Annotated in this window: 49 protein-coding genes and 1 pseudogene (1 of these 50 running past the window's edge); 16 read left to right on the top strand and 34 right to left on the bottom strand. The window is 64.1% G+C overall.

Annotated features, from left to right (window positions below; genetic code table 11):
- Window positions 1-210 precede the first annotated feature (210 nt).
- Both glyA and ACIGGF_RS09455 read right to left on the bottom strand, forming a co-directional pair.
- Complete coding sequence (glyA, locus tag ACIGGF_RS09460; RefSeq protein ID WP_397521098.1) at window positions 211-1,494, bottom strand: serine hydroxymethyltransferase; 1,284 nt, start codon at window positions 1,492-1,494, stop codon at window positions 211-213.
- Window positions 1,495-1,541: 47 nt separating this feature from the next.
- Window positions 1,542-2,738 carry a DUF885 domain-containing protein gene (locus ACIGGF_RS09455; RefSeq protein ID WP_397521097.1) on the bottom strand — a complete coding sequence of 399 codons (1,197 nt, stop codon included), beginning with the start codon at window positions 2,736-2,738 and terminating at the stop codon, window positions 1,542-1,544.
- A 99-nt stretch (window positions 2,739-2,837) separates the two neighbouring features.
- On the opposite strand from ACIGGF_RS09455, the gene coaA reads away from it, so the two are divergent.
- Window positions 2,838-3,806 (top strand): type I pantothenate kinase, encoded by a 969-nt coding sequence (gene coaA / locus ACIGGF_RS09450; RefSeq protein WP_397521096.1) that lies wholly within the window; start codon window positions 2,838-2,840, stop codon window positions 3,804-3,806.
- 143 nt (window positions 3,807-3,949) lie between these two features.
- Here the strand turns inward: coaA and ACIGGF_RS09445 are convergent, their stop codons facing one another.
- The gene (locus ACIGGF_RS09445) at window positions 3,950-4,732 is read right to left on the bottom strand and encodes an isoprenyl transferase (RefSeq protein ID WP_397521095.1); all 783 of its coding nucleotides are present in this window, start codon (window positions 4,730-4,732) and stop codon (window positions 3,950-3,952) included.
- 146 nt (window positions 4,733-4,878) lie between these two features.
- On the opposite strand from ACIGGF_RS09445, the gene ACIGGF_RS09440 reads away from it, so the two are divergent.
- Window positions 4,879-5,544, top strand: coding sequence for a hemolysin III family protein (locus ACIGGF_RS09440; protein WP_397521094.1), 666 nt, complete (start codon window positions 4,879-4,881; stop codon window positions 5,542-5,544).
- A 108-nt stretch (window positions 5,545-5,652) separates the two neighbouring features.
- On the opposite strand, the gene ACIGGF_RS09435 is transcribed toward ACIGGF_RS09440, so the two are convergent.
- From ACIGGF_RS09435 to mca, 4 genes are all read right to left on the bottom strand, one after another.
- Window positions 5,653-6,471 carry a diguanylate cyclase domain-containing protein gene (locus ACIGGF_RS09435; protein ID WP_397521093.1) on the bottom strand — a complete coding sequence of 273 codons (819 nt, stop codon included), beginning with the start codon at window positions 6,469-6,471 and terminating at the stop codon, window positions 5,653-5,655.
- Window positions 6,472-6,620: 149 nt separating this feature from the next.
- Window positions 6,621-8,645 carry a thioredoxin domain-containing protein gene (locus ACIGGF_RS09430; protein ID WP_397521092.1) on the bottom strand — a complete coding sequence of 675 codons (2,025 nt, stop codon included), beginning with the start codon at window positions 8,643-8,645 and terminating at the stop codon, window positions 6,621-6,623.
- Window positions 8,645-8,917 (bottom strand): hypothetical protein, encoded by a 273-nt coding sequence (locus tag ACIGGF_RS09425; protein ID WP_397521091.1) that lies wholly within the window; start codon window positions 8,915-8,917, stop codon window positions 8,645-8,647. The genes ACIGGF_RS09430 and ACIGGF_RS09425 overlap by 1 nt, the downstream gene beginning before the upstream one ends.
- Window positions 8,914-9,789, bottom strand: coding sequence for a mycothiol conjugate amidase Mca (mca, locus tag ACIGGF_RS09420; RefSeq protein ID WP_397521108.1), 876 nt, complete (start codon window positions 9,787-9,789; stop codon window positions 8,914-8,916). The genes ACIGGF_RS09425 and mca overlap by 4 nt, the downstream gene beginning before the upstream one ends.
- 103 nt (window positions 9,790-9,892) lie before the next feature.
- Here mca and ACIGGF_RS09415 point away from each other — a divergent pair, with 103 nt between their 5' ends.
- Together ACIGGF_RS09415 and greA are read left to right on the top strand one after the other, a co-directional pair.
- On the top strand, window positions 9,893-10,333 hold the full coding sequence (locus ACIGGF_RS09415) for a DUF4307 domain-containing protein (protein ID WP_397521090.1): 441 nt from the start codon (window positions 9,893-9,895) through the stop codon (window positions 10,331-10,333).
- 225 nt (window positions 10,334-10,558) lie between these two features.
- Entirely contained in the window at window positions 10,559-11,053 is a 495-nt protein-coding gene (gene greA / locus ACIGGF_RS09410; RefSeq protein ID WP_032394210.1) for a transcription elongation factor GreA, read from the top strand.
- Between the two features lie 87 nt (window positions 11,054-11,140).
- On the opposite strand, the gene ACIGGF_RS09405 is transcribed toward greA, so the two are convergent.
- The 4 genes and pseudogenes from ACIGGF_RS09405 to ilvA form a co-directional block, all read right to left on the bottom strand.
- Window positions 11,141-11,935, bottom strand: a complete 795-nt coding sequence (locus ACIGGF_RS09405) for an ABC transporter permease (protein ID WP_397521089.1) — start codon at window positions 11,933-11,935, stop codon at window positions 11,141-11,143.
- Window positions 11,932-12,900 (bottom strand): ATP-binding cassette domain-containing protein, encoded by a 969-nt coding sequence (locus ACIGGF_RS09400; protein WP_397521088.1) that lies wholly within the window; start codon window positions 12,898-12,900, stop codon window positions 11,932-11,934. Before ACIGGF_RS09400 ends, ACIGGF_RS09405 begins: the two co-directional genes overlap by 4 nt.
- Before the next feature lie 55 nt (window positions 12,901-12,955).
- Window positions 12,956-16,072, bottom strand: a complete 3,117-nt coding sequence (locus tag ACIGGF_RS09395; RefSeq protein ID WP_397521087.1) for an arabinosyltransferase domain-containing protein — start codon at window positions 16,070-16,072, stop codon at window positions 12,956-12,958.
- Between the two features lie 74 nt (window positions 16,073-16,146).
- A pseudogene (gene ilvA / locus ACIGGF_RS09390) lies at window positions 16,147-17,311 on the bottom strand (threonine ammonia-lyase).
- 185 nt (window positions 17,312-17,496) lie between these two features.
- Here ilvA and ACIGGF_RS09385 point away from each other — a divergent pair.
- From ACIGGF_RS09385 to ACIGGF_RS09375, 3 genes are read left to right on the top strand one after another with little or no spacing between them, the layout of a single operon-like run.
- A complete protein-coding gene (locus ACIGGF_RS09385) occupies window positions 17,497-18,435 on the top strand; it encodes an Asp23/Gls24 family envelope stress response protein (RefSeq protein ID WP_397521086.1) in 939 nt (312 codons plus the stop codon).
- Window positions 18,432-18,986 carry a hypothetical protein gene (locus ACIGGF_RS09380; protein ID WP_397521085.1) on the top strand — a complete coding sequence of 185 codons (555 nt, stop codon included), beginning with the start codon at window positions 18,432-18,434 and terminating at the stop codon, window positions 18,984-18,986. The genes ACIGGF_RS09385 and ACIGGF_RS09380 overlap by 4 nt, the downstream gene beginning before the upstream one ends.
- Before the next feature lie 21 nt (window positions 18,987-19,007).
- Entirely contained in the window at window positions 19,008-19,388 is a 381-nt protein-coding gene (locus ACIGGF_RS09375) for a hypothetical protein (RefSeq protein ID WP_397521084.1), read from the top strand.
- A gap of 231 nt (window positions 19,389-19,619) precedes the next feature.
- Here ACIGGF_RS09375 and tuf read toward each other — a convergent pair whose 3' ends face one another.
- From tuf to ACIGGF_RS09300, 15 genes are all read right to left on the bottom strand, one after another.
- On the bottom strand, window positions 19,620-20,810 hold the full coding sequence (tuf, locus tag ACIGGF_RS09370) for an elongation factor Tu (RefSeq protein WP_032380840.1): 1,191 nt from the start codon (window positions 20,808-20,810) through the stop codon (window positions 19,620-19,622).
- A 102-nt stretch (window positions 20,811-20,912) separates the two neighbouring features.
- Window positions 20,913-23,015 carry an elongation factor G gene (fusA, locus tag ACIGGF_RS09365; RefSeq protein WP_397521083.1) on the bottom strand — a complete coding sequence of 701 codons (2,103 nt, stop codon included), beginning with the start codon at window positions 23,013-23,015 and terminating at the stop codon, window positions 20,913-20,915.
- 95 nt (window positions 23,016-23,110) lie between these two features.
- Entirely contained in the window at window positions 23,111-23,581 is a 471-nt protein-coding gene (gene rpsG / locus ACIGGF_RS09360; protein WP_003941856.1) for a 30S ribosomal protein S7, read from the bottom strand.
- A gap of 1 nt (window position 23,582) precedes the next feature.
- Window positions 23,583-23,957 carry a 30S ribosomal protein S12 gene (gene rpsL / locus ACIGGF_RS09355; protein ID WP_027498160.1) on the bottom strand — a complete coding sequence of 125 codons (375 nt, stop codon included), beginning with the start codon at window positions 23,955-23,957 and terminating at the stop codon, window positions 23,583-23,585.
- A gap of 276 nt (window positions 23,958-24,233) precedes the next feature.
- Window positions 24,234-24,776: a DUF3558 domain-containing protein gene (locus ACIGGF_RS09350; protein ID WP_397521082.1), complete on the bottom strand. Its 543-nt coding sequence runs from the start codon at window positions 24,774-24,776 to the stop codon at window positions 24,234-24,236.
- A complete protein-coding gene (locus ACIGGF_RS09345; RefSeq protein ID WP_397521081.1) occupies window positions 24,773-25,291 on the bottom strand; it encodes a DUF3558 domain-containing protein in 519 nt (172 codons plus the stop codon). Before ACIGGF_RS09345 ends, ACIGGF_RS09350 begins: the two co-directional genes overlap by 4 nt.
- Before the next feature lie 86 nt (window positions 25,292-25,377).
- The gene (locus tag ACIGGF_RS09340) at window positions 25,378-26,793 is read right to left on the bottom strand and encodes a guanine deaminase (RefSeq protein WP_397521080.1); all 1,416 of its coding nucleotides are present in this window, start codon (window positions 26,791-26,793) and stop codon (window positions 25,378-25,380) included.
- Between the two features lie 48 nt (window positions 26,794-26,841).
- Window positions 26,842-27,468, bottom strand: coding sequence for a TetR/AcrR family transcriptional regulator (locus tag ACIGGF_RS09335; RefSeq protein ID WP_032380839.1), 627 nt, complete (start codon window positions 27,466-27,468; stop codon window positions 26,842-26,844).
- Window positions 27,469-27,478: 10 nt separating this feature from the next.
- Window positions 27,479-28,231 carry an enoyl-CoA hydratase family protein gene (locus tag ACIGGF_RS09330; RefSeq protein WP_397521079.1) on the bottom strand — a complete coding sequence of 251 codons (753 nt, stop codon included), beginning with the start codon at window positions 28,229-28,231 and terminating at the stop codon, window positions 27,479-27,481.
- Window positions 28,231-29,391, bottom strand: a complete 1,161-nt coding sequence (locus tag ACIGGF_RS09325) for an acyl-CoA dehydrogenase family protein (protein ID WP_397521078.1) — start codon at window positions 29,389-29,391, stop codon at window positions 28,231-28,233. Before ACIGGF_RS09325 ends, ACIGGF_RS09330 begins: the two co-directional genes overlap by 1 nt.
- Window positions 29,388-31,334, bottom strand: coding sequence for a biotin carboxylase N-terminal domain-containing protein (locus tag ACIGGF_RS09320; protein WP_397521077.1), 1,947 nt, complete (start codon window positions 31,332-31,334; stop codon window positions 29,388-29,390). The genes ACIGGF_RS09325 and ACIGGF_RS09320 overlap by 4 nt, the downstream gene beginning before the upstream one ends.
- A 7-nt stretch (window positions 31,335-31,341) precedes the next feature.
- On the bottom strand, window positions 31,342-32,940 hold the full coding sequence (locus ACIGGF_RS09315; protein WP_397521076.1) for an acyl-CoA carboxylase subunit beta: 1,599 nt from the start codon (window positions 32,938-32,940) through the stop codon (window positions 31,342-31,344).
- Complete coding sequence (locus tag ACIGGF_RS09310; RefSeq protein ID WP_397521075.1) at window positions 32,937-34,085, bottom strand: acyl-CoA dehydrogenase family protein; 1,149 nt, start codon at window positions 34,083-34,085, stop codon at window positions 32,937-32,939. The genes ACIGGF_RS09315 and ACIGGF_RS09310 overlap by 4 nt, the downstream gene beginning before the upstream one ends.
- Window positions 34,082-35,776, bottom strand: a complete 1,695-nt coding sequence (locus ACIGGF_RS09305; RefSeq protein ID WP_397521074.1) for an acyclic terpene utilization AtuA family protein — start codon at window positions 35,774-35,776, stop codon at window positions 34,082-34,084. The genes ACIGGF_RS09310 and ACIGGF_RS09305 overlap by 4 nt, the downstream gene beginning before the upstream one ends.
- On the bottom strand, window positions 35,773-36,570 hold the full coding sequence (locus tag ACIGGF_RS09300) for a TIGR03084 family metal-binding protein (RefSeq protein WP_397521073.1): 798 nt from the start codon (window positions 36,568-36,570) through the stop codon (window positions 35,773-35,775). Before ACIGGF_RS09300 ends, ACIGGF_RS09305 begins: the two co-directional genes overlap by 4 nt.
- Window positions 36,571-36,664: 94 nt before the next feature.
- Between ACIGGF_RS09300 and ACIGGF_RS09295 the strand changes: the two genes are divergently transcribed.
- Both ACIGGF_RS09295 and ACIGGF_RS09290 read left to right on the top strand, forming a co-directional pair.
- Window positions 36,665-37,738: an endonuclease/exonuclease/phosphatase family protein gene (locus ACIGGF_RS09295; RefSeq protein ID WP_397521072.1), complete on the top strand. Its 1,074-nt coding sequence runs from the start codon at window positions 36,665-36,667 to the stop codon at window positions 37,736-37,738.
- A 7-nt stretch (window positions 37,739-37,745) separates the two neighbouring features.
- Entirely contained in the window at window positions 37,746-38,144 is a 399-nt protein-coding gene (locus ACIGGF_RS09290; protein ID WP_397521071.1) for an ASCH domain-containing protein, read from the top strand.
- Window positions 38,145-38,425: 281 nt separating this feature from the next.
- On the opposite strand, the gene ACIGGF_RS09285 is transcribed toward ACIGGF_RS09290, so the two are convergent.
- From ACIGGF_RS09285 to ACIGGF_RS09275, 3 genes are all read right to left on the bottom strand, one after another.
- Window positions 38,426-39,709, bottom strand: a complete 1,284-nt coding sequence (locus ACIGGF_RS09285; RefSeq protein ID WP_397521070.1) for a D-amino acid dehydrogenase — start codon at window positions 39,707-39,709, stop codon at window positions 38,426-38,428.
- Window positions 39,706-40,104: a RidA family protein gene (locus ACIGGF_RS09280; RefSeq protein ID WP_397521069.1), complete on the bottom strand. Its 399-nt coding sequence runs from the start codon at window positions 40,102-40,104 to the stop codon at window positions 39,706-39,708. Before ACIGGF_RS09280 ends, ACIGGF_RS09285 begins: the two co-directional genes overlap by 4 nt.
- Window positions 40,105-40,218: 114 nt before the next feature.
- Entirely contained in the window at window positions 40,219-41,649 is a 1,431-nt protein-coding gene (locus ACIGGF_RS09275; RefSeq protein WP_397521068.1) for a sodium:solute symporter, read from the bottom strand.
- A 162-nt stretch (window positions 41,650-41,811) separates the two neighbouring features.
- Here ACIGGF_RS09275 and ACIGGF_RS09270 point away from each other — a divergent pair, with 162 nt between their 5' ends.
- Both ACIGGF_RS09270 and ACIGGF_RS09265 read left to right on the top strand, forming a co-directional pair.
- A complete protein-coding gene (locus ACIGGF_RS09270; RefSeq protein WP_397521067.1) occupies window positions 41,812-42,966 on the top strand; it encodes a CdaR family transcriptional regulator in 1,155 nt (384 codons plus the stop codon).
- A gap of 165 nt (window positions 42,967-43,131) precedes the next feature.
- A complete protein-coding gene (locus ACIGGF_RS09265) occupies window positions 43,132-45,003 on the top strand; it encodes a DUF222 domain-containing protein (RefSeq protein ID WP_397521066.1) in 1,872 nt (623 codons plus the stop codon).
- 37 nt (window positions 45,004-45,040) lie between these two features.
- On the opposite strand, the gene ACIGGF_RS09260 is transcribed toward ACIGGF_RS09265, so the two are convergent.
- The 3 genes from ACIGGF_RS09260 to ACIGGF_RS09250 form a co-directional block, all read right to left on the bottom strand.
- A complete protein-coding gene (locus ACIGGF_RS09260) occupies window positions 45,041-45,757 on the bottom strand; it encodes an alpha/beta fold hydrolase (protein ID WP_397521065.1) in 717 nt (238 codons plus the stop codon).
- Window positions 45,758-45,883: 126 nt separating this feature from the next.
- Window positions 45,884-47,578, bottom strand: coding sequence for an MDR family MFS transporter (locus ACIGGF_RS09255; RefSeq protein ID WP_397521064.1), 1,695 nt, complete (start codon window positions 47,576-47,578; stop codon window positions 45,884-45,886).
- 92 nt (window positions 47,579-47,670) lie between these two features.
- Window positions 47,671-48,942: a nitrate/nitrite transporter gene (locus ACIGGF_RS09250; protein WP_397521107.1), complete on the bottom strand. Its 1,272-nt coding sequence runs from the start codon at window positions 48,940-48,942 to the stop codon at window positions 47,671-47,673.
- A gap of 91 nt (window positions 48,943-49,033) precedes the next feature.
- Here ACIGGF_RS09250 and aroQ point away from each other — a divergent pair, with 91 nt between their 5' ends.
- The 5 genes from aroQ (at window position 49,034) to ACIGGF_RS09225 (ending at window position 53,374) form a co-directional block, all read left to right on the top strand.
- A complete protein-coding gene (gene aroQ / locus ACIGGF_RS09245; protein ID WP_397521106.1) occupies window positions 49,034-49,489 on the top strand; it encodes a type II 3-dehydroquinate dehydratase in 456 nt (151 codons plus the stop codon).
- Between the two features lie 9 nt (window positions 49,490-49,498).
- Window positions 49,499-50,257: a DsbA family protein gene (locus tag ACIGGF_RS09240; RefSeq protein ID WP_397521063.1), complete on the top strand. Its 759-nt coding sequence runs from the start codon at window positions 49,499-49,501 to the stop codon at window positions 50,255-50,257.
- 13 nt (window positions 50,258-50,270) lie between these two features.
- A complete protein-coding gene (locus ACIGGF_RS09235) occupies window positions 50,271-50,858 on the top strand; it encodes a vitamin K epoxide reductase family protein (RefSeq protein ID WP_397521062.1) in 588 nt (195 codons plus the stop codon).
- 119 nt (window positions 50,859-50,977) lie between these two features.
- On the top strand, window positions 50,978-52,498 hold the full coding sequence (locus ACIGGF_RS09230; RefSeq protein ID WP_397521061.1) for an NlpC/P60 family protein: 1,521 nt from the start codon (window positions 50,978-50,980) through the stop codon (window positions 52,496-52,498).
- Between the two features lie 84 nt (window positions 52,499-52,582).
- Window positions 52,583-53,374 carry an acyl-[acyl-carrier-protein] thioesterase gene (locus tag ACIGGF_RS09225; RefSeq protein WP_397521060.1) on the top strand — a complete coding sequence of 264 codons (792 nt, stop codon included), beginning with the start codon at window positions 52,583-52,585 and terminating at the stop codon, window positions 53,372-53,374.
- Here ACIGGF_RS09225 and ACIGGF_RS09220 read toward each other — a convergent pair.
- Complete coding sequence (locus ACIGGF_RS09220) at window positions 53,278-54,729, bottom strand: AMP-binding protein (protein ID WP_397521059.1); 1,452 nt, start codon at window positions 54,727-54,729, stop codon at window positions 53,278-53,280. The genes ACIGGF_RS09225 and ACIGGF_RS09220 overlap by 97 nt on opposite strands.
- On the bottom strand, window positions 54,719-54,937 hold the 3' portion of the coding sequence (locus ACIGGF_RS09215) for an energy-coupling factor transporter transmembrane component T family protein (RefSeq protein WP_397521058.1). Its footprint extends 417 nt past the window's final position; only the last 219 of its 636 coding nucleotides appear in the window; its start codon lies off the right edge, out of view — the gene reads right to left on this strand; the stop codon is at window positions 54,719-54,721. The genes ACIGGF_RS09220 and ACIGGF_RS09215 overlap by 11 nt, the downstream gene beginning before the upstream one ends.

The following is a 54,937-nucleotide window of genomic DNA, read 5'->3' as shown; positions in this document are numbered from 1 at the left end:
CTACCGCCGCGACCCGCTGATCCTCGGTAAGCGAACTTCGTACACGCATACACACGCTCCCCAATAGTCGGAACTGAATTACTCAGTCCAACTTTCGGGGAGCGGTGCACATACGTCTGAAGGATGCAAGGGTCCATTGACGCGGACGGGGTGAGCGGGTGAAAGTAAGCGGGTGAAGGTGAGCGGGTGAAGGTGAGCAGGGAGCCGGGATCAGCCCAGCAATCCCCAATCTTCGAGGCCCTCGTACAGCGGCTTGCTCTGTGCCACTTTCACGACGCGGTTTTTCAGGTCATCGCTGGCCTCCCCGGTGGCCAGGGCGGTGGCGATGATGTCGGCGACCTCGGTGAACTCCGCTTCACCGAATCCGCGGGTGGCCAGTGCGCCGGTGCCGATGCGTAGACCGGAGGTGACCATCGGCGGACGCGGGTCGAAGGGCACGGCGTTGCGGTTGACGGTGATGCCGACCTCGTGCAGCAGGTCCTCGGCTTGCTGGCCGTTCATTTCCGAGTTGCGCAGATCCACGAGCACGAGATGCACGTCGGTACCGCCGGTGAGGACCGAGACACCCTTGCCGGCAACGTCGGACGCGGTGAGGCGGTCGGCGAGCAGCGAGGCCCCGAGCAGGGTGCGTTCCTGGCGTTCCTTGAACTCCGGTGTCGCGGCGATCTTGAATGCAACGGCCTTGGCGGCGATGGCATGCATCAGCGGCCCGCCCTGCTGGCCGGGGAACACAGCGGAGTTGAGCTTCTTGGCCCATTCCTTCTTGGCCAGGATGATGCCGGAGCGGGGTCCGCCGAGGGTCTTGTGCACGGTGGAGGAGACGACGTCGGCGTACGGCACCGGCGAGGGGTGCACTCCGGCGGCGACGAGCCCGGCGAAGTGCGCCATGTCGACCCAGAGCAGTGCGCCCACTTCGTCGGCGATGGAGCGGAACGCAGCGAAGTCCTGGTGACGCGGGTAGGCCGACCAGCCGGCGATGAGCACCTGCGGCTTCGCGGCGATGGCCTGCTTGCGGACCTCGTCCATGTCGATGCGGTGATCTTCTTTGCTGACGCCGTAGGACTCGACCTCGTAGAGCTTGCCCGAGAAGTTCAGCTTCATGCCGTGGGTGAGGTGGCCGCCGTGCGCCAGGTCGAGACCCATGATCTTGTCGCCCGGGTTGATCAGTGCCATCAGCACGGCCGCGTTGGCCTGCGCGCCTGCGTGCGGCTGCACGTTCGCGAACTCGGCACCGAACAGTTCCTTGGCGCGATTGCGGGCGAGATCCTCGACGATGTCGACGTGCTCGCAACCGCCGTAGTAGCGCCGCCCCGGGTAGCCCTCGGCGTACTTGTTGGTCAGCACGCTGCCCTGGGCCTGCAGCACCGCGCGAGGGACGAAGTTCTCCGACGCGATCATCTCGAGTGTGTCACGCTGACGACCCAACTCACCGGCCATCGCCTCCGCGACCTCAGGATCGAGTTCGGCCAGTGACAGGTTGTTGACGTCAGTCATAACAGGAGTCTCCAAGGGACAGCAGAGTAAGAGGGGCAATCCCCACTTTACGAGACGCGCATTGCACCGGGTGTCAGTGGCTCGTCGAGCAGCCTGCCGAACAGCTGTGCCCGGTCGCTGACCGTCTCACCCTGGTCCAGCCAGCCGGCGAGCAGTTTGTAGCCCTCGACGTAGGTACTGATGTACGCCCGCCACAGCGGTGAGGACAGAAAGCGCAGGCTGTGTCGCGCGCGCTGCGGCGACGCCAGCGACCATCGTTCCAGGTAGGCGGCCACGTCGTCCTCGCTCTTGTGCTGATCGTGCAGCAGCAGCGCGGCGTCCTGACGCACTCCCAACAGCTGGCTCGACGCGGTCGAGAGTCGCTCGGCCTTCTCGCCGTCGAATCGCAGTCCGAGGTCGGCGTAGATCTCCTGCGCCCATGCACCCCAGCCTTCGCCGACGATGGCACCGAGAGCGTGGTCGGCCAGGCCCTCGGCCATCAGGCACTGCGGAGTGTTGACGACGAACAATGTCTGCTCGAGCTGCCCGGCGCCGACGAGTCCGGTTTCCTTGCGGCAGTGCTCGGTGTGGTGGCCGGGGTACGACTCGTGCGCGATCAGGTGCGGCAGATTGGCCATCTGCTGCTCGATGTCGGAGTTGATCGCGACGGTGGACTGAAAGTCGCCGAGGTAGTAGTTGAATCCCGACCAGGGCTTGTCTCCGACGACCTCGTAGGTGACCTTCTCGGTATCGGGCAGCGTGTATTCGGCCCGGACGCGGTCGCGTAGCGCGGACGAGAACGCCTCGACGCAGTCCTGCAGCCGGTCGGCCGGAATGACGTCGGCTCGGCGATGGGCGATCAGCCGTTCGCTCAGCGAGCCGGGTCCTGCGAGAACCTCGTCCATCTTGCGATGTGCCTGCATGTACTGGTCCTGATCGCCGGGGGCGATCTGCACATCGAAGTAGGCGTGCACCTCGTCGACGAACCCGATGTCCTCGCCGGCGAACTTGCGAGCGGAACACTCCAATGCCCGCAGGTGCACGTCGAGAAAGGCCGTGCGCTCGGCGGTCAGCTCGGCGTTGCCGAGCTCGGCGCGCAGTGTCTGGGCTCGACGAACCAGCTCACGCGGCTCCGGCGCCGGGGCGTTCTCGGTGATGCGACGCAACTCGGGATCGCCGGTGTATGCGTCGACGAATCCGTCTTCGAGCCGGTCGAAACTCAGGCCCAGCAGCAGGTATCCACGAACCAGGGAAGCAGCATCCATACCCGAACCCTAGTACGGCGAACGACCCCGCCCGTGCGCGATCCACCGGCACCGAGCACAATCGGACACCATGCGACTTCCGGACTCATCGTGCGCGTTGTGCGTACCCCCAAGTACGCAAAACGCGCACGACGGGAGCCGCGCGTGAGCGAGTCCAGCCCGTATGTCGAGTTCGACCGCGTGCAGTGGCGCACGCTGCGTCAGTCCACACCGTTGGTGCTCACCGAAGAGGAACTGGTCGGCCTGCGCGGTCTCGGTGAGCAGATCGACCTGGACGAGGTGGCGGAGGTCTATCTGCCACTGGCCCGACTGATTCACCTTCAGGTGGCCGCGCGCCAGCGACTGTTCGCCGCGACAGCCACCTTCCTCGGCGAGAAGCACCCCGACCGTCAGGTCCCGTTCGTCATCGGTGTCGCGGGCAGCGTCGCCGTCGGGAAGTCGACGACGGCCCGTGTGCTGCAAGCACTCCTGGCGCGGTGGGACCATCATCCGCGCGTCGACCTCGTCACCACCGACGGATTCCTGTATCCGACGGCCGAGCTCATGCGTCGAGGCATATTGCACCGCAAGGGTTTTCCCGAAAGTTACGACCGGCGCAAGCTGCTCAGATTCGTCACCGAGGTCAAGTCCGGGACCGAGGAGGTGGGCGCACCGGTCTACTCGCACGTCTCGTACGACATCGTCAAAGGTCAGTATCACATGGTCCGGCAGCCCGACATCCTGATCGTGGAGGGGCTCAACGTATTACAGACCGGATCGCGGTTGATGGTGTCGGATCTGTTCGACTTCTCCATCTACGTCGACGCGCGAATCGAGGACATCGAGAGTTGGTACGTCAAACGCTTTCTCGCGCTGCGCAAGACGTCGTTCACCGATCCGTCCTCGCACTTCCATCACTACGCAGGCCTGTCCGACGACCACGCGCAGATTGCAGCCGAGGATCTGTGGCACTCGATCAACCTGCCGAATCTGGTGGAGAACATCCTCCCGACGCGACCGCGAGCGACGATGGTGCTGCGCAAGGACAACGATCACGCGATCAATCGGCTGCGCCTGCGGAAGCTGTAGACCCAGGTCGTGAGCGGAAACTTGTAGCAGGCTGCGAGCAGGAGTGGAGCCTGCGGAATGACCAGACGGTCCGGTGGAGCCTGCGGAATGACCAGACGGTCCGGTGGAGCCTGCGGAATGACCAGACGGTCCAGCCGTGTAAATCAGATACCGAAACGACGGTGCCGGGCCGCGAAGTCGCGGAGCGCGCGTAGGAAGTCGACGCGACGGAATTCGGGCCAGTACGCCTCGGTGAACCAGATTTCCGAGTAGGCGCTCTGCCACAGCAGGAAGCCGGAGAGTCGCTGCTCGCCGGAGGTACGGATGACGAGATCCGGATCGGGTTGGCCCGAGGTGTAGAGGTGACTACCGATTTCGTCGACGTTGATCGACGCCACCAGCTCGTCGCCGCTGACGCCCTCGGCGATCTTCTCGCTCACCAGTGACTGGACGGCGTCGGCGATCTCCTGTCGACCGCCGTATCCGACGGCAACGTTGACGTGCGTTCCCGACCGCCCCTCGGTCAGCGCAGCTGCCTCCTTGAGCCGGCGCGCGGTCGACGCGGGCAGCAGGTCGAGCGTGCCGACGAGTTTGACGCCCCAGTTCATCTCGGGTCCGCAGATCTCCTCGACGACGTCGGTGATGATGTCGAGCAACGAATCGAGCTCGTCGGCTTCACGCCTGAGGTTCTCGGTCGAGAGGAGGTAGATGGTCGCCATCTCGATGCCTGCGGCGTCGCACCAGCCGAGCATCTCGGCGATCTTGAGAGCGCCCATGCGGTGGCCGTGCGCGACGTCGGTGAAACCGTTCTCGCGCGCCCAGCGGCGGTTGCCGTCGCACATCACTGCCACGTGACGCGGATGCTCGACACCGTCGAGCTGGCTCAGCAGACGCCGCTCGTACACGTTGTAGAGAACGCCGCGAACCTTCTGCGGAATGATCACCACTGCTTCGTCACCACCGCGTCGTCACCACTGCTCTCATCACCACGAAGGATCACCTTACGCCGACACCGGCGAGCCGGTCGCCGGTACAGTAGCGTCTGAACCTACGGTGGCGTAGCTTTCGACGGCGGTACGGAAAGGTCATCGAGATGACGATGTTCGGGCTGGACGAGATACCCGTCAAACCTCGCATGCGCGGTTGGATTCATCTGTACGCGTTCTGCGTGGCGGTGGTCTGTGCAATCACGCTCGTCACGCTCGCCTTCAGCATGGTGTCGGTCAGCGCGGGGTTGGCAACGGCCGTGTACGCCGTCACCGTGTGCGGAGTGTTCGGTGTCAGCGCCACCTACCATCGCGTGAACTGGAAGACGACGGCCTCGCAGATCTGGATGAAGCGGGCCGACCATTCGATGATCTTTCTGTTCATCGCCGGCAGCTACACCCCGTTCGCCGTGCTGGGCCTACCCGCGTCCACCGGACGCCTACTGCTGATCGTCGTCTGGATCGGTGCCCTGGCCGGCGTGGCCCTGAAGATGCTGTGGCCCACCGCTCCCCGATGGGTCGGCGTACCGCTGTATCTGATCCTCGGCTGGGCCATCGTCCCGGTCGCGCCCACCCTGATCGCACAGGTCGGTTACGCACCGTTCGTGCTGCTGCTCGTGGGTGGCATCTTCTACAGCGTCGGGGCCGTGCTGTACGCCACCAAGTGGCCCAATCCGTGGCCGACGACGTTCGGCCATCACGAGTTCTTCCACGCCGCAACCGTATTGGCGGCAACCTGCCACCTGATTGCCGTGTGGCTCGTCCTGTTCTGAGCGCCCGTCAGCGGTGCTCGGACGCCTTGTCTCGGTACATCAGTTCGTCGGCCCGCGCGATGAGCCGCTTGCTCGATTCGTCGGGTTCTCGCACCGCCACACCGACACTCACCGACACCCGAGCAATCGAGATCCGAACGGCACCGGTTCACTGCAGATCGCCGAGCGCACCGCGTCCGCCAGTGCCTCCCCGTCGAGGGAACTACCACCGACACCGTCCGTCACCGCGAACACGAACTCGTCGCCTGCATACCGCCCGACGATGCTGCCGCGCGGCGACCATTGCTTCAAACGTCGCCCTGCCGCCTCGAGCAGAGCGTCTCCGGCAGCATGACCGTGAGCATCGTTGATCGACTTCAAACGATCGACATCGACGAACCCCAGGGCGATGGGACGGTCGGCCACAGCCCATTCGTCGACTTGGGCCAACAGCGGACCCCGCCGCAACAGACCGGTCAGGTCGTCGCGCTCGGCGCGATCACGCCAGTGCACGGTGTCGTCGACGACGGGATTGACCAGGTCCAGCAGCGCGACGATGAACCGTCTACCGGCGATGGTGGAGATTCCCACGTGCATCCAACAGGAGACGACGTCACCGTCGCTGCGTCGAACTCGGCGCAGTGCCCCGATCGGCCGACCGTCTCCGGATGGGCCGGATGCGGGGTAACGGTGCCCGAGCTGCATGGCCATCTGCTTGGCCGACGCGCGATCACCGAGCGGTACGAAATCTGCCACGGGCCGACCGAGCATGCCCGCCACCGGGCAGTCCAGTACCTCTTCGCACAGCACGTTGGCACCCACCACCTCGTACTGCATCGAGTGGACCATGGCCGCCATCGGGACGGACGCGACGAATGCGGCCACGGCCGCCCGTTGCTCGTCGGTGACGTCGGCAGTCATGGCTTCTTCGAGGGTGCCGTCGCTCACGACACTGTCCCTGGTGACGCCTTCACTCATGACACGTGACGCCTTCACTCATGACACACACCATCGATCCACTGATAGAAGTTTTGCCCCCGGGCCGAACAAGTGTCAGCAACAATACTGTTCTCGAAGAGAAGCATCGACGAGCTTCGTCATCTCTGCAGTGCGAAAGCCAGATCTTCGGCAGAGGTCACAGGACGATCGCACACGAACCCACGACACACGTACGCCGTTTCGAGACCGTCGACGGGCGGACGGTCCATCAGCAACACCGACGAATCCGTTGCGCCCGCAACGACAACCGATCCACCCGGAGCCGACGCCCGGGCCGCGGAGAGCAGGTCACCATCCGGTGCGGTCGACACCGCGATCTGAATCGGGCCGCGCACGGACGCTTCTGCGACGGCCAGCCAGTGCCCGGCGGACCTCGGGGCGCGCTCGAGAATCAACGCCGATCGCGCCAGCGACGCCGCCGCCAATTCGCCGTAGCGAGCGGACCGTTCGTGATCGACCAGAGCAGCAGCTGTGAGCAACGCCTCGGCCATCGTCGACGCACCCGACGGGGTCGCTCCGTCGATGGGATTTCGTGGCCGAGTGACGAGCGTTTCGGCGTCGTCGGCGGTGTCGAACCAACTGCCCAGCTCGTCGGGATCGGCGAAGTGCTCGATCGCCGCATCGAGTAGCGAGACGGTGCGTTCGATCCACACCGAGTCGCCGGTGGCTTGGAACAACGCCTCCGCGGCGACGGCGAGACACGCGTAGTCCTCGAGCACCCCGGTGGCCTCGCCCACCGCTGTGCCGAGGGACGCACGCCGGACGCGACCCGATTCGACATGCGTCGCGAACAATTGCTCGCCGCATTCGACGGCCGCGTCGACCCATCGAGGCTGTCCCAGGCCCACACCGGCCTCGACCAGCGCAGTAATCGCCAACCCGTTCCAAGCAGTGACCACTTTGTCGTCGCGACCGGGCTGCGGCCTGGCCGCGCGAACGTCCGACAGAGCACTACACACCCGATCGAAACGGTCGTAGTCCTCGGGTTCGGCGGGGAGCTGCAGAACCGACATGCCGGCCTCGAACGTGCCTGCCGAATTCACTGCAAACAGTCCGGCGGCCCACACACCGTCCTCGAAGCCGAGGGTCTCGGTCAGTTGCTCCGGCGTCCACGCATAGGTCAACCCCTCGACGCCCTCGGTGTCGGCATCGAGCGCCGATGCGAAACAGCCATCGGCCGTGCGTAATTCACCGAGCATGAACTCTGCGGTGCCGGACGCCGTCCGCCGAAGCAGAGGATCGTCGTCGATCCTCGCGGCGTGCGCGTAGAACCTGAGCAACAGTGCGTTGTCGTAGAGCATCTTCTCGAAGTGCGGGACGACCCACTCGGCGTCGACGGAGTACCGCGCGAACCCGCCGCCGAGTTGGTCGTGGATGCCACCGCGCGCCATCGCCGACGCGGTCCTCAGCACGACGCCCAGAACCTCGCCGTTGCCGGTGCGCTCGTAGTGCCGGAGCAGACCTTCCAGCAGTGCGCCGGGCGGAAACTTCGGTGCCTGTCCGAAACCACCGAAACTGGTGTCCTCGTCGGCGCAGACCGCCGCGACGGAGGCAGCCAGGGAATCGGCGTCGATCGGGCGTCCACCGGCCGGAATCCCCGCACTCTGCTTCCGCAGTTCCGTCACGATCGCGGCGGAGGCCGCGAACACGTCCTGCCGCCGCGTCGACCACGTGTCGGCTATCGCGGTGAGCAACTGCTCGAACGAGGGCATTCCCTGGCGCGGGGTCGGCGGGTAGTAGGTACCGCAATAGAACGGTTCGGTGTCGGGGGTGAGGAAACACGTCATGGGCCAACCGCCCTGGCCGGTCATGGCCACGGTGGCATTCATGTACACCGAATCGAGGTCCGGTCTCTCCTCGCGATCGACCTTGATGCACACGAAATGCTCGTTCATCAGCTCCGCGGTCGCCTCGTCCTCGAAGGACTCGTGCGCCATGACGTGGCACCAGTGGCAGGCCGAATAGCCGATCGACAGCAAGATCGGAACATCACGATCGCGGGCGGACTGCAGCGCCTGTGGCCCCCATTGCTGCCAGTGCACCGGGTTGTCCGCATGTTGCCGCAGATACGGACTGGTGGACTCCCCCAGGGCATTGGCGTTCAGGGCCTCGGCGTCGAGCATCAGGGCTCGTCGGGTACGGCAGGTTTCGTCGTGCGTTGCTCCGGCGGCGCGGCCGTGCCGATTCCGCCGCGATCGGTGCCCTCGTCGAGCGCCTGATCCAGCGTCGGGTCCTCGGTCTCGAACGTAGCGGGCAGCCGCTTGATCTTCTTGTTCATCGACCAGATCAGCAGGGCTGTTCCGACCAGCAGGGCCACCAGGATCGCCAGCCCGATCGGCGAGGACTTGCCGAACTCGGGCCCGGTCGGCTGCTGGGCGAGGATGGAAACGATCATCGGTCGACCTCGTCGATTCCGGCGAACAGGTCCGTCTCGGGCAGCGACGTCTGAACCCGGGTGCGAGCCAGCTCGAATTCCTCGGTCGGCCACAGCTTGCGCTGCACATCGACCGGCACCGCGAAGAACGCTCCATTGGGATCGATCTGCGTCGCGTGTGCTCGAAGTGCGTCGTCGCGCTGCTCGAAGTAATCACCGACGGCCACCTGGGTGGTGATCCGACCCATGATCTCGTCGCGTTGGCCGTCCCATCGCTTCAGCCAATCGACGAACGGGCTCTCCTCGCCGCGGTCGATGAACCAGTCGTGGAAGAGCTGCATGCGCTTACGAATGAAGCCGTGCGAGTAGTACAGCTTGAGCGGAGTCCACGGCTCTCCGGCGTCGGGAAAGCGCTCGGGGTCCCCCGCAGCTTCCCACGCAGCCATCGAGACCTCGTGGCAACGGATGTGGTCGGGGTGCGGATAGCCGCCGCGCTCGTCGTAGGTGGTGATGACGTGCGGCCTGAACTCGCGAACCACCTTCACCAGAGCCTCCGTGGAGACCTCCAAGGGAACCAGCGCGAAACACCCCTCGGGAAGAGGCGGCATCGGATCACCCTCGGGCAACCCGGAATCCTCGAATCCCAGCCAGGTCTGCTGCACACCGAGGATGCGCGCTGCCTCGGCCATCTCTTCACGCCGGACATCGCGAATGCGATCGTGCACTCCCGGAATGTCCATCGCTGGATTGAGGATGTCGCCCCGCTCGCCACCGGTGAGGGTGACGACCAGTACGTCGTGCCCTTCGGCCGCGTAGCGAGCCGTCGTCGCAGCACCTTTGCTGGACTCGTCGTCGGGATGGGCATGTACTGCCATGAGCCGCAGTCCGAACACGTTCTTCCTCACCTCGGATTCGCCTGGTTCTTGCCTGCCCTATAGTTCCACCTGACGCCGACAGGCCCCCAGCGGCACCCCCGAATCGACCCCGAGAGCGGCCATGAGCAACGCACTTCCCGCAGGTAGGTACCCATCGGGTTCCGGTCCCAGCGGAATTCGGCAGGCCCCGAAACGTGCGACGAAGATCGCACTGGTGGCACTGGTTCTGCTGGTCGGACTGGGCGTGGCGTACTTCGCGTACTCGAAGTTCTCGGTCAAGCCCATCGAAGGCAGTCAGCTCTCCTTCGACATCGTGGACGAGAGCACCATGTCGATCCGTTTCAGCGTCACCCGACAGGACCCCGAGCAACCGGCGGTGTGCATCGTCCGCGTTCGTTCACGCGACGGTTCCGAGACCGGCAGGCGCGAGGTCTACGTTCCACCGGAGCCGGCGTCCGGCACCGTGGAAATGACCACCGACGTGACGACGTCGTCCGAGCCCGCGGTCGGCGACGTCTACGGCTGCAGCCTCGATGTTCCCGAATATTTGCGAGCTCGATAGGCAAACTGCCTGTTCGTGGTAAGGTCGGTCCATACACGGCCACCGCGGAAGGTGCCGTGTATTGCTGCATTGCGGGCAGGGTTCAACTGCGAACGGTGATTACGGCTCCAAGGATGCGGGCCTACCAAGGGGATCCAACCATTGGAGTCCCCTGTTCGTTGCGTGCCCTACCTGCTCAGAAAACGGAATCGATATCCAGATTCCGACTACGAGGGAGTGATCGAGATGACCGAGACCCAGGTGACCTGGCTGACCCAGGAATCACACGACAGGCTCAAGAGCGAACTCGACCAGCTCATTTCCAATCGCCCCGTCATCGCCGCCGAGATCAACGAGCGTCGCGAAGAGGGCGATCTGAAGGAGAACGGCGGCTACCACGCCGCTCGCGAGGAGCAGGGCCAGCAGGAAGCACGCATTCGCCAGCTGCAGGAACTGCTCAACAACGCGAAGGTCGGCGAGGCGCCCACTCAGTCCGGTGTCGCACTGCCCGGTTCCGTCGTCAAGGTCTACTACGACGGCGACGAGTCCGATACCGAGACATTCCTCATCGCCACTCGCGAGGAGGGTGCCCGTGACAACAAGCTCGAGGTCTACTCCCCCGCGTCGCCGCTGGGTGGATCGCTCATCGACGCCAAGGTCGGCGACACTCGCGAGTACACGTTGCCCAACGGCAAGACCATGAAGGTCACTCTCGTGAGCGCAGAGCCTTACCACACGTAGGCCTTACCACACGTAAGCCTTCTCGCAGCTGACAGACGAACACCCCCGGTCGCCGAGCGCGACCGGGGGTGCTTCTCTGTGTGCATGTCAGGCGGTCATCGTTCTCTGGTACTTGCGTACCGACAACGGCACGAACACCACGAGCATCACGACAACCCAGATCAGGGTGTAGAGCACCGGGTTCTGTAGTGGCCACACCTCCGGCGGCGGTGCCATCGGATTGGTGTTGCCGAACTGCTCACGTACCGCCAACGTGACCGACGAGATCGGGTTCCATTCCGCGATGGTCTTGAGCACGCTCGGGAAGTTGTCGATCGGCACGAAGGTGTTGGCGATGAACGTCAACGGGAAGACCACGATGAACGACGCGTTGTTGAAGATCTCCGGGGAGCGCACGGTCAGGCCCACCAAGGCCATCACCCACGAGATCGAGTACGCGAACAACAGCAGCAATACGTACCCCAGCAGGGCATCGAAGAACGACGACGTGATGCGCCAGCCCACGATGAGTCCGGTGATCGACATGATCGTGATGGTGACGATGTTGTTGCCGACGTCGGCCGCGGTACGCCCGATGACCACTGCCGAACGTGCCATCGGCAACGATCGGAACCGGTCCATCACGCCCTTCTGCAGATCCTCGGCGAGCGAGGACCCGGTGAGCGAGGACCCGAAGATCATCGTCTGGACGAAGATGCCGCCCATCAGGAAGCTCTTGTAGTCGATTCCGGGCACGTCGATCGCACTGCCGAAGACATACGCGAACAGCAGCACGAACATGATCGGTGACAGCGCTGCGAAGAAGAGCAGATCGGGAACTCGCTTGAGCTTGATCAGATTTCGCTTGGTGATGATCGCGGAATCCAGGAGAACGTTGCTCATTTCTCTTCCTCCGTCGTCTCGGGCTCGCCGGTGGTCTGACCGGTCAGACTCAAGAACACGTCGTCGAGGTTCGGCCGCCGCAATCCGACGTCGACGACACCGATTCCGGCTGCTTCGAGATGACTCAGTGCCGTGGACAGATCCTTCGATCCACCGTTAACCGGCATGACGATGCGGCCCACCTGCTCGTCCAGGGTCGGCGGCTCGACGCCGAGCGGGGTCAGGATCTCCTTCGCGCGATCGGCCTGGGATCGATCGGTGAGCACGAATTCGACTCTCTCGCCGCCGGTTTGGGCCTTGAGATCGTCCGCTGTGCCGCGGGCGATGATCTTGCCCTTGTTGAGCACGATGATCGAATCGGCCAGCCGGTCGGCCTCTTCGAGGTACTGCGTGGTCAACAGAATCGTGGTTCCGTCGCGCACGAGGTCTGCGATGAACTCCCACATGGTGATTCGACTGCGCGGATCGAGGCCGGTGGTGGGTTCGTCGAGGAACACCACTCGTGGCCGTCCGATCAGACTGGCCGCGATGTCGAGTCGCCGACGCATACCGCCGGAGTACTGCTTGGCCGTGCGGTCGCGCGCGTACTCCAGGTCGAATCGTGCGAGCAGTTCGTCGGCACGTTTCTTCGCCTCGGCCTTGCGCAGGCCGAAGAGCCGTCCGACCATCTCGAGGTTCTCGTATCCGGTCAGATACTCGTCCACGGCCGCGAACTGGCCCGTCAACCCGATCGTGCCCCGAACCTCGTTCGCCTGCTTCAGCACGTCGAGACCGAAGATTCTCGCGGACCCCGACGTCGCCTTGAGCAGCGTGGCGAGAATACGGACCGCCGTCGTCTTCCCGGCACCGTTGGGGCCCAGCACACCCAGCACCGTGCCCTCGGGAACGGTGAAATCGATCCCGTCGAGCGCGACGTTCTTCCCGTACCGAAGTACGAGGTCCTCTACTTCTATAGCGTTCGCCATTGTCCTGTCCCCGTTTCTCTCCTGGTCGGTGTAAGGACTTCCGAACGCGTAGAGATTAACCGGTCTTGATGGGGCCCGGAGTCCACAGACCCGAACGCTGCACCTCGTCGGCTGTGATCTGCGCCGCCTGCGCCGATTCGTCGTACGGCGTGTACTGCTCGATCGAACCCCAGTCACGGTCCCAGTCGTCTTTCAGATACGACGGAATGGTGCGTGCCGAGGCGACGATGTCGATCCAGCCGAGCGGACCGCCGCCGAAATGGTCCTGCCACGCGTTGGTGATGACGGCACCGCTGCGATCCGGGAGCACCCGATACTGCGGGATCTCGGCGACACCGAGGCGGTGGTCGAACGGACGTTGGCAGGGAAAGTTGAAGCCCACTTCCCAGTCGAGCAGCACCGGATTCTCACGACCGACCACGTCGTTCAGCGTCTGGGTGCGCGGAACTCGCGGCGGGGTGATCGCAAGCCACTGGTCGGGGTCGCGGTCGGTGTCGTCGAGCACCAGTCGAATCATGTTGCTGTCGGCCGGAATCTGGTCCATCGGAACGCGTAGGTTGCGCCACGACGGCGTCGGGCCGATGTCGATGGGCGTCACCCGGCCCTGGGCATTGCCGTCGACTCCGTACTCGAGCTCGAGGCTCTGGCCGTAGGTCACGATGCCGTCGGAATCCACCGAGCGGATGCGTCCTGCAGCAGCGATGGAGATCAGGTCTCCCGGGTCGGCCGGCAACGCGTACCAGCCGGTGGTCAACGTGGCGGGGGTGTCGGATCCGAAGGAACCGAGCACCGGCACTGCTTCCGGATCCAAGCCGAACGGGAGTGCGCTGCCACCGGTTCCGGCTCCATTGGTCGACGTGGGCTGATCTTGTTCCCCGGTGTCGACGGTGTTCGAGGTGCCCGACGCCGAGGTCTCCTCGTCCGCGGTGAGATCGCGTGCCACACCGTCCGGGGTGAACCCGTCGTTCTCTGCGCCCAGTGCGGCGAACGCATCACCGTCGACCGGTTGCAGCACATCGGCATTGGGATCTGTTTCGAGCAGCACGTCGTTGGCAAGACCACACGTGTTGCCGGCCAACGCCGAGAGATTGGACTTGGCGATCGAGTACGACGGCCATTGCGCCACCGCGCCCTTGGCCATCGACGCCACGGCCACCAACACCATCAGCCCGGCGGCCACGGCGATCGGCGGCACCGACCACCACCGGGCCATCGGCGCATCGGCGCGCACGTACGGCGCGCGCAGATGGAACCACACCGCGGCGAGCAACAACAGCAACGTCAGGCCCAGGAACATCGTCGAGATACCGAGACCGGCGACGAGAATCGGCTTGTCCCAGAACGGGACTCCCCACGCGGAGACGTACCAGTAGCCGTTGGTTCCGGTGAAGGCAACTGCCATCGAGAAAGAGACGGCGGCCGCGAACAGCAGCCGATTTCGGCGCGAGCGAAGTACCGCGGCCCCGGTTGCCACCGCCGCGAGCACCGCCACCGACGCCGCCAGGCCGGCGAAGACACCGAAGTGATGGGTCCACTTGGTGGGGGTGATCATCATCAACGCCATTGCTCCGACGGTGATCCCCACGATGCGTCGGGCAGGACCGGTTGCGGTGCCGGGAATCTTGCCGCCCTTGCGCAGCATCGCGACCACCACCGCGATCAGCGACACGATCATCACGAACACTCCGAAACGGCGCGCCAGCGAGCCGTCGATGTCCATGTTCATCAGCCACTGGTAGCGCAGGTACTCCTCGAACCAGGCCCGACTCGGCCCGGCCGCGTTGTGCACCCGCTGCATCTCGAGCATGCCGGCCACGGTCTGGTTGCCGAAGGCGAACACCAACACCACTGTGCCCGACGCGATCAGCGGAGCCAGCAGTGTTGCGACGCCCAGTGCCGCACTACGGAACTGCCGTGCTCGGGCGACGACGATCTGAACGACCGGCCGGGCACCGGCGATGAGCGGGGCGAAGCAGATGAAGCCGGAGGGCCCGCAGGTGACCGTCAGTGCCGCGATCAGAATTGCCGCCGCTGCGGGGAGCAACCTGCGGGTCGCGATCGAACGCTCCACCGAACACCAGGTCAGCAGCACTCCGAGTGCCACGAACGGCTCCGGGCGCAGCCCGTTGTTGTAGGGCAACCAGAATGCGAGCAGCACCAGCCCGCCCGTCCAGAGTGCGGTCTTCGACGCGCGGGCGGCGGCACCGAACCGTGGAATCACCTCACGACTGATGACGAGCCACGCCACTACGGCGCAGATCAGCGTGGGCAGCCGCATCCAGACACTGGCCGTCGAGACGTGCGACATGAAGCCGAACAGGTCGTAGAGCGGTGTACCGAAGGGGGTCTCGGGCACCCCGAAGTACCGGAAGTAGTTGGCCATGTATCCGGACTGATCGGCCGCACGTGCCATGCCGAGTTGGTAACCGTCGTCGGAGGTGTTCGCGCCGATCACATGCCACACCAGCAGGGTTCCGATCACCACCGCGTCGACCGGCCCGAAGCTCCACCAGCGCCGCGGGAGGAACCGTCGAGCACGGCGGCCGTCGGACAGATCCAGGCGGTGCAGTGCCACCAGCGAGATAGCCGTGGCGAGTACGCCGACGATCATCGCGAACCACTTCAGGGCGCTCGGGGTCGACGAGAAGCGACTGTCGAGCTGCGCTGTCAGCGTCAGGCCGTCGACGGTGTCTCGGAGATCACTGAACACGCCCACCAGCTGCGGCCGGACGTCGCTTTCACGCGTGACGGCGTCCTCGCCGGTCAGCCCGACGGTGGTCGCGGTGCCGTTCGAGGTGATCGTCAACGAGCACTCGGTCAGCTCTGAGACCGGCTTTTCGAGCAGCACCGAATCACGCAGCGTCACCTTCAGCTCCGACGCCTCGCCGCCGGTCACTTCGGCGACGAGACCGTAGCGATAGGCGTCGGGCGATCCCTTGGGCGAGGTGGACAACAACAGCCCGCCGTCGGGCAATCGATTCGCGGCTTCACACGGGACGGCCGCGTCGACGCTGATCGGGGTGTAGCCGACGAGCGGAGCTTCGACACTGCCGATCGTGTCCGACTGCGGCCATGTCAGGGACGACTGCTGCTGCTCGATCGGCAGCAGCGGTATCGCGATCGTCAGCAGAATTCCCAGGACAGCGGAGACGATTGCGACGAGCCGAGCCATGCAGATATCTCCCACCGACGTCCTGGTCCAAGTCGCTGATCAAGGTACCAGTGCGACCTGTGCGAACCCGGCCGTCAGCTCTCGACCTGCACCGCGTACCCGGCCGCGCCCAGTGCATCGAGCACCGAACCACGATGATCGGGACCGCGGGTCTCGACGGTCAACATCACGTCGACCTCCTCGAGCCCCAGGCGACCACCCGTACGAGAGTGGACGACGTCGACGACGCTGGCACCGACGTCGCGCACCACCCCCAGAACTCCGGTAAGTCCGCCGGGTTTGTCCGAAATGGTCACGCGCACAGCCAGATACCTGCCACCGGCACGCAGGCCGTGCGTGATGACGTGGGTGAGCAGCAGAGGGTCGATGTTTCCGCCGGACAGCACCGCGCACACCGAGCCGGTCAATCCCAATTCCTCGGCCGAATGAGTCATCAACGCCGCCACTGCGGCGGCACCGGCCGGTTCGACGATGAGCTTGGCCCGCTCGATGCAGAGCACCAAGGCGCGGGAGAGCGCGTCCTCGCTGACGGTGACGATGTCGTCGACCCAGCCCTGCACATGATCGAACGGCACCGATCCGGGCAGACCGACAGCGATGCCGTCGGCCATCGTCGACATCGATGCCAAGGCGATGGGATGACCCGCCTGCAGCGACGCCGGCCACGCAGCTGCGCCCTCGGCCTGCACGCCGACGATCCTGATGTCGGGCTTCGTCAGCTTGACCGCCGCGGCCACACCAGCCAGCAGGCCACCGCCGCCGGTGGGGATCACGACGGTCCCGACGGCCGGCATCTGCTGCAACAGTTCGGTTCCCAGCGTCGCCTGCCCGGCGACGATGTCGAGGTGGTCGAACGGATGGATGAGGGTGGCACCGGTGCGTTCGGCGAATTCACGTGCCGACGTCAGCGCCTCGTCCACCGTGTTGCCCACCAGATGAACCGTCGCGCCGTAGGCCTTCGTGGCGACGAGCTTGGGTAGCGACACCCCGACCGGCATGAACACGGTCGAGTCGATTCCCACCTGCGACGCGGCCCACGCGACCCCCTGAGCGTGGTTGCCTGCGCTGGCCGCGACCACCCCGCAGGGCGCGCTGCTCGGCGTCGAGCCGGGCGATGCGGTTGTATGCCCCGCGCGGCTTGAAAGATCCGGTGCGCTGCAGGTTCTCGCATTTGAGGCGCACCTCGTGCCCGGTCAGATCGGACAGAATCCGTGACGCGACCACCGGCGTCCTGCGCATGACCGGCTCCAGCAACTCCTCGGCCGACGCAGTATCCGACGCGGTCACCCGCACAATTTCCGACACGGTCGCAGTATGCCAGGAACAATTACTATCGTGACGGCATCCGACGTTGGTCGTCACTACAGTTGTGGAGCGCGCGCCGCACCACAGCGAGCCGCGACCGGCGCGAAGGATTCTCGGTGATGACGCAGGCTGGATCCGACGACGTCAGCGACGACCCCGGTGTGCGCGGCAGTCTTGAAATCAAGGATCGGGCGATCTCCCGGACGGCCATTGCCGCCGCGCTGATGGATCCTCGGGTCACTCGGACCACCGTCGGATTGTCGCGACTGACCGGTCGAGAACTCCCCCGCGCCGACATCACCCTCGGTGAGGACACCATTGCCGTCAACCTCTACATCGGTGTTCGATGGCCGTCGCAGATCACCGAGGTCACCGAGGCGGTGCACGCGGAGGTCGAAGACGCGCTGGCGACGATGACGGGTCTGCACGTGCATCGGGTGAACGTGCTGGTCTCCGACACCACCCTCGCCAGCGGTCCAGCACCTGTGTCGAATCCCGATGTTTCGCAGACTGTTTCCCCCCGACCTCCCACCGAAGGCCCGGCCGCGATGCCGGTGGCCCTGCTGTTCGGGTTCGTTCTCCTGGGCGTGGCCTTCGTCGCCGGTCGAGAGTTCTTCATCGCGAACGGGAACCTCGGTGGTAGCCCGTGGATCGCCGACGCTGCGTCCTGGATCGCCCGACTGCATTGGCAGGGTTGGATGATCGCCGCGGCGATCGGTGCCACTGTCATCGGAGTGCTGCTCGTGTTCATCGGCGTCAAGCCACGAACGAAGACGCATTCCGGACTCGGTGGCTCGGCGCCGACCGTGTGGGCCACCGCGACGGACATCGCTCGATTGTGCAGTGCTGCAGCGCATTCCACGCGCGGAGTTGCAGACGCGCACACCGTCGTCACGCGCAGGAAGATCGAAGTGCGGGTAGAACGTGACGGGGCCGTCGATGCCGAGCTCGTGGATGCCGCCGTGCGTGAAGCACTCGCTCCGACACTGTCGGTTGCTGCGGGCGAACGACGACTGACGGTGAAGCAGTCTCTGGCAGCTCCGACGAGGGTGTCGTGACGAAAACCTTCGTCGCGGGGCTCGACCGACTCCTCGCAGTCGTCGCCGGGCTCGCACTCCTGGCCGGTGGCGGCTTCGCGCTTGCGTGGCACTACGACGCTCCATGGGCACGAGAGATGCTGTCGCGCTTCGACCGTGCCCGTATCGCCGATCTGCCGCAACAGGGTTGGTGGGTGCCGATGCTCGCGGTCGTCGTCGCAGTGGCCGTCGTCGCGGCGCTGGTGCTGCTGGTCGGCAACTTCTCGCCGCGCACGACCGGGACGGCAAGCGTAATCGAGGAGCCACATTTCTCGGCGCACGTGGATTTGACTGCCATCGCATCGGGCGTCGCCGCGGAGTTGGCGCAATTCCCTGGTGTCCGACGGGCAAGGGGAACGGCGATCGATGACCGGGGTATGCCCACCATCGCTGTATCGGTCTATGCAGCAGCAGATGTCGATGTAGTGGGGTTCACTGCCGAAGCCGAGTCACGCGCCGCATTCGTTGCACGGTCACTGGGTGGCACCAATGTAGCGACACGCGTCCAGTTGCACGTCGACAAGCGGAGCTGACATCGCGTTAGCGTGGACGTCGTGACGACATCGACGCACAGTAGATTCGAGCGATGGTCTGGCGGAATGCCCCTCGCGGTACCCCTGGCTTTCGGAGCGGTGTTGGTGCTTGCCGCATTCGCCTCTGCCCTCGGTGACAGTTCTGTCTACTTCTACGTTCCCCTGGTGTTCGCGGCAACCGGGACGATGATCTGGCTGAAGGGTCGCCATACCCCCGAGCCTGTACACGCCGCTGTGGGATCGGCACTACTGATCGGATGCGGCGTCGTCGTCGCCGTCTGCGGCCTCGCCGGCGGTCTGATGCTGAACTCGCCGACATTCTGGGCAACCATTGCGGTTGCTGCAGCGATTGCTGCACCCATCAGTGCCGGTATCACTCCATTCTCGTCGCCTACCGGGTAGAACCGCACTCTCCCCCGGACCGCGTGAATGGACCACTGCATACGTCTGACCGCGGCAAGGGTTCATTCACCCACTGCTGGTTGGCCACCTCGGACCGCGTGAATGAACCACTGCATACGTCTGACCGCTACAAGGGTCCATTGACGCGGGCGGCGGAGCCGCACGCCCGCACACAAAAGCGGCACCCACCCGATGGTGAGTGCCGCTTTCGTGGAACTGGGTGAAGCTAGATCACTTGACGATCTTCGTGACGCGACCGGCTCCGACGGTACGACCGCCCTCACGGATTGCGAAACGCAGGCCGACGTCCATGGCGACCGGCTGGATCAGCGTGACGGACATCTCGGTGTTGTCACCGGGCATGACCATCTCGGTGCCCTCGGGAAGGGTCACAACGCCCGTAACGTCCGTGGTACGGAAGTAGAACTGCGGGCGGTAGTTGTTGAAGAACGGCGTGTGGCGGCCGCCCTCGTCCTTCGAGAGGATGTAGGCGTTGCCCTCGAACTCCGTGTGGGGAGTCGTGGTGCCGGGCTTGATGATGACCTGTCCACGCTCGACGTCTTCGCGCTTGATGCCACGAACGAGGAGGCCGACGTTGTCGCCTGCCTGACCCGAGTCGAGCAGCTTGCGGAACATTTCGATGCCGGTGACGGTGGTCTTGGTCGAGCCGGGGCGGATGCCGACGATCTCGACCTCTTCGTTGACGTTGACCGAGCCGCGCTCGATACGTCCGGTGACCACGGTGCCACGACCGGTGATGGTGAAGACGTCCTCGACGGGCATGAGGAACGGCTTGTCGGTCTCACGGACGGGGTCCGGAACCGAGTCGTCGACGGCCTGCATGAGCTCCAGAACCGACTCGCCCCACTTCTCGTCACCCTCGAGTGCCTTGAGTGCGGAGACCTTGATGACCGGTGCGTCCTCGTCGAACTCCTGCGAAGCGAGGAGCTCGCGGACCTCCATCTCGACGAGCTCGATGATCTCGTCGTCGTCGACCATGTCGGCCTTGTTCAGTGCGACCAGGATGTACGGCACGCCGACCTGGCGGGCGAGCAGCACGTGCTCGCGGGTCTGCGGCATCGGGCCGTCGGTTGCTGCCACGACCAGGATTGCGCCGTCCATCTGAGCCGCGCCGGTGATCATGTTCTTGATGTAGTCGGCGTGACCCGGTGCATCGACGTGCGCGTAGTGGCGCTTCTCGGTCTGGTACTCGACGTGGGAGATGTTGATCGTGATACCACGAGCCTTCTCCTCCGGAGCCTTGTCGATCTGATCGAAAGCCGAGGCCTCGTTCAGGTCCGGGAACTTGTCGTGCAGAACCTTGGTGATTGCAGCCGTCAGCGTCGTCTTACCGTGGTCAACGTGACCGATGGTGCCGATGTTGACGTGCGGCTTCGTCCGATCGAACTTCGCCTTCGCCACTGTGTGTCCTCCTGGACTGATCTGTGCGGGCCCCGACGGGGCACACACGCGTATGTGTTGTTACTTATTACAGGTCGAGCGTGGTCCAGCAAACGAAGAGAATTACTCTCCGTTGACCTTCGCGATGATTTCCTTCGCTACGTTCGCGGGAACTTCTGCGTACGAATCGAAGACCATGGAGTAGTTTGCGCGGCCCTGCGTCTTCGACCGAAGGTCTCCGATGTAGCCGAACATCTCCGACAGCGGAACCAGTGCCTTGACGATACGGGCACCGCTGCGTTCCTCCATGGCCTGGATCTGACCACGGCGGGAGTTCAGGTCGCCGATGACCTCACCCATGTAATCCTCGGGCGTGATGACCTCGACGGCCATGACGGGTTCGAGAATGACGGGGCTGGCCTTACGAGCGGCTTCCTTGAACGCTTGTGAGCCGGCGACCTTGAAGGCCATTTCCGACGAGTCGACGTCGTGGTACGCACCGTCGAGCAGTGTGACCTTGACGTTGACCAGGGGGTATCCGGCGAGAACACCGTACTGCATGGCGTCCTGTGCACCAGCGTCGACCGAGGGGATGTACTCCCTGGGCACACGACCACCGCTGACCTTGTTCTCGAACTCGTACGTCGCGCCGTCTTCGCCCTCGAAAGGCTCGAGCTTGATGATGACCTTCGCGAACTGGCCGGAGCCACCGGTCTGCTTCTTGTGCGTGTAGTCGTGCTTCTCGACCGTCTTGCGGATGGTCTCGCGGTACGCGACCTGCGGCTTGCCGACGTTGGCCTCGACCTTGAACTCGCGACGCATACGGTCGACGAGGATGTCGAGGTGGAGCTCGCCCATGCCGCCGATGACGGTCTGGCCGGTGTCCTCGTCCAGCTTCACCGAGAACGTGGGATCCTCTTCGGCGAGCTTCTGGATCGCTGTTCCCAGCTTCTCCTGGTCGGACTTGGTCTTGGGCTCGATCGAGACCTGGATGACCGGGTCCGGGAAGCTCATGGACTCGAGGATGATCTGGTTCTGCGGATCGCAGAGCGTGTCACCCGTCGTGGTGTCCTTGAGGCCGATGACGGCGTAGATGTGACCGGCGGACGCGGTCGCGATCGCGTTCTCCTTGTTGGAGTGCATCTGGAAGAGCTTGCCCAGACGCTCCTTCTTGCCCTTGGTCGAGTTGATGACCTGAGCGCCGGAGTCGACCTTGCCCGAGTACACCCGAACGTAGGTCAGCTTGCCGAAGAAGGGGTGCGTCGCGATCTTGAACGCGAGAGCCGAGAACGGCTCGTCTGCGGACGGCTTGCGAGTGATCTCCTTCTCCTCGTCGCCGACGGCGTGTCCGATGGTCTCGGCAACGTCGAGGGGGGACGGGAGGTAGTCGATGACCGCGTCGAGCATGGGCTGAACGCCCTTGTTCTTGAACGCGGATCCACACAGGATCGGGTACAGCTCGCTGTTGACCGTCATCTTGCGGATGGCCGTCTTGATCTCGTCGATCGTGAGCTCTTCGCCGCCGAAGTGCTTCTCCAGAAGCGCTTCGTCGGACTCGGCTACGGTCTCGAGCAGCATGGTGCGGTACTCGTCTGCGCGCTCCTTGAGGTTTTCCGGGATCTCCTGGATCTCGTACTTCTCGCCGAGCTTGGTCTCGCCACTCCACACGAGAGCCTTCATCTGCACGAGGTCGATGACGCCCTCGAAGTCGTTCTCCGCGCCGATGGGCAGCTGGATGACCAGCGGCTTGGCACCGAGACGATCGATGATGGTCTGCACGGTGTAGTAGAAGTCCGCGCCGAGCTTGTCCATCTTGTTGACGAAGCAGATGCGCGGCACGTCGTACTTGTCGGCCTGACGCCAGACCTGCTCGGACTGGGGCTCGACACCTTCTTTGCCGTCGAACACTGCGACAGCGCCGTCGAGGACGCGGAGCGAACGCTCCACCTCGACGGTGAAGTCGACGTGACCGGGGGTGTCGATGATGTTGATCTGGTTGTCGTTCCAGAAGCACGTCGTGGCAGCAGAGGTGATCGTGATGCCACGCTCCTGCTCCTGCTCCATCCAGTCCATCGTGGCTGCGCCATCGTGAACTTCACCGATCTTGTACGAGATACCGGTGTAGAAGAGGATGCGTTCGGTAGTGGTGGTCTTGCCGGCATCGATGTGGGCCATGATGCCGATGTTGCGGACCTTGAGTAGGTCGGTCAGCACGTCCTGTGCCACGAGTTAACCCGCCTTGGTGTTGGAAGAGGTATTGCCTGAGCTGATCAACGCTCCGGCGGCACCGGATAGTTCCGAGTGCCGCCCGAGCGAGGGGATCACCAGCGGTAGTGGGCGAACGCCTTGTTGGCTTCGGCCATCTTGTGAGTGTCCTCGCGACGCTTGACAGCGGCACCGAGGCCGTTGCTGGCGTCGAGCAACTCGTTCGCCAGACGCTCGACCATGGTCTTCTCACGACGAGCGCGCGAGAACGTGACCAGCCAGCGCAGTGCCAGCGTGGTGGAGCGGCCGGGACGAACCTCGACGGGCACCTGGTAGGTGGCACCGCCGACGCGTCGGCTGCGAACCTCGAGGGCCGGCTTGACGTTGTCGAGTGCACGCTTGAGCGTGACGACGGGGTCGGTGCCGGTCTTCTCGCGAGCCTGCTCGAGCGCCTGGTAGACGATGCGCTCTGCGGTCGACTTCTTGCCGTCGAGAAGAATCTTGTTGACGAGCTGCGTGACCAACGGGGATCCGTAGACCGGGTCGTTGATCAGCGGCCGCTTGGGTGCTGGGCCCTTGCGTGGCATATCAGCTCTTCTCCTTCTTGGCTCCGTAGCGGCTGCGAGCCTGCTTGCGGTTCTTGACACCCTGGGTATCGAGCGAGCCGCGGATGATCTTGTATCGCACACCCGGGAGGTCCTTCACACGACCGCCGCGAACGAGCACCATCGAGTGCTCCTGCAGGTTGTGACCCTCACCGGGGATGTATGCGGTGACCTCTACCGAGGTGGTCAGGCGAACACGCGCGACCTTACGGAGAGCGGAGTTCGGCTTCTTGGGAGTGGTGGTGTACACGCGAGTGCACACGCCACGGCGCTGGGGACTGCCCTTGAGGGCAGCGGTCTTCAGTTTCGCGACCTTGTCGGTGCGTCCCTTACGGACCAGCTGGTTGATCGTTGGCATAAACCGGCTTTCTTCGTGTCGATAAACAGGGATCTAGCAGTTGGAGCAAGAGAACACTGCTCCTCACCCATGACGTCTCCGCGGGTCTCTTGCACCCCGCGGTCGGGTGTGTCGCATACCCCCACACGTCCAGCCGGTTGCGCGCTCTTCGAGCGAACGTGCGCACGGCTGTACCTCGCATAGGCACACAAACGGTCCGGCCAGGCCGGACACGACCCATAACGATACCCGGCGGCGCGGCCTCGGGTCAAAACACCCTTCGCCCTGATACGCAGCCTATCGGCTCAGGTTGAGGGTGAGGTCTGCCAGCTTCGCCGCGGCCTGGCAGGGATCGGGATGCGAGGCACCGGGCTGATACTGCACCCACCATCCGAAAATGCCTGCCCGGTCCGCCCCGGCCGAGACCCCGCACGAGTCCGGATCGTTGGGACGCTGCGCCTGGATTGCCTTGCGGCCCTGCACCGTTGTGTCGGTGACCGTGTACATCAACTTCTCGTCTGCGGCTCGCTCGGCCGCGAGGGTGCCGGACTCGAACCAGTTGAACGTCACCTTCACCGTGCCCGCCGAGCCGACGAGATCCCACCGACAGATGGCCCCGAGAAACCCCTGGGCGATGAGGTCGGCACCGACGGTCTCGGTGATCTGGTCGTCGGACACGGCGTCGCACTCGGTCAACAATTCGGTGAATTCTTCGCCGCCCGAGCCACCGAAGCTCGCCGGTCGGGCGGTTCCCTCCACGGTCTGGGAGCAACCGGCGACGAGCAGCAGAGTCGACGCCGCCGCGACCACTCGTCTCGTTCTCGATGTGTGCGGCATCATTGCTTACGCTCCACGGTCAGCGTCGCGAGTTCATCGGCGACGTCGCACGGTGGGCGCGCCGCGGGTTGGTCGGAGTACGTGATGGACCAGTGGAAGAAATCGTCGCCGAACTGCACTCCGATCTCGCACAGAGTCTCCGTTTCGGCCTGGAAGCCGGGGTTGCCGTCGATCTCGATGTCCTCGGCCGGACGGCCGATCAGTTCGGAACCGGCGCGTTCGCGTCCGATCGGGCTGCCGCGGTACCAGGAGAAGCTGACGCCGGGCCCGCTGAAGCCCACGGTTTCCCACTGGCAGCCGACGGAGTTGCGGGTGATCTGACCGAACGGGCCCGCTCCGAATGCAGACTGCACTTCGGCATCGGTGATCGATCCGCATTCACCGAAGAAGGGTCCGGGCTCGTAGGCCCCGGTGGTCGTCGTCGCCTCGGTCGCGGAGTCGGCGGCATCACTGTCGGCCCCGCCGCAGCCCGCGACCAGCGCGGCGACCGCGGCGATCACCAGTGCCACTCGCTTCATGCCGTCCCCCGCGTGTAGTTCGATGCTGCCGATCGACGTCGCCCTGAACCTACCAATCGGAACCTATCAATCGGACGGTGTGCCGGTCACCTGCCGTGCACAGCGCGTCCCCGGACATACACGCCCACGATGGCCGGCTCCCGCATCGCCATCAGCAGCGCGAACAAGGTTTGATCCCGAGCCAACTCCGCATCCTCGGCCCGAACACCGTGATCGATTGCCGCCGCGAGTTGAGGCCATGCGGACGGATCGACGACGACGAAGTCGGCTTCCTTGCCCGCGTCGAAGTTGCCGATGCGGTTCTCCATGTCCAGGGCGCGGGCCCCGGCGAGGGTCCCGGTGAACAGAAGTTCTGCCGGATGCAGTGACAAGCCGTCGTCGCCGCCCTCGGAGATATGGACCTTGAATGCGTCGGCGAGGACCTGCGGCAGCAGCCACTCGTCACCGCCGCCGAAGTCCGACCCGATGGCGATGGTCACTCCCGCGGCAACGGTTCGCTTCCACGGCATGGTGCCCGAGCCCAGAAACTGCTGCGAGGTAGGACAGTGGGCAATAGAGGTACCGGTCTCGGCCATTCGCTCCAGTTCGGCGTCCTGACAGTGCACTGCGTGGGCGAGGATGGTTCTCTTGCCGAGAAAACTCTTGCCGCCCAGCTGTGAGCCGGTCAGGAACTTGCCGTCGTAGGTGTCGAGGTAGGTATCCACCCCGTACGCGTTCTTCGTGGCGTCGATCTCCCCGGTACCCGGCCGGTTGTTCTCGTTGAGGTGGGTGTGGAAATAGACGCCCCGGTCGCGCACGGAGTCGTAGAGCTCACCCAGATTCTTCAACGTCTCGGTGGTCACCGAGAGCGAAAACCGCGGTACGACGGCCACATGCACCATCGCCGTGTCGACGTCGCCGGTATCTGCCGCGTGCCACTTCTCGATCTCCTCGGACACCAGCCGGATGGCCTCGTCCTCACCGGTGATCAACGCCTGCGCCGACGCCGGGCCGGTGGTCTGCACGCCGCGACCGCTGACGATGCGCAGTCCATGCGCCAGCGTCTCGGAGAACAACGAATCCTGCGCGTGAGAGAAGGCCGATCCGAACACCATTGCCTGCGTGGTTCCGGCCCGGATTCGTGCGGCGCAGAAGTCTCTGGCGGCCCGCGCGGCAAACTCAGGATCGGCGAAACGCGACTCGGACGGGAAGATGCACGTGTTCAGCCATTCGAGAAGCTGTCCACCGCCGTAGGAATCACCGGCATAGGTCTGCGGGAAGTGAATGTGGGTGTCGACGAATCCTGGCAACAGAAATCCCGGTCGATGATCCACGACGCTCACGTGGTCGTACTGCGTTGGGAGAGAATCGAACTCGCCACAGAACTCGATCGTGCCCTCGGCGGACACCACCAGGGCACCGTCGGGAATGGACACCAACGCAGCCGACGCCTCCGCCACGGTGGGCGAGCCTGCGACGTGAAAGATGTGGCCGCGGTGCACGCGTGCGGTTTCGGAAGTCACCCGCCAGACTCAAGCACAGGTCGGTCGGTGCTGCAGAGCCAGTGACTTCTACCCTGCTACCGAACCGGCGACGACGGAGTGCCGAGCGCCCAGCGATGCGTCGAGAACGTCGGCCCACGTGCGCACGATTTCGACGCGTCGCCGCGCATCGTCGGTGAGCACATCGGCCAGACCCAAGCCGCGAGCGAGGTCGAGAGTTGCCTGTACGAGACGGTGAGTGACGGGATCGTTGTCGTCGACTCCGAGGTTCTCGACGGCCATCTGGTGGGCGCGACGGCCGAACCGTTCTTCGAGAGGCACGATTCGATCGCGCAACTCGGGGTCGGCCGACGCGGCTGTCCATACCTGCAGTGCCGCTTTGAACATCGGACCGGTGTAGTACTCGACGAGCCTCTCCACCACGAGCTTCGTCCGTCCCGGTCCCGGCGGAATGTCCTGGGCTTCGCGCCGCGCGTCGTCCATTCGGGTATCGAACATGTACTCGAGAGCCCCGGTGATGAGGTCCTCACGCGTCGGGAAATGGTGCTGGGTCGCGCCGCGGGAGACGCCGGCACGTTCGGCGACGACGCCGACCGTCGTAGCTACCCAGCCCTGCTCCGCGAGTGAATCGATCGTCGCCTCGAGCAGTCGCTGACGCGTCACCCTGCTGCGATCTTGCTTGGGTTCGCGCGCCATCACCATCTCCCTACTTCTCCAGCACCCAGGACGGGGGCCTTTTCTCCAGAAAGGACATCATCCCCTCTCGGGCCTCGTCCGATGCAAACAACCTGGCCGATTGCTCGGCCACCGCCGTTCCCCGCTCGTCCATCTCGCGTCTGATGGCAGCCGTGGTGAGACGCTTCGACTCGGCCAGGCCCTGCGGAGAGCACTTGCGGAACATGATCATGTAGTCGGCCACCACTGCCGCAGGAAGGGCATCGGCCACAGTGACCAGACCGATTGCCTCGGCGGTGGCACCGTCGAACGTCTCCCCGGTGAGAAAGTAGCGACTCGCCGCGCGGGACGTCAGCCGCGGCAACACGGCCACCGAGATGACCGACGCGGCCAGGCCCAGACGAGCCTCCGTCAACGCGAATGAACTCTCCGGTCCAGCGACCGCAACGTCGCAGGCGGCAACGAGTCCCATCCCGCCGGCTCGCACGTGCCCGTCGATCTGCACGACAACGGGTTTGGGGGTGTCGATGATCAGCCGCATCAGGTCGAGCATCTGCCGGGTGCGCAGTTCCGGCGACGACCCCGCTTCGCGCAGATCGGCTCCGGCACAGAACGTGGTGCCGGTGTGGCCGAGCACGATCGTTCTGATGTCATCGTTCTCGGCCGCGGCGACGAGGCCGGCGCTGAGCTCGTCGACCAACACCGAGGACAACGCATTACGGTTCCCCGGCGAATCCAACGTCAGATACGCCGTGCTCGTGGAGTTCTCGGCGAGAACGGCCATCAGTAGCTCCTGGGCAGTCCGAGCGAGTGCTGGCTCACGAAGTTGAGGATCATCTCCCGACTCACCGGAGCGACGCGGGCGATGCGTGCGGCACCGAGCATTGCTGCCAACCCGTACTCACTGCTCAAGCCGGCACCACCGTGGGTCTGGATCGCCTGATCGAGCGCCTTGATACTGGCCTCGGCGGCAGCATATTTCGCCATGTTCGCGGCCTCGGCAGCGCCGAAGTCGTCGCCGGAGTCGTACAGCACCGCGGCCTTCTGCATCATCAGTTTCGCCAACTCCAGCTCGATCTTGCACTGCGCCAAAGGGTGCGCCAGACCTTGGTGAGCACCGATCGGCGTCTTCCAGACGGTGCGTTCTTTGGCGTATTTCACCGCGGCGTCGATGGCGTATCTGCCCATCCCGATGGCCATAGCGGCACCGAGAATGCGTTCGGGGTTCAGTCCGGCGAACAGCTGCATCAGCGCGGCATCGGCCTCGCCGACAAGAGCCTCGGCGGGCAGCCGGACGTCGTCGAGGAACAACACGAACTGGTGATCGGGCTCGACGATGTCCATCTCCATCTGCGTCTTCTGCAGTCCCGGAGCGTCGGTGGGCACGATGAACAGGGCCGGCTTGAGCTTGCCGGTCTTGCTGTCCTCGGTGCGCGCCACGATCAACACGGCGTCGGCCTGATCCACACCGGAAATGTAAATCTTGTTGCCCTTGAGGACCCACTCGTCTCCGTCCCGACGCGCGGTGGTGGTGATCTGGTGGGAGTTGGATCCGGCGTCGGGCTCGGTGATGCCGAAGACCATGATCTTGGAACCGTCGGCGAGAGCGGTGAGCCACTCCTGCTTCTGATCCGGTGTGCCGTACTTGCCGATGATGGTGCCGCAGATGGCCGGGCTGACGACGACCAGCAGCAGACCGGCACCGTGCGCGGCCAACTCCTCCTGCACGAGCGCGAGTTCGTAGATGCCCGCGCCACCGCCGCCGTACTCCTCGGGCAGGTTGACGCCGAGGAAGCCGAGCTTGCCCGCCTCGTTCCACAGTTCGGTCAGCGGCTCACCCTTGCGCGCCTTCGGCAACACGTAGTCGATGTAGTTGTAGCGCTTGCCCAGTGACGAGACTGCGTTGCGCAGCCCCTTCTGCTCTTCGGTTTCGATGAAACTCATGATTGTTCCTCTCCTACTACTGCCAAGACCTGTCCTACTTCGACTTGCTGACCCTGCTTCACATTCATTTCGGTGAGCACGCCGTCTGCCGGTGCGGTCACCGTGTGTTCCATCTTCATCGCCTCGAGCCACAGGATCGGCTGCCCTGCGGTGACGGTATCGCCCTGCACGGCAGCGATTCTGATGACGCTGCCGGGCATCGGTGCGAGTAGTGAACCGGCCGCAACCTCCTCGGAGGGGTCGGTGAACCGCGGGGCCTTGATCAACCTGACCGGACCCAGTGCGGAATCGACGAAGACGTCCGATCCATAACTGCTCACCTCGAAGATTCGACGGATTCCGTTGTCGTCGAGAGTCACCCGGGTCGGTGTGTGTGCCACCAGCTCGACGCCCTCAACCGAGGACGTCAACCCGCTGCGTCCGATCGAGTATTCGACGGTGATGTCGTTGTACGTCTTGCGCTGCGGCTGCGACCTCAGGTTGCGCCAGCCGCCGGGCAATCCTCGGTTCACCCGCGCCTGCGCGGTGTTGTTCGCCGCGTCGGCCAGAGCTGCTGCGAGAGCCGACAGTTCTTGGGTGCGGCCGTCTGCGATCGGCTGAGCCAGGACATCGAGCCCATGCGTGTCGAAGAACGCCGTGTCGGTATCGCCGGCCATGAACGCCGGATGTCGCAGAATGTTGACCAGCAGATCGCGATTGGTCTTCAGGCCGTGAACGGTGGCTTTCTGCAACGCTTTCGCCAGCAGATTCGCTGCCTGGTCTCGCGTCGGAGCGAACGAGATGACCTTCGCGAGCATCGGGTCGTAGTGAGTTCCCACCACGCTTCCGGTCTCGACGCCGGAATCCACTCTGATTCCTGCCCGCTCCAACACCTCGAACTGTGAACCGGGAATCTCGAACCGATGCACGGCACCGCTCTGCGGCTGCCAGTCCTGAGCCGGATCCTCGGCGTACAGGCGAACCTCGATGGAGTTTCCCCGCGTCGCGGGCTGTTCGGCCGGTAGCCGCTCCCCCGCCGCCACCTGGATCTGCAGCGCAACGAGATCCAGACCCGTCGTGCACTCGGTGACCGGGTGCTCCACCTGCAGACGGGTGTTCATCTCGAGGAAGAAGAAGTTGCCCTTCTCGTCGGCGAGGAATTCGACGGTGCCTGCACCCTCGTAGCCGATGGCCTCGGTGGCCAGTGTCGCAGCATGAAAGAGCTTCTCGCGCATGCCGTCGATGCGTTCGACGAGCGGTGACGGAGCCTCCTCGACGACCTTCTGATGCCTGCGCTGGATCGAGCACTCGCGCTCGCCCACCGTCCACACCGTGCCGAACCGATCGGCCATGACCTGAACTTCGATATGTCGGCCGGTCTCGATGTACCGCTCGACGAACACCGTTCCGTCGCCGAATGCCGAGAGTGCCTCCCGCCCGGCCGCTTCGAGCTCCGAATCCAAGTTCTCGAGTTTGCGCACGATACGCATCCCGCGTCCGCCGCCGCCCGCCGAGGCTTTGATCAGCACCGGTAGTTCGTTCTCGGTGACCGACTCGGGATCGAGCTGGGTCAGTACCGGCACGCCGGCGTCGGCCATCATCTTCTTGGACTCGACCTTCGAGCCCATCAGTTCGATGGCCTTGACCGGTGGCCCGATCCACGTCAAACCGGCATTCTGCACCTGCTGTGCGAAATCGGCGTTCTCCGAGAGGAATCCGTATCCCGGATGTACGGCGTCGGCTCCGGCCTGTACCGCCGCGGCGATGACGAGCTCGCCGCGCAGGTAGGTCTCGCTCGAGCTGTTGCCGGGCAGCCGCACTGCAGAGTCGGCCTCACGCACGTGCGGGGAGTTCGCGTCGGCGTCGGAGAACACGGCGACGGTGTCGATACCTTCGGCGCGGCAGGTGGTGAAGACGCGTCGGGCAATTTCGCCGCGGTTGGCTACGAGAATCTTGTTCGGCATGCGCGCATCACATCCGGAAGACACCGAAGTTTGCGGTGCCTTCGATCGGGGCGGAGGCGATGGCCGATAGGCACATCCCCACTACCGTACGGGTGTCACGGGGGTCGATGACGCCGTCGTCGTACAGGCGTCCGGACAGGAACATCGGCAGCGACTCGGCTTCGATCTGCGCCTCGATCATCGCGCGCAATCCGGCGTCGGCCTCCGCGTCGAATGCCTGACCGCGGGCCTCGGCGGCAGCGCGTCCGACGATCGAGATGACGCCGGCCAGCTGAGCGCCACCCATGACGGCAGATTTGCTCGACGGCCACGCGAAAAGGAAGCGGGGGTCGAAGGCGCGGCCACACATGCCGTAGTGACCAGCACCGTAGGACGCACCGAGCAGGATGGAGATGTGCGGCACCGTCGAGTTGGAGACGGCGTTGATCATCATCGAGCCGTGCTTGATCATGCCGCCTTCCTCGTATTCCTTACCGACCATATAGCCGGTGGTGTTGTGCAGGAACAACAGTGGCGTATTCGAGCGGTTCGCGAGTTGGATGAACTGCGTCGCCTTCTGCGATTCCTCACTGAACAGCACGCCGCGTGCGTTGGCGAGGATGCCGATGGGATACCCGTGCAGCTCGGCCCAACCGGTGACGAGCGAGCCGCCGTACATGGGCTTGAACTCGTCGAAATCGGAGCCGTCGACGATGCGGGCGATGACCTCGCGGGGATCGAACGGGATCTTCAGGTCGGTGGGGACGATGCCGAGCAGATCCTCGGGATCGGCGAGTGGCTCGATGACCTCGGCGCGGGGCTCGGGCCCCTTCTTCTTCCAGTTCAACCGGGAGACGATGCTGCGACCGATGCGGATGGCGTCCTGCTCGTCGACGGCGAAATAGTCTGCAAGACCGGACTTTCGGGCGTGCATCTCAGCCCCACCCAGGGACTCGTCGTCCGAATCCTCGCCGGTGGCCATCTTGACCAGGGGCGGGCCGGCGAGAAATACCTTGGATTGTTCCTTGATCATCACCACGTGATCGGACATGCCGGGGATGTACGCACCACCGGCGGTGGAGTTACCGAACACCAACGCGATGGTGGGAATCCCCGCCGCCGACAGCTGCGTCAGATCGCGGAACATGCGCCCGCCGGGGATGAACACCTCTTTCTGCGTGGGCAGGTCGGCACCGCCGGATTCGACGAGGGAGATCACCGGCAACCGGTTCTGGGTGGCGATGTCATTGCCGCGGAACCCTTTCTTCAGAGTCCACGGGTTGCTGGCTCCACCGCGGACGGTGGGATCGTTGGCGACGATGAGGCATTCGACTCCGCACACCACGCCGATGCCCATGACGGTGCTGGCCCCGACGGGAAAGTCGCTGCCCCAGGCCGCGAGTGGGCACAGCTCGAGAAACGCGGAGTCCTCGTCGATCAGCAGCTCGATGCGTTCACGGGCGAGCAGCTTGCCACGCTTCTTGTGGCGGTCGACGTACTTCTGACCGCCACCGAGCAGCGCTTTCGAGTGCTCGGCGTCGATCTCGGCCAGTTTGGTGTGCATGGCCTCGGTGGCACCGGAATACTGTTCCGTCGCGGTGTCGAGGGTGGACTTCAGCACGCTCATGCCTGGTACCCCAATCGTTTTGCAGCAAGCCCGGTGAGAATCTCGGTGGTGCCGCCGCCGATACCGAGGATGCGCATGTCGCGGTACTGCCGCTCGACTTCGCTCTCGCGCATGTAGCCGAGTCCACCGAAGAGTTGCACCGCCTGATTGGCCACCCACTCGCCGGATTCGACGGCGGTGTTCTTCGCGAAGCAGACCTCGGCGATGAAGTCGGCGTCTTCCTGCATCGATCGCTCGACGAGGGAGCGGGTGTAGACGCGAGCGATGTCGATCTTGCGAGCCATCTCGGTGACGGTGTTCTGGACGGATTGCCGTGCGATGAGCGGCTTTCCGAACGTCTCGCGATCGCGGACCCACTGCAGCGTCAGATCGAGGCACCGTTGTGCGCTGGCGTAGGCCTGGGCGGCGAGGGCGATGCGTTCGGTGAGAAACGCCTGCGCGATCTGCGCGAAGCCACTGTTCTCGGCACCGACCAGGTTGCTCACCGGCACTCGGGCGTCGACGAACGAGAGCTCGGCGGTGTCGGATGCGCGCCAGCCCATCTTGTCCAGCTTGTTGGTGACCTCGAACCCGGGGGTGCCCTTCTCGATGACGAGCAGGGAGACACCGCCTGCACCATCGCCACCCGTGCGTACCGCAGTGACGACGAAATCCGCACGGCAGCCCGAGGTGATGTAGGTCTTCGACCCGTTGACGACATAGTGCTCGCCGTCCTTGACCGCCTTCGTCCGCAGGTGGCCGACGTCGGAACCACCGCCCGGCTCGGTGATCGCGAGCGACCCGATCTTCTCCCCCGCCAGGGTGGGCCTTACCCACTTGTCGATCTGCTCGGAGTCGCGGGCTGCAACCAAGTGCGGCAACGCAATTCCACTGGTGAACAGCGAGGCGAACAGTCCGCCCGAGGCACCGGCCTGATGCATCTCCTCGCAGATCACAACAGCGTCGGCCAGGTCTCCACCGTCACCGCCTACCTCTTCCGGGAAGCCCGCTCCGAGCAAACCGAGTGCGGCCGCCTTCTTGTGCAGATCACGCGGGATCTCACCGTCGGCTTCCCACTGATTCATGTGCGGCGCAATGTCCTGCTCGACGAAGCTGCGGACGGTCTTGCGAAGCTGTTGACGCTCGGGCGTAGTCCAAATACTCATACGAGTGCTCCCTTGTAAGCGAGTGTTTCCGGGATGTCGATGTGCCGCGACCGCAGCCATTCACCGAGCCCCTTGGCCTGTGGATCGAATCTGGCCTGCGAAGCCACGCCTTGGCCGAGGATGCCCTCGATGACGAAATTCACAGCCCGCAGGTTGGGCAGTACATGCCGAGTCACGGTGAGTTTTTCAGCCTCGGGCAACATTGCCTTCAGGGTATCGACAGTCAATGCGTGGGCGAGCCAGGCGAATTCGTCGTCGGTACGTACCCAGACCCCGACGTTTGCGTTGCCGCCCTTGTCGCCGCTTCGGGCCGCGGCGATGGTTCCCAGTGGTAGCCGGATGGTCGCTTCGTCTGCTCTCGGCACCGGGAGAGTCGGTTCAGCGAGGGGTTCCAACGCCCGCGTGTCCGTCGACGGTGCGATGGCGCTTTCGGTGCCGTCGGCCAAGTGCGCTGTATGCGGTACGTCCTGAGCGTGGACGTAACCTGCGGTGAACACTCCATACGGTGCTCCGTTTCCCGGCGGCGCGGTCACCGAAAACCCGGGGTAGCTGGCCAGTGCGAGTTCGACTGCAACGGCCGAGAACTGGCGTCCGACGACGTCGGGATTGCTGTCGCGGGCAACACAGCGCAGCAGGGCGCTGGCCGTCTCCTCCGTCTCGGCGTCCGGCTTGTCGGTACGCACCAGAGTCCAGTCCAGCTCGGTAGGCCGCACGGAGAGCCATGACTCGAATTGACGTTGCGCCAGCGCAGCTTTGGCCTCGATGTCCAGACCGGTGAGTACCATCGTGAATTCGTTGCGGAAGCCGCCGAGCGCGTTGAGCGACACCTTGTAGGTGGGCGGCGGGGCTTCTCCGGTCACGCCCGTGATGGACACCCGATCGCTGGACTCCTGCGCCAGGATCGCGGTGTCGATGCGCGCAGTGACGTCGGGGTTCGCGTAACGCCCGCCGGTGATCTCGTACAGCAGCTGAGCGGTCACGGTGCCGACACTGACGGCGCCGCCGGTGCCCTCGTGCTTGGTGATGACACTCGATCCGTCGCTGTGAATCTCGGCGATCGGAAAGCCCGGGCGGGACATGTCGGCGATCTCGGTGAAGAACGAGTAGTTGCCGCCCGTCGCCTGAGTACCGCACTCGATGACGTGCCCGGCGATGACTGCCCCGGCCAACGCGTCGTAATCGGTGGTGCTCCAACCGAAGTGAGCGGCTGCCGGTCCCACGATGACGCTGGCGTCGGTGACGCGCCCGGTGACGACTACGTCGGCACCGGCGTTCAGGCATTCCACGATGCCCCAGGCACCGAGGTAGGCGTTGGCGGTCAGTGGTGTGCCCAACCCGAGCTCGGCTGCTCTGCCGAGGAGATCATCGCCATCGACGTACGCGATTTTCGCACCGGAGTCGAGCTTCTCGAGCGCCTCGGCCAACCCGCGGGGATTGAGCCCACCGGCGTTCGCGACGATCTTGACGCCTTTGTCGAGGGCCAACCCCAGGCAGTCCTCGGCCTGGCGCAGAAAGGTTTTGGCGTAACCGCGGGTTGCGTCCTTCATACGGTCGCGGCCGAGAATGAGCATCGTCAGCTCGGCGAGGTAGTCACCGGTGAGGTAGTCGAGGTCGCCGCCCTCGAGCATCTCTCGCATGGCCGAGAGTCGGTCTCCATAGAAGCCGGAGCAGTTGCCGATTCGTACCGTCATGACTTCTCCCGTCCGCCCCCGGGAGGGCCTGCGAAGGCTTGGGCAATGGTGAGCCAGTGCGCGGCGTCCGATCCGTCGGCGTGGACGTCCAGATCGTCGCGGTGCGCGCGCTGGGTGACGAGAAGGCAGAAGTCGAGAGCTGCTCCCGTGACACGCTGCTTTGCGTCGTCGGGGCCCCAGGTCCACAGCTCCCCCGAGGGCGCGGTGAGCTCGATTCGAAACGGGTCCGCCGGCGGAGTCTGCTCGTTGACGGCATAGGCGAAATCTCTTGTCCGTACGCCGATGTGCGCGACGCCGCGAATTCGGTCGGTTGGCACGCGGGTGACGCCCAGCGCGTCGGCGACGTCCTGGCCGTGCGCCCACGTCTCCATCAGTCGTGCGGTGGCCATGGACGCGGCACTCATCGGGGGTCCGAACCACTGGATCTTGACACCCGACGGGACCTTCCCCAGCGCGTCCGTCATGGCGTGGCGACGTGATCGCCACGCGCTCAACAGTTCCGGATTGCTCGCTTCGTGCTCGGCAGCCTCGTCGACGAAGCCGGTGGGATTCTCCCAGGCCTTCTTCAGCGTGAGAGCGAACTCCTCCTCGGCTGCGGTGTCGCCGGATGCTGCTGACGTGGTGCGCTCTGCGACGTGATCCGTCCAGGACAGATGTGCGATCTGGTGCGCGATTGTCCAGCCCGCCGCTGGAGTCGATGCGGACCAGCGCTCAGGTGCGAGTTCGGCCACCAGCGCGTCGAGGTCGTCACCCTCGGCGCGCAGGTCACCGACGAGTGTGTCGAGGTCTGCCATGGGTCCAGCTTCACAAAGGGTTGCGAAAAAAGCAAGCACGCTTGCTTGTTAATCTGTAACCTCACGTTCGCTTGCTGTCTCTACCGTGACCCCGGTGAGAATCTCGAGCCTCGTCGTCGTCACCGCTATCCTCGCCCTCATGGCTGCTGGCTGCTCCTCTGCGGACCCGTCTCGTGAAGACCCGACCCCCGACGAACCGTCGAGCATTCGGGTGGCGACGTTCAATGCCAGCCTGAACCGGCCCGCCCCCGGGCAGTTGGTGACCGACTTGCAGGGCGAGAACGCACAAGCCCGCGCGGTCGCCGATGTGATCACAGCGAACTCACCGGATGTGTTGCTGGTCAACGAGTTCGACTATTCCGGTGATGATGCACCGGCCCTGTTCAACGACAGCTACCTGGACGGGCAGTATCCGTACTTCTTCACCGCACCGGTGAACACCGGCGTCGATTCGGGACTCGACCTGGACCGGAACGGCGAACTCGGCGGACCGGGCGACGCCTGGGGGTTCGGGCAGTTCCCGGGCCAGTACGGGATGGTCGTGTACTCGAAATTTCCGATTGCGACCGATTCGGTACGGACGTTCCAGAATTTCCTGTGGAAGGACATGCCGGATTCGCTGTTGCCACGCGACTACTACGGCGACGTGTCCGACGCGCTGCGCCTGTCCAGCAAGTCGCACTGGGACGTGCCGATCGACGTGAACGGCTCGACGCTCCATGTGCTGGCCTCGCACCCCACTCCCCCGTCTTTCGACGGACCCGAGGACCGCAACGGTAAACGCAACCACGATGAGATTCGGCTCAGTGCCGACTACATTTCCGGTGCCGACTACCTCTACGACGACAACGGTATGCGCGGCGGACTCGAAGAAGGGGCGTCGTTCGTCATGCTGGGCGATCAGAACAGCGATCCGGTCGACGGCGACTCGGTGGCCGGTTCGATCGCGCAGGTTCTGGATCTGCCCCGCGTTCAGGACCCCGCGCCTGTGTCGGACCAACACGGCACGGACACAGCCGATTTCGCTGATCCGACGCCGGGCGATCTGCGCGTGGACTACGTATTGCCCTCGGACGATTTGACGGTGCTCGACTCTGCCGTCCACTGGCTCTCGGGTACCGAGCACCCCTCGGACCACCGACTGGTGTGGGTCGACATCCAAATATGATGGGTGCGTGACCGATCTACCGATTGTCGAATTCGCGTACCCCGGCCCGCTTCGGGATGCCCTGGTTGCGGCTGTGCTGTCCGGGGCGAAGACCACCACGGCCAGCCTGTTGGTCCAGTACACCGACGAGGACCTGCCGAGCGTCGGTGATCGCGGTGCGGTGGTGGATTCGGCGGGTGTCGTGGTCGCAGTCATCGAGACCACAGGTGTCGATGTCGTTGCACTGAAAGATGTTTCGCTGCAACATGCGCTCGACGAGGGTGAGGGATACGCCGATGTGGCGCAGTGGCGGGCCGGACACGAAAGATTTTGGCAGTCGGCTGAAATTCGCGAAGAATTGGGCGACCCGGGCTTCACCGTGACCGACCACACCCAGGTGGTGCTGGAGCGGTTCGTACTCGTGTGAGACTGCGATCGAGTGGCCGTTTCGGGGTGAATGAACTGCTTCGTACGCGACGTCACTCGACTCACGAGGAGGTACGAGCTGCTGCTCGAGAGAATCCGACAGCGGGTAGCCAGCATCCATTGGGCAGCAGCATGTTCGACGTCGGAGCGAATCGCGCATCCCATCGGCTCGATCCGGATATCTGTCGGTGGTAGCGCACGAGCGTTTTTCTCAATCTGACGACTACCGGTGAACGCTTGTCCAGCGCAGCGTCCACCGGTAGCTGTTCACCTGGTTCGGACCTACCGAGTTGACGACTGCCGAGTGCTGCGTGAGAACCGATCGAACCGGTAGGGTGTGGGGTCGATCTCGGATGGACGCCTGCCGAGTTCGGCCGCAAGCAGTGCGGCCGAACCGCAGGCCATCGTCCAGCCCACATGTCCGTGTCCGGTGTTGACGAACAAATTGTTGCGGGGCGTCGCACCGATGATCGGAGGCCCGTCCGGCGTCATCGGGCGCAATCCCGAGCGATACTCGACGGAGCTCCAGTCCAATGCTCCGGGAAAGAGTTCGTCACCGGCAGCGCGTATCTCGGCGAAATTCGAGGGGGCATGGGTCTTGTCGTAGCCGGCGAATTCGGCGACAGCCGACATACGGAGTGTCGACCCGAACGGCGACCACGCAACCAGAGATCGTTCGTCGATACCGCCGGTGTACGGTGCCAGTGACTGGTCTCGTATCGCGACCGAGAGGCTGTATCCCTTGGCCGGATAGACAGGGACGCGGAGGCCCGCGGTGCGAGCGAGTGTGCTCGACGCGCTGCCGAGGGCCAACACGTAGCAGTCGGCGTCGATCTCGCTACCTCGAGCGGCACGAGCCCTGACGATCGAGGTGCCGTCGGACTCCAATGACTCGATTCTCGTGTTCAGCTCGAACCGGACACCGAGGCGTTCGGCTGCCGCCGCCAAGCCCACGGTGAACAGCGCCGGGTCACCGGTGCCGTCGTCCTCGTCGTGAACAGCTCCTGCGAAGTCGATGGTGCTGTTGGCCAGAGCAGGTTCGACTTCGAACGCCTGTCCCCGGGTGAGTAGGCGTTGCGATCTCCCCTGCTGACGCATCAGCTCGGCTTTGCTGCTCGCCTCTTGGAGGGCGGCTGCGTCCCGGTAGAGGTAGAGGATCCCTCCGTCGGTCCGGTGATACTCGAGTGACTCCTCTGCCGTCAGCTTCTCGAGCAAGGTCTGACTGTAGGAGGCGAGCTCGTACTTGGCGAGGGTGTTCTTCAGGCTGCGTGCGGGAGTGCATTCGCGCATGAATGCCAGGCCCCATCGGATCAACGCTGGATCCAGGCGAGGTTTCACCCGAATGGAGGTTTGCCCTCCGACCAGCGATCGAAGCAACATTTTCGGTGCTTGCGGAGACGCCCACGCATACGAATGCCCCGGCGCGATCAAACCGGCCGTCGAGGCTGTGGTGTCGTCTGCGACGCGATCTCGCTCGTCGTAGACCACCACCTCGTGGCCCTCGCGTGCCAGATAGAACGCACTCGTCACACCGATCATGCCGCCACCTAAAACTGCGATTCTCATTCGAAACCCCCGCCGGACTGCACAGCTAGAGCGGTGATCTCAACCAACAGTCTCTCATCGAGAAGACCGGCAACGACCGTGGCTCTGGCCGGCCTGTGCCGCCCGAACCTCTCGCGCCACACCCGGTTCATCTCGGCGGCGTAGACCGCCGATGTCAGATATACGGTCGTCGAGACGACATGATTCAGATCGGACCCCGCGGCGAGCAGTACTCGCTCCAGACGATCGATCGCGATCTCGGTCTGCTTCGCCGGATCGCCCTCGCCCACGATGGATCCGTCGTCGTCGAACGACACCTGGCCCGAAACATGGATACTTCGTCCATCTTGCACATACGCGGGGTAACTGGTGGTCTCGTCGGCGATGCCTACGAGATTTGCAGATATGAGGGTCATTTCATTCCTCTTTCTTCAGAACTTCTTGGAAATAGAATCGCCATCCGAGAGAGCCGCACCAGGCAGTGACAGCAATTGCGACAATTGGCGCTCCATAGAAAAGTGCTTCCAGCATCAGTGCGCTCCGGTGTTGTCGAGAATCGGTTCGTTCGAGGTTTGAGTTCGTCGTGGATACTTCTTGCTCGTCGCTACCGCGGCCACGGTGTAGGCAATCAAATTCGCAGCGACACCGGGGAGAAGACCGTCGAGACCAAACGGGCTCATCAGTACCCACTGCCACACGACCGTGACCGCAGCACCCGCAGATATACCCCACAGCGCGGCCGGCGCGGAGCGAACACCGAACAGCACTGCACCGAACAGTGGCACGATCATCGTCGGTGCCCAGAGTGTGTAGCTGTAGAGCAGCGCGTCAACGATGGACGGAACTGTGAGCGCGAAGACGGTGGCACCCGCGCCGACGACCACGCTGAGAGTTCGTTCGATGTTCAGCCTCTTGCGCTGCGAAGCCTCGCGCTTCGCCAATGGTCGGTAGAGATCGTCGGTGAACACCACTGCGGCGGAGTTGATGTAGCTCGATGCCGTCGACATCACGACCGCCAGAAGCGCCGCAACCAACAATCCGAGCAGACCGATCGGCATCAGATTCGTCACGACGGTCGGTAGTGCCGAATCCGGCTCGATGTCCGGATAGAGCACGAATGCAACCGCTCCGATCGAGGCCGAGATGAAGAAGAAGAAGAACGAGAAGATGCCGGCGGTGACGAAACCCTTACGGGCGTGCGAGGAGTCGGGGGTCGAGAAGGTGCGTTGCGCATACGGAGGAACCAAAGTCTCACCGAGCAGCAGAGCCGCGAACAAACCGACGAACTTCATGACGCTGTACTCGCCCATCAGCGTCAAGTGATCGGAAGGAAGGGCGTCGACGAGAGCCGAAGGCCCACCCACTGCATGTAAGCCGATGAGCAACGTGACGGGGATCAGGACGCCGAGGAAAACGAACTGCAGGAGATCGGTCTGAATGACGGCCCAGGCTCCGCCGAACGCGGAATAGAGGACGGTAATGCCCATACCCAGAATGATCGCCAGTGTCGGCGGAACGTCGAGAGTTGCGTTGACGACCGTACCGATCGCCAATGCCTGTGCGCCCAGAATCCCGGTGCACAACACGATCGACAATCCGCCCGTGATTATGCGAGCGGGCTTGCCGTAGTGCGAATACATAACGTCACCGAGTGTGTGCGCACCCCGGTAGCGTTTGAGCTTGGGAGCGACGAAGAGTCCCACCAGCACGGTCTGGATTCCGAAGGCGCAGAAAGCGAACATGTAGACGTACCCGTCGCGCATCGTCGCCCCGGCGACACCCAACGATGCGCCGCCGCCCAGAAATGCAGCAGCGAGGCTGCCGAAGAAGACTGGCCAGACAATACGATTGCCGGCAACCGCGAAATCATCGACATTCGAGACCTTTTTCATGGTCTGTACACCGACCACGATCAACACTACGAAATATCCGGCTACTGCAATCCAATCCAATACTTGCATGACTTCTCCTCCGTCGGCGATGGAAAAATCGTATGCCGTAGTCTGCTTTCAGGTCTTCATCAAAAAGCCCAGCATCGGCTCCCGTACGTCGATATTCTTGGGCAAGTTGCACACATGCCCAGGTTCGGCGTTACGTCGAAGTTAATCGGACGGGAGTTCGTCGTGCTCAGTAACGAGCTGGCACAACAGATCGCAGTGGACATCACGGAGATCATCGGGCACAACGTGCTGATCACCGACGCCACCGGGATCGTCCTCGGTAGCGGCGAACAGGGCCGCGTCGGACAATTCCACGAGGCGTCGATCGTGGTGATAGAAACCAACAGCACACGTAGTCATTCGAGCGCCGACGTACGAAGCCTGCGAGGCAGCCTACCCGGCAGCACGCTTCCGCTCACCCTCGATGGTCGAGTGGTCGGCACCGTAGGTCTGTCCGGTGCTCCCGAGCTGGTCGAACAGTTCGGTCAGATAGTCAAGCGTCAGACGGAAATCCTAATGAGCGAGGCCAGCCGCATCGGAACCAGGGTCTCCCGCCAGCGCGCCGTCGAAGATTTCCTGCGGGACGTATTCGACTGGCACCGTAGTGACGTGTCGATGCAGAGCGTCGAGAATCGAGCTGCTGCGCTGTCCTTCGACATCGGTATTCCGCGCCGTGTCTTTCTGGTCAAGACCGACAACACGTCGCCGGCGAGCGAGGTCGGCAAGCGAACCGACGCCGACCCTACGACCGCTGTCCTGGAATGGATTCGACACACAGCCGAAACCCCGCAGGAGATACCCGGCAGGCTCTCGCGAAATGTCATCGCCGTGATGACCCCGATGGGGAGCACCACCACCGACGACGACCGTCGCTGGCAGACGCTCGTCGAGCGGGGCAGGGCCAACACATGGTCGATAGCGGTCGGGGTGGGACCAAGCGCGTCCGGCGTAGCTCGATTGAACGCGTCGGCCCAGGACGCGCGCGACGCCCTCGAGCTCGGTCGCCAGGTTTTTCCCGAACGACACATCTACGACATCGACCGGATGCGTCTGTTGCACGCCGTTCGGGCTGTTCCTGACAGCACCCGTCGCCGACTGGTCGACACCGTGCTGGGCGACATCATCCATGCCCCGGACTGGGAAATCCTGAAGCGAACCCTGATGACGTGGGGCGAGAGCGGCTTCAACTCGTCCAAGACAGCCGAAAAGCTCCACCTGCACCGAAACACTCTCGCCTACCGACTCGTCAAGATCAACAAGCTCACCGGGTACACGACCTCGCCCAGCAGCGACTCCGTGCTGTTGTACATCGCCGCGTTGATGCACGACTCGCCCTGATCTCCTCGCTGGGAGAAGCAACGTGTCGGTGGGCAGGTGTATAGGCGCGAGCACATCGATTCCGTTTTGCCACAACACTATTGGTGTTGACGGATGCCTCATTCCCCCGTACTATCGAACACACGTTCTACGTTTTCTTGCAACACTTGCCGGGGGCGACTCAAGATGACTACATCCACATCAGCGCGCAGTCGGTTCGCGGCCTATCTGGGGCCACAATCGAAGCCGTATATCGACAGCGCAGTGCTTTGCGAGATCCGAGACGTAGCGATTCTGGAGAATCAAGCGTGCGCTCGCAAGGTCGCCGTGGCCGCCGTGATCTGGGACTCGTGCATTCATCAGAACGTTCTGGTCGGCGATGTCATTCAGGATGCGGGGAACTATGCAGCGTCCGAAATTGCGCACGTTCTGGGCTGCTCGAAGACCGTCGCGAATTCGTACGCCGAGATCGGCATGGACCTGCGGCTGCGGCTTCCCGCCATTGCGGCCGCATTCGAAGCCGGCGAACTCGATCTGCCCCGAGTCCGTGCGATCTACCGCTGCACTCACAATCTGACGCAGGACGCGGCGACGGCTGTGCAGAGTGAAGTTCTCCACGCTGCCAGACGCTTATCCCCCGGCCCGCTCGCAACCGAAATCTGGTCGATCATGTACCGCATCGCACCAGAGGAAGCCGCCGCTCTTCGTAAGGACCTGGAACGACACACCAACGTCACCTACACCGACAAGTATGTGCTGTCGACACTGAAAGCTGATCTCACCGCAGCCGACGCCGCCGCCGCGTGGCAACTCATCAACGAGATGGCCGCCACCGTGTGTCGACGCGATCCGCGGAACAGAGGGCAGAAGCGAGCGGCGGCGTATGTGGCTCTGCTGCATCAAGAGTCGTCACTGGCATGCATGTGTGAGCCCACCGAAGACCACCCGTGCACGGCCGATACTTCGCGCCCGGATCGGCGTGCGCCGCTGACGGTGATCACGGTCGACCTCGCCACGCTCGCCGGTCTTCTCTCCAATCCTGCTCACCTGTCCGGGCACGGCACCATCGATGCCGAATACGCCCGGGAACTCGCCGACAACGCGCACTGGCAGATCCTCCTTACCGAGGCACGCAACCTGGCCGAGAACCTGGGCTACGGCGAAGACCTCGTATCGCTCGTGGACCTCGACGGCAACACCAGCACCGACACCGACACCGACACCGACACCTACAACACCGCAGACAAAGGTGCCGAAGGCAAGACCGCCAGCAGCAGCGAAGCGAACCACAGTAATCCGAGGGGCGGCCCGAAGAAGCACCGAGGATCGCAGGCACGAAAGGCGAAGAACAGCAGGTCCAAGGGCAGCAGGTCGCATCTGGTGTTTCATCCGCTGGGACGCGGTCGTCGTCGCGTCGGCGGTTCTGTTCCTCGGCCCCCGCGAACACCGAAGTCCTCACAGCCACCGCGAAACACCTGTGTCGCCACGCCGTATCGCGGCACGTACACGTTCGTTGCCGAACTCGAAGCGGCCATCGCAACCGATCCCGCTCGCGGGCTTGCTCCGCACCCTGACGGTCACGGCGGTCTCGTGCTGCCGCCACCCGGCGCGCTCGTCTACCGCCCTGGAACTGCACTGGCCGAACGCATTCGGTATCGCGACCGCACCTGCCGCCACCCGGGTTGCGACGTTCCGGCCCAGAAATGCGAGATCGACCATATCGTCCCGTATCTCCATCGCGATCCGATGACCGGCGGCTGGACGATCGACACCAACCTGCACTGCCTGTGCCGCTATCACCACAGCCTGAAGACCATGGGTCTGTGGACTCCTGTCATGCTCGGCGACGGAGTCGAGTTCTGGATCTCCGACGCCGGCACTACAGCAATCACGGTTCCCGGCACGACGCAACTCGCGGACCTCAGCCATCTACCGAAAATCCTCGCAAAACCGAGAGGGACGTCACCACAGCGTGATTCGCCGACTGCGAAGCCAGCTGCACCTCAACCGACCCCGATTCCCTCCTCGACACCCGAGGACGAGCCACCGCCCTTCTGATCGAACCCGGGTGTGCGGACAACTGAGACAGAGACCGTCATGCCCGCCGAATCGGCGCGAAGGTCTCCGTCGCATCCTGCGTGAGGAAGTCCAGCAGAATCGCGTTGCACAGCGCAGGCTTCTCGACCAACAATCCGTGCGAGGTTCCCGGCACGACGGCGAACTCGGCATCCGGCACGCTCCGATAGAACTGGGCAGCGTGCTCGATGCTCACCTCGTCGTCGTCGCCGATCATCACCAGCGTGCGCATCGACAACCGAGCCAGATCCGCAGTCGTCAGCGCCGGATCCGCACTGTGCATGTCATCGAGCCTGCGGACGAAGTCGGATCGATCGCTCTGGCCGGACATTCCCCCGCCCCACCCGTCACGATGAAAGACGCTCGCGACGCAGGCGAGACGCTCGACCAGATCCGGTCGCTGCAGCGCGACCAACAGCGCCACCACCCCGCCGTCGCTGCATCCCGCCAGCTTCACCGGACCGCCGACCACCTGCTCGATGAACGCGATGGTGTCGGTGACCATGTCCGAGAAGGTCAACGCCGTCGACACCCCGGGCTCCTCGACATCAGGAGTGCGGCCGTGCCCTCGACGCTCGGGCGTGTACACCCGCAGCGCCCCGGCCAGCCCGGCCACGGTGACCTCGAGAGCCTGCGCGCCGACGCCACCCGGATGCAGAAACACCAGCGGCTCCCCGTCACCCACAACAACGTCACCCACAACAACGTCACCCAGTACCGCGTACCACGTATTCACCGGTCCGAGCTGTATCCACCGCTCTTCCACGACACTCTCCCGCCTGCACCCGAGTCGCCTACTGCAGCCACGCTCGGCTACCTGTGCAGACCTGCGCACTCCCCGAAACTCACCGGACAGTTCCGATCACGCGAGTCCGGGCCCCGCCTCCTTCGCTTCCTCTTCGTCTCGCTGCTGCTGAGCGGCAGCCAGACCCGACATCGTGCGCAGCGGCACTTCCTTGAGGAACAACACCAACACGAACCCGATGAGCATCAGAATCGATACGGCCAGGAAGACGTAGTCCATGGCATCGGAGAAGCCGATCCGGAACGGTTCGGCAAGTGCAGGATCGAGCTTCTGGATGAACGAACTGTCCTGCAACGCACTGCCGGCCACGGAGGCGTCTCCCGAGGCGATGGCCTGAGCGAAGCCGGATTGCAGAGGATCGGAACTGGTTGCGGCGCTCTGTACCGCCTGCTGGAAGGCCGGCGTCGAACTCGCGGCGATCAGCGCGTCACCGGTCTTCGGAGTCAGCTGCGTGAACAGCATCGACAGGAACACTGCCACACCCACCGTTGCACCGATCTGACGGAAGAACGTTGCCGCAGAGGTCGATACACCCATGTCCTTGGGCGGCATCGCATTCTGGATCGCCAGTGTCAGCGGCTGCATCATCGAACCCAGCCCGAGTCCGAACACACCCATGACGACCATCGTCTGCCACAGCGGGGTATCGGCGTGCACGTAGTGGAAGACGAACATCGCGATGGCCATCAGTGCAGTGCCGACGATCGGAAAGATCTTGTAGCGCCCCGTCTTCGAGATCATCCGACCCGAGACGATCGATGCGACCATCAATGCCCCTACGAGAGGCAGGGTCTGGTAACCGGCCAGCGTCGGCGAGGATCCCTTGACCACCTGCAGATACTGCGGCAGCAGTGAGATTCCACCGAACATGGCCGCGCCGGCGATGACACTGACCGCAATACACAACGAGAACAACGGGTTTCGGAAGAATCGCATGGGGATCAGGGCGTCGTCGCCCATCTTGATCTCGGCAAGCACGAACGCGATGACGCCGACGATGCCGATTCCGAAGCACAGCAACGCTCGCGGGGAGCTCCATCCCCACACCCGACCCTGCTCGGCGATGATGAGCAGCGGCACGAGGCCGACACTGAGCAGCACTGCGCCCCACCAGTCGACACGCGCTTCGCGGCGGTACACCGGCAGGTTCAGCACCCGCCACACGACGACGAGCGCGATGATGCCCAGGGGCACGTTGATGTAAAAAACCCAACGCCAGCCGGTGATTCCGAGGATCGACGACTGTCCGGCGAGCAGACCGCCGATGACCGGACCGAGGACACTCGAGGTACCGAACACGGCCAGGAAGTAGCCCTGATACTTGGCGCGCTCACGCGGCGGAACGATATCGCCGATGATGGCCAGTGCCATCGACATCAGGCCGCCCGCCCCCAGACCCTGAACGGCCCGGAAGGCGGCGAGTTCGTACATCGACGTCGCGATACCGCACAGCATGGATCCGACGACGAAGATCGAGATGGCCGTCATGAAGAACGGCTTGCGCCCGTACAAATCGGAGAGCTTACCGTAGAGCGGAGTCGACACCGTCGAGGTGATGAGGTACGCCGTTGTCACCCAGGCCAGAACCGAGAACCCGTTGAGATCGTCGGCGATGGTGCGCACGGACGTCGACACGATGGTCTGGTCAAGGGCAGCGAGGAACATACCCATCATCAGGCCCGACAGAATCGTCATGATCTCGCGATGCGAATACTCGCCGGTCGCGGGCTTCACTTCAGGCTCGGTTACCATCTCTTGACTGCACCTTTACGTAGCGTTTGCTTGTGTCCTACAACGATATTCGGGACACCAGCATGCGCGCAGAAAGCCGTTTGAGCAAAGGTTTATCTGCGGCGAATCCGATCCCGCACCTCACGCATCGTGTGCGGGTGAATGCCCTCGGCCGCGAGCACCTTCCGAGTCTTGCGACGAGTGGCCAGGACACCGATGATCGCGACGATCCATACGGGAAATTGCACGAGCAGGGCAACCCGGAAGGCGTCGAAGGTGTAGCCGCCCATCGCGTCGAGAATCCAACCGATCGCCGCGATCACCAACAACGACGCGAGAAACCCGCCGATATTCACCATCCCCTGAGCCGTCCCCAGATTGGCGCTCGGATTGAACGTGCGGGCGAGGTCGAAACCGATGACCGAACCCGGACCACCCACCGAGATCACCACCACGAGCAGCACCAGCAACCACAGCGGTGCCGGTCCGGGTAATGCCAACACGATCGCCCACATCGTCGCGTTGCTGATCATGATCGCCAGCACCAGCCACGACCGTCGCATCGGATACCGCCCGGTGAGAAGACCCAAGACGATGCCCGACGCCACCGCGGCCGCCACCGACACAGAAAGCAAAGCGCCGGCCGTCGATGCCGGCAGTCGCTGCGCCGACGTCAAATACGGCACACCCCACAGCAACGCGAACACCGTGATCGAGAACTGGGTGCCCATGTGAGAGAAGAACCCGAGCCGGGTGCCGGGGCGTCGCCACACTTCCGCGATGGAGGCGAGGGTCTGTCGCAACGTCGTCGGCTCGAACACGGGGGCAGGTCCGTCACCGGGGCGATCGCGGACGAGCGCCAGAACCAGCACCAGGGCGAGCAGCCCCAATGCCGCAGCGCTACCGAACGCGAACGTCCACCCCGGCCCGTTCAACAGAATCAGGAACGGCACCGCCGAGAGCACCTGGCCGAGTTGACCGAGCAGACCGGTCAGCTGCGAGACGATCGGCACCCGCCGCGGGGAGAACCAGCGCGGCACCAACCGCAGTACCGAGATGAACGTGAGAGCGTCGCCGACACCGACGAAGGCACGCGCCGCCACCGCGACCGGGAGCGACTCCGTCAGCGCCAGGGTGATCTGCGCCGATGCCATGATCAGAGCGCCCGCGGCGATCATCGCGCGCGAGCCGATCCGATCCAGCAGCACGCCGGCCGGGATCTGCATCGCCGCGTACACGACCACCTGCAACACCACGAAGGACGACAGCAGCGACGGCGACACCGAGAACCGATCCGCGGCACCGAGGCCGGCGACCCCGAACGACGTTCGGTGCAGCACCCCGACGATGTAGGCGAAGACACCGGCACCCCACACCGCCCACACCGCTCTGCCCGTAGTCACCGGACGATTGTGTCAACCATGCTGTGAAATGATCGCCTCCGGTAGTCCGTAGAGCGGGAAAGTGAGCGACGTCATGGCCAAGCAGGTGCTGGTGCTCAACGGTCCGAATCTCAACATGCTCGGAACCCGGCAGCCCGAGGTCTACGGCCACGCCACCCTCGCCGACGTCGTCGCCCTCTGTGAGAAGACCGCTGCCGATCACGGACTGACCGTCCGGGCCGAGCAGTCCAACCACGAGGGACAGCTCATCGACTGGATTCATCAGGCCCGTGGAGTGGCGTCGGGCATCGTCGTCAATCCCGGCGGATTGACCCATACCTCGGTGGCGCTGCGCGACGCCCTTGTCATCCCCGAGGTGCCGATCATCGAGGTGCACATCTCCAACGTGCACGCCCGCGAAGAGTTTCGGCATCACTCCTTCGTCTCCCCCATCGCCAGCGGAGTGATCGCCGGACTCGGGATCGACGGATACCGCTTCGCCATCGAACGACTGGCTGCTCTCATCCGACACTCAGGTTGTCCTGCCTAGACTGGCCGCGTGAACACGAGCAAGAACGTCTCCAAAGACATCAAGGCCATGCAGAACGGCGACAAGAATCGCCGCACACTGATCCAGATCGTCGTAGCCGTCGTCTTGATCGCCCTCGTTGCTGCGATCGCTCTGTTCATCGTCAACCGAGATTCGACGTCCGGTGAGGCATCGCCCGCCACGGGTGCAGGCACGTCGACCGGAGAGCAGCTCACTCCCACCTCGTTGACCGACACCGGTGCCATCCGCTTCGGCAACCCGGACGCCAGCACCGTCATCAGTGTCGTCGAGGACTTCCAATGCCCGGCGTGCAAGAACTTCGAGTCCATCAGCGGATCGACGTTGCAGCAGGTGGCCGACGCGGGCAACGTCGCGGTGGATTACCGTCCCATCTCCATTCTCGACCGATTCTCGAACGGCACGATGTACTCGACGCGTGCTGCGAGCGCTGCGATCTGTGTCGCGGAAAACGATCGGGACAGTTGGATGGACTGGCACAACGCCATGTTCGAGCAGCAGCCCGCCGAGAACGGAACCGGCTTGACCGACGACGAGCTCGTCGAGATCGCAGCCTCCGCGGGTGCCGACTCCCCCGCCACCGCGTCGTGCATCACCGACGGCAGCTACACCGATTGGGTCACCAGCCAGACGCAGTCCGTCATCGGTGAGGGCATCAACGGCACGCCGAACGTCCGCGTCAACGGCACCGAGATCTCCAACCCGACTCCGGAGAACATCCTCGCCGCCGCTGCCGCAGCGGGCAACTGAGCAGTAGCAGAGCATGAAGACCCGAGTAGGTGCGGCAGCCTTCACCGTCCTCAGCGCGCTCGGGTTGCTCGCTGCGCTGACGCTGACCATCGAACGGTTCAAATTACTCGAGGACGCGTCGTACGTGCCGTCGTGCAGTCTGAATCCGGTGCTCTCCTGCGGGTCGGTGATGGTCACGAAACAGGCCGCGCTCTTCGGTTTCCCCAACCCCATCCTGGGCATCGCCGCGTTCTCGGTGGCACTGGTCGCCGGGGTGCTTCTGCTCGGTCGCGTCGAACTACCGCATTGGTTCTGGCTCGGTATGAGTGGCGGCCTGCTGCTCGGTGAAGTGTTCGTGCACTGGCTGATCTTCGAGAGCCTGTACGAGATCGGCGCACTGTGCCCCTACTGCATGGTGGTGTGGGCGGTGACGATGCCGCTGTTCGTGCTGGCTTTGAGTCGACTGATCGGTACCGGCTCGAACAACACGGGCTCGAACGACGGCGGAACGATCGGACGTATTTTCCTCGAATGGCGGTGGACGCTGCTGGCCGTGTGGTACGCAATCGTCGTCGCGCTCATTGGAATCCGCTTCTCGGACTACTGGACCTCCCTCCTCTGACAGTTTCGCAAAACTCATGAGTCGAGCGGCTTGAGCGTGCATGATGGGTGCAGCACCCGAGCGAGACTGGTCACAGCTTCTGGCTCGGGGAAGATCGTTCGAGTAGCAGGAGTCGATACATGGCAGGCGATCCCTTCGCAGTCATCGTTGCCGTCATCGTGTCCGCCGCAGGTGCCGTAGCCGGAACGGACGCTCCGGCTCCGTTGCAGAATCAGGCGGTCCAGGACCAGGCGGCACAGATTGCCGCCGATGCCGAGGTTCAGGCGAAGACGATGAGCGATCAGTGGAACGACCTCCTCGGCACCATGCCCGAGCCGGCCGCCGACATCGCCGACCGCACCCTCTCCGACGCTGCCGACGGCTTGCACAATGCCGCCGAACCGATGCTGCCCGATCTGCCGACGGTGGAAGACATAGAAGCGGCCGACACGGAAGCCACCGACACAGAAGCGGCAGGTACCGACGTAGCTGGTGACACTGCTGAAGCTGCCGCGGCCCTGGTCGACCCGAGTGCGGCCATCGCAGCGGCTGCGGCGGTTCCCAGCGTTGCGCTTCCTTTCAGTCCGTTCTCATCCAGTGCGGTGTCGAGTGTGGCGTCGACCGCAGGAGCTTTTCAGTTTGCCGGCCGCACCTACTCCGCCGCCGAGATCGCAACGCAGACGGCGTTCATGGCGTCGGCCGAGGCCATTCGTCGCGCGCTGTTTCCGGGTCAACCGATCACGTTCACCGGCATCAACGTGGGCCCGATCGGTCTGGGTGCAGTGGGAGCCATCACCGCCTTCGTGCCGTGGCTGCAGAAGGCAGGCAACATCTGCGGCGGCGTCAAAGCCACCACGATCGCTGCACTGTATGCCGCCGAGAACGGTTTTCGGTACGGGCCGACTGCCCCGGTGTCGAGTACCGGCGCCCAGGGACCGGGGCAGTTCATGCCCGGCACGTGGGCGACCTACGGCAAGGACTACGACGGCAACGGCGTGGTCGACGTCAACAGCATCGGCGATTCGGTCATGGCGTCGGGCACCCTGCTGTGCGATATCCACGGGCAGGTCGACGGTTGGAAGCGCGAGGGCAAGGTCTCCGGTGACACTCTCGACCTCACCATCGCCGGCTACAACGCGGGCGCGGGAGCGGTGCTGCGATCGGGCGGGATGCCCTCGGGCACATTCGATTACGAGACACAGACCAAGCCGTACGTCTCTCGCATCCGAGCGACCGAAGCGCAGTTCGCCGCCATCCTCACCCCGTTCGCCGGACTCGACCTCACCGGAATGGGCGGCCGCGCAGTGCAATTGGCGATGGATTACCTGGGGCTGCCTTACGTGTGGGGCGGCGGCAACATCAACGGTCCGTCCGGCGGCGGATTCGACTGCTCCGGTCTGACGTCGTACGCCCTGTTCAAGGCATCGGGCGGGAAGGTGACACTGCCCCGCACCTCGGAAACACAATGGGGCGTGGGAACCGAGGTGCCGATGGAACTGGCGCAGCCCGGCGACCTGTTGTTCGCGAACTGGGGACCGGCCGGACCGGGCCACGTGGCGATCTACATGGGCAACGGCCAGATGGTGCATGCACCCCAACGCGGTGACGTGGTTCGAGTGGCACCGGTGTTCGACAACATGCGGGCCCGGCACATCGTCTAGCTGCACTCGGGGTCTAGGTGCACTCGGGGTCTAGCTGCACTCATCGTCTAGCTGCACTCGGGCCTGTCCGCGTACAGTGCGAACGTGACCAATGCGCGCGTGGAGCCGGCCGGATTCGATGACGAGTTGGCACCGGAACCACCGCCCGGCGAGGGCTTCGAGACCAGTTGGCCGGTGCGGACGGGCGACATCGATCCGAGCAACAGGCTGAGGTTCGACGGCGTTGCCCGCTACTTGCAGGACGTCGGCACCGACAACCTCGACGCCACTCCCCTGGGCAAGACCGATCCGATGTGGATCGTCCGGCGCACCGTCATCGACGTCTTCGAGCCCATCCACTTTCCGGATCACGTGCACATGCGCCGGTGGTGTTCGTCCATGTCGACGCGCTGGTCCAACATGCGAGTGGCGCTCACGACCCCCAAGGGTGGACGCATCGAGACCGAGGGCTTCTGGATCAACATCAGCAAGGACACCGGCATGCCGACCCGCATCAGCGACGGCGCACTGGAAATGCTGGCCCGGACCACCGATCAACATCGGTTGCGGTGGAAGGCGTGGCTGACCGAACCAGTCCCGGCCGCATCGGACTCGGACGTCGACTTTCCCTTGCGTGCAACTGATATCGATCCGTTCAACCACCTCAACAACGCTGCTTACTGGCACGCGATCGAGGAGTTGCTGGTGGACGTAGCCGAGCTGGCCGCCGTGCCGCACCGCGCCGTCATCGAATACCTGAGCCCGGTGCTGGCAAACGAATGTGTCACACTGCGTCACCGCTACGACGGCGGCGCGTTGACCGTCTGGTTCGTCGTCACCGGAGCATCAGGCGAGCCGACCGTCCGCACCGTGGCCAAGGTTGCACCCAAGGCCTGACGGTCGAGCTTGCCGCGCGGTGTGCGGGGAAGACAGTCGAACGGCACGATCTGCACCGGAAGGCTCGGACCGGGCAACATCGATCGAAGCCGACGGTGAATGTGCAGCTTTGTCAGTGAATGCGACTGCGCCACAACGACCCCTGCCATAGGCACCTCCCCGGCGCGATCATCGGGTACGCCGAGCACTCCGGCATCGACGATGCCCGGTATCGACAACAGCGCCGCTTCGATCGGGGCCAACTCGACCGTGAGTCCGGACCGGACGATCGTCTCACTACCGCGACCATGCAACGTCAGTCGGCCGTCTTCGACAGTGCCGCGATCGCCGACAGTCATCCACCCATCGTCGTCCGGCCCATTCGTCACGGTGGCGTGCTCGCCCACTCGGCTCAGATAACCGTCGAACAGCATGTCGCTGCGTACGTACAGCAGCTCGTCCCTGATCTCGACCTCGACCCCGTCGAACAGCTGCCCGCTGACCTCTGCGCCGACGCTGTCGGTTCGGTCGTAAGAAACGAAGCTCAGTTCCGATGCGCCGTAGAAGTGCGTCATTGTTGCATTCGGCAGCGCCCTCGCCAGGGCCTCCCGTCCCGACTTCGGCCATCGCGCCGCAGACGAGAGCACCTCGCGGACAGCGGCATACCGGCCGTTCGACCGAGCGATGTCCCAGGCGATGGACGGTACCGAATACAGATGAGTCGGAGAGTCGTCGAGAGCGACCGAGGCGTTGCGCAGGTCCACCGCCGCACCGCGGGTGAGCCCGTGCAGCGCGCCATAGAGGAAGTGCGTGTGATCGAGGGTGCCGGATGCGGAGACGCGATCGCCGGGCCCGAGATCGAACAGGGAATCCGAACGGTCGAGCGTGGCAGCCCACGACGCCTGATTGCGGACGAACAACTTGGGCGGGCCGGTGGTTCCCGAAGTGACACCGACCAACAGTTCGGCGGTGCGCGCAGGCGGATCGATCGGCGCGGTGCGGCCGGTGGTGAGTTGCTCGGGTGCCACGACGCCCTCGGCACCCCACCTGTGCAATCGTGAGTGCTGACGCGGATGCGCCACGATCGACGAGGGCTCGCACACCGCCATCGCGTCGGCGAATTCTCCGGGCAACAGATGTCGATGCAGCAGAACAACACTCACCCCGGCATGCATCGCCGCGACGACAGTCACCAATGACCCGATATCCGACGTCGGCAACACCGCGATACGACGCATCCCTGACACTGCGGTCGCCGCGGATGTCACCCGACTCCAGAAGTCGTGATATGTGATCCGGTCGGTCGCGTCGACGATCGCGATGTCTGGCAGATCGGAATGCTGCGCTACCCGAGCAGTGAGCAGCTCACTCGTCATCGTCTACACCGTCATCGTCTACACCGTCGTCATCGACACCGCGCGCGACCAGGGCATCACCCATCGCATCGGCGGTGCGGAGGGCACGCACCAGAACCGGGGTCGCGAGGGCCGTCATCGACCACTGGAGTCCGCGGGCTTTGCGGGCCTGAGACACCTCCTGCACGATGGACGCCAGCAGCGGGATGCACCGAATGGCCAGCGCCAG

Origin of the sequence: Rhodococcus sp. NPDC078407 (genome assembly GCF_044542515.1) — a bacterium.
Taxonomy (GTDB): Bacteria; Actinomycetota; Actinomycetes; order Mycobacteriales; family Mycobacteriaceae; genus Rhodococcoides.
The sequence above is the reverse complement of the archived record's forward strand: the minus strand, read 5'-3'. Positions and strand labels throughout refer to the sequence as shown.

Bases quoted from the DNA above. Each gene is read 5' to 3' on its own strand.
- ACIGGF_RS09220 (WP_397521059.1), bottom strand. From the start codon at position 54,729: ATGACGAGTGAGCTGCTCACTGCTCGGGTAGCGCAGCATTCCGATCTG.
- glyA (WP_397521098.1), bottom strand. From the start codon at position 1,494: ATGACTGACGTCAACAACCTGTCACTGGCCGAACTCGATCCTGAGGTC.
- ACIGGF_RS09300 (WP_397521073.1), bottom strand. From the start codon at position 36,570: ATGGCAGACCTCGACACACTCGTCGGTGACCTGCGCGCCGAGGGTGAC.
- ACIGGF_RS09350 (WP_397521082.1), bottom strand. From the start codon at position 24,776: ATGATGCCGCACACATCGAGAACGAGACGAGTGGTCGCGGCGGCGTCG.
- aroQ (WP_397521106.1), top strand. From the start codon at position 49,034: ATGGCCAAGCAGGTGCTGGTGCTCAACGGTCCGAATCTCAACATGCTC.
- ACIGGF_RS09425 (WP_397521091.1), bottom strand. From the start codon at position 8,917: ATGATCGTTTCCATCCTCGCCCAGCAGCCGACCGGGCCCGAGTTCGGC.
- ACIGGF_RS09440 (WP_397521094.1), top strand. From the start codon at position 4,879: ATGACGATGTTCGGGCTGGACGAGATACCCGTCAAACCTCGCATGCGC.
- ACIGGF_RS09280 (WP_397521069.1), bottom strand. From the start codon at position 40,104: ATGACCCTCATATCTGCAAATCTCGTAGGCATCGCCGACGAGACCACC.
- ACIGGF_RS09335 (WP_032380839.1), bottom strand. From the start codon at position 27,468: ATGGCGCGCGAACCCAAGCAAGATCGCAGCAGGGTGACGCGTCAGCGA.
- ACIGGF_RS09325 (WP_397521078.1), bottom strand. From the start codon at position 29,391: ATGAGTTTCATCGAAACCGAAGAGCAGAAGGGGCTGCGCAACGCAGTC.
- ACIGGF_RS09405 (WP_397521089.1), bottom strand. From the start codon at position 11,935: ATGAGCAACGTTCTCCTGGATTCCGCGATCATCACCAAGCGAAATCTG.
- ACIGGF_RS09330 (WP_397521079.1), bottom strand. From the start codon at position 28,231: ATGGCCGTTCTCGCCGAGAACTCCACGAGCACGGCGTATCTGACGTTG.
- ACIGGF_RS09455 (WP_397521097.1), bottom strand. From the start codon at position 2,738: ATGGATGCTGCTTCCCTGGTTCGTGGATACCTGCTGCTGGGCCTGAGT.
- ACIGGF_RS09345 (WP_397521081.1), bottom strand. From the start codon at position 25,291: ATGAAGCGAGTGGCACTGGTGATCGCCGCGGTCGCCGCGCTGGTCGCG.
- ACIGGF_RS09385 (WP_397521086.1), top strand. From the start codon at position 17,497: ATGACGCAGGCTGGATCCGACGACGTCAGCGACGACCCCGGTGTGCGC.
- ACIGGF_RS09320 (WP_397521077.1), bottom strand. From the start codon at position 31,334: ATGCCGAACAAGATTCTCGTAGCCAACCGCGGCGAAATTGCCCGACGC.
- greA (WP_032394210.1), top strand. From the start codon at position 10,559: ATGACCGAGACCCAGGTGACCTGGCTGACCCAGGAATCACACGACAGG.
- ACIGGF_RS09315 (WP_397521076.1), bottom strand. From the start codon at position 32,940: ATGAGCGTGCTGAAGTCCACCCTCGACACCGCGACGGAACAGTATTCC.
- rpsG (WP_003941856.1), bottom strand. From the start codon at position 23,581: ATGCCACGCAAGGGCCCAGCACCCAAGCGGCCGCTGATCAACGACCCG.
- ACIGGF_RS09400 (WP_397521088.1), bottom strand. From the start codon at position 12,900: ATGGCGAACGCTATAGAAGTAGAGGACCTCGTACTTCGGTACGGGAAG.
- ACIGGF_RS09305 (WP_397521074.1), bottom strand. From the start codon at position 35,776: ATGACGGTACGAATCGGCAACTGCTCCGGCTTCTATGGAGACCGACTC.
- ACIGGF_RS09235 (WP_397521062.1), top strand. From the start codon at position 50,271: ATGAAGACCCGAGTAGGTGCGGCAGCCTTCACCGTCCTCAGCGCGCTC.
- ACIGGF_RS09275 (WP_397521068.1), bottom strand. From the start codon at position 41,649: ATGCAAGTATTGGATTGGATTGCAGTAGCCGGATATTTCGTAGTGTTG.
- rpsL (WP_027498160.1), bottom strand. From the start codon at position 23,957: ATGCCAACGATCAACCAGCTGGTCCGTAAGGGACGCACCGACAAGGTC.
- ACIGGF_RS09265 (WP_397521066.1), top strand. From the start codon at position 43,132: ATGACTACATCCACATCAGCGCGCAGTCGGTTCGCGGCCTATCTGGGG.
- ACIGGF_RS09255 (WP_397521064.1), bottom strand. From the start codon at position 47,578: ATGGTAACCGAGCCTGAAGTGAAGCCCGCGACCGGCGAGTATTCGCAT.
- ACIGGF_RS09430 (WP_397521092.1), bottom strand. From the start codon at position 8,645: ATGCTCGACGCCGAGGCCCTGAACGCCAATGCCCTGGGGGAGTCCACC.
- ACIGGF_RS09415 (WP_397521090.1), top strand. From the start codon at position 9,893: ATGAGCAACGCACTTCCCGCAGGTAGGTACCCATCGGGTTCCGGTCCC.
- ACIGGF_RS09395 (WP_397521087.1), bottom strand. From the start codon at position 16,072: ATGGCTCGGCTCGTCGCAATCGTCTCCGCTGTCCTGGGAATTCTGCTG.
- ACIGGF_RS09310 (WP_397521075.1), bottom strand. From the start codon at position 34,085: ATGAGTATTTGGACTACGCCCGAGCGTCAACAGCTTCGCAAGACCGTC.
- ACIGGF_RS09285 (WP_397521070.1), bottom strand. From the start codon at position 39,709: ATGAGAATCGCAGTTTTAGGTGGCGGCATGATCGGTGTGACGAGTGCG.
- ACIGGF_RS09230 (WP_397521061.1), top strand. From the start codon at position 50,978: ATGGCAGGCGATCCCTTCGCAGTCATCGTTGCCGTCATCGTGTCCGCC.